A 48,566-nucleotide genomic window follows, 5' to 3' on the forward strand; every position below is an offset into this window, starting at 1 on the left:
TTAATCGTTGTCGGCAACGTCAGCAGCAAGGCGCTCGTCAAAACCAATATGGCTAAGTCTGTATTGGATGCAGGGTGGTCAATGCTGAAAACACAACTTGATGCAAAATCGAAAGCGATGCAAGGCGTGTTTCTCGAAGTCAACGAAGCGTACAGTACCCAAGCCTGTTCGTGTTGCGGAAGCATTTCCGTCAACAGTCCGAAAGGTAGAGCAGGACTTGGAATAAGAGAATGGACATGCCCCGACTGTGGGGAGCTGCACGACAGAGATGTCAATGCAGCCCGGAACATTCTCACGGCAGGACATTGCCGTCTCGCAGGAGGAATCCCCCGGCTTTAGCCGTGGGGAGGATGTCAACAAGCACCTCCTTATCATTTGCCGAGTGGATTCAGGCAAATATCGACGGTGTGCAAGTCGAATACGGCAGGATGGAGAAGATTTTTGCGCGGATTTTGCGAGCATTGTGATTGAAAACACAGGCAGGGTGACGTACTTTTCGGCATAATAAACCCTTGTTATCCACGGGCTAAACAGGGCAAGCATGAGTAACGTCAGTGACCGCGAACGCATCACCCAAAACCGCGTCGTCCGTTTGTTTCAGGACAAACTCGGTTACGAGTACCTCGGCAATTGGGAAAAACGCGCTAACAACCGCAATATCGAACCCGACTACCTGAGCGCGTGGTTACGCAAGCAAAACGTCAGTGATGCCCTGATTGACAAAACCCTGCAAGAATTGGCGCGAGATAATGCCTTGGGGGATGGCGACAATCTTTATACCCCCAATCAGACCTTGTACGGCTTGCTGCGTTATGGGGTTAAAATCAAACCTGATCACAGCGAACACACCCGTACCATCCACCTGATTGACTGGGAAAATCCCACCCATAACGATTTTGCCATAGCCGAAGAAGTCACGATTAGTGGTAAGTATGACAAGCGCCCCGATATTGTGCTGTACGTCAACGGTATCGCACTGGGCGTATTGGAGCTGAAACGCGCTACCGTGGGTGTGGCGGAAGGCATTGCGCAAAATCTGGATAACCAAAGCAGCACCTTCATCCGCCCGTTTTTCACCACCATGCAGTTGGTGATGGCGGGCAATGACAGCGAAGGCTTGCGTTACGGCACCATTGAAACCAAATCCAAATATTATCTGGAATGGCGAGAAGAAAACCCCGCGTACAACCCTAAAACCGACAGCAAAGACCAACAATACTTGCCCCAATACAACTGCGGTACGGTAGAAAGCCCACTGGATTGCGCTCTGTTACGCATTGCCAGCAAACACCGTGTGCTGGAGCTCATCCACGACTTTGTAGTGTTTGACGCTGGCGTGAAAAAGCTGTGTCGCCATAACCAATATTTCGGCCTCAAAGCGGCGCAAGCCCGTATTTACCAACGCGAAGGTGGCATTATCTGGCACACGCAAGGCTCAGGCAAAAGCCTGACCATGGTGTGGCTGGCGAAGTGGCTACGCGAAAATATTGATGACAGCCGCGTGTTGATCATTACCGACCGCACCGAGCTGGATGAACAGATCGAAGGTGTATTCAAAGGTGTCGACGAACACATTTACCGCTGCAACAGCGGGCGCGACATGCTGGGTGTGTTGAACCAGCCGATTGAATGGTTGATGTGCTCCCTGATCCACAAATTCGGCGCGGGCGAAGAAGGCAGCGAACAACAGACCAGCAGCTTCATCAAGGAATTGCTGAGCAGTATCCCCAAGGACTTTTCCGCCAAAGGCAATCTGTTTGTATTCGTGGATGAATGCCACCGTACCCAGTCCGGCAAGCTGCACAAGGCGATGCAAAAGCTGTTGCCGAATGCCTTGTTCATCGGTTTCACCGGTACACCTTTGCTGGATAACGACAAGCAAACCAGCATGGCTACGTTTGGCTCATTCATCCACACCTACACCTTTGACCTAGCCGTCAATGACAGGGTGGTGCTGGATTTGTGTTACGAAGCGCGGGACATTAGCCAATACGTGGGTAATAAAACCAAAATAGATGAGTTTTTCGAGCTAAAAACCAAGGGCTTATCCAAGATTGCCAAGGCTCGGGTCAAGCAGAAATGGCTGAATATGCAACGCGTGTTATCCAGCAAATCACGTTTGCAGGAAATAGTGAACGACATCGTGTTGGATATGGAAACCAAGCCGCGTTTAGAGAGTCGGCGTGGTAATGCCATGCTGGTGTGTGCGGACGTGTACCAAGCCTGCAAGGTGTATGAGTTGCTTGCGGCAACGGATGCCAGTCTGGCGGGTAAATCCGCGATTATCACCAGTTACCAACCCACGGCTGCCAGTATTAAAGGCGAGGGCGGCGACGAGGGCGACACCGAAAACCTGCACAAATACAAGATTTACCGCAAGATGTTGGCAACGTATTTCAACCAACCCGAAGATGAAGCCGTCAAACGCGTGGAGGAGTTCGAGAAAAAGGTCAAAAAGCAGTTCAAGGAACAACCTGCACAAATGCGCCTGCTGATTGTGGTGGATAAACTGCTGACAGGTTTCGACGCGCCATCGGCCACCTACTTGTACATCGACAAGAAAATGCAAAACCACGGGCTGTTTCAAGCTATTTGCCGCGTCAATCGTCTGGATGGTGAGGAAAAAACCTACGGCTACATCATCGATTACAAAGACCTGTTCAACAGCATCAAAGACGCGATGGGCGATTACACGGGTGGCGCATTTGCCGACTATGACAGTACCGATATACAAGACTTGCTGAAAAACCGCCTGAAACAAGCCAAGCTGAAACTGGAAGAAACCCGCGAAGCGATTAAAGCCCTGTGTGAGCCAGTAGTATTACCGCGTGGCACTAACGATTACCGTGCTTATTTCGTTTCCAGCAATACGCTTAACCGTGACGAAGCCGAACAGAACGAAGCCAAACGCCTCGCATTTTACAAACTGAGCGGTGCTTATCTACGGGCGTATGCCGAGATTGCTGGGGAGTTGCAGGAGGTGGGCTATTCCGCCAGTGAAGCAGAAAAAATCCGGGTGGAAGTGCGCCACTATCACGACGCAAGGGAGGCGGTGAAACTGGCCAGTGGTGATTACAAGGATGCCAAAGACCTCGAACCCGCGATGCGTCACATCTTCGACCAGTTTATCCGCGCCGATGATAGCGATATGTTGGCAGACTTCGGCGACAAAGGCTTGATCGAAGTGTTGGTGGACAGTGGCATTGTCGCGCTGGAAAGCCGTTTGCCGGAAAGCGTGCGCAAAAGCGAAACAGCCGTGGCGGAAACCATCGAAAACAACATCCGCAAAAATATTAGCGATACTCGCAGCGTCAACCCGGCTTACTACGATAATTTGTCTGACTTGCTGGATGCCCTGATCCAACAACGTCAGACCGAAGTGCAGGAATACCAGCAATATCTGGAAAAGCTCAAGGCATTGGCAGAACAAATGCGCCAAGGCCAAATACCGCAAGATTATCCCACTACCCTCAAAACCCAAGCCATGCGCAACCTCTACGCGAATCTGGAGCGTGACGAAAGCCTGACGCTTGCCGTGCATGAAACCGTGATGAGCTACAAAAAAGCAGGCTGGACAGGCAATAATGCCGCCGCCCACATGAAAGAAAAGCGGGTTCGTCAGGCAGTCACGCGGGTAGTAGGCGAGGACTCTGCTACAGTAGAGGACTTGTTAAAGCTAATCAAAGCGCAGTATGAATACCACTAGCTCCTTGTCGAATCCTCTGTTTACTGTCAGTGACATTCCCGTGTATGTTACACGCAAAGCCATCAAAAACCTGCATTTAGGGGTATATCCACCGGATGGGCAGGTGCGGGTTTCAGCACCTGAGCATTTTAGTACCGACAATATCCGCCTCGCCGTGGTAACACGTCTGAAATGGATTAAAACCCAACAGCAACGTTTCCAGCAGCAACCCCGTCAAAGTCTACGTGAAATGGTGTCCGGTGAATCCCATTACCTATGGGGAACGCGCTATCGGTTGGAGGTGGTATATCAATCCGGCAAACATCAGATTGCGCCCAGAGGGGAGTTCCTGCACCTGAGCGTCACCCCCGGTACAAGCACCGCAAACCGCGAACGTTTGCTACACGATTATTACCGCCAACAATTGAAACAACGTATTCCCGTCTTATTGGAAAAATGGCAGCCGCGTATTGGAAAGCAAGTCACGGACTGGGGTATCAAACGCATGAAAACCAAGTGGGGAAGCTGCAATATCACTGAGCAGCGTATTTGGTTGAATCTGGAACTCGCCAAGAAGTCGCCGGAATGCTTGGAATATGTGTTGATACATGAATTGGCGCATTTGTTGGAGCGGCAACATAACGCCAATTTTACTGCACTCATGGATGAGTTCCTGCCGCAGTGGCGTAGCTTGCGGGGTCAGTTGAATGCAGAATATCTGTCTGCTGAAGTGTGGTAGCTTTTCGTCCCCCACACCGCAAAAATCGGATCAGATAACGCCGTTTCCCGGCTATGCGGATCGTCCGCCGGGCGTGGCAAACCCCGAACAGATTCCGTATGCAAGTCGCTGAATTGCGACGTTTTTAAGAAATAATCCAACACCAGCCCCTGACGCTCGAAGGGGTGCATTTCCATCCACAAGCTGATGGCTTTGTTGGGGAACCAGCGGGTCGAAAACGCCATGATAACCTTGCCACCTGTTTTGACCACCCGCGCCAACGCCTGCATGACCGCCAGCGGTTGGGTGAGGTATTCGATGGAAACACTGCAAATCACCGCATCAAAACTGGCGTCAGCAAAGGGGAGTTGTGGGCTTAGGTTCAAATCGTGTACTACCCGCTGTTGCAGGCGTGGGTTGGCGGCTAATTCGGCCTGATTCATGCCCAGCCCAGTGACGTGCAGCTCATTCAACTCATCCGGTAAATGGGAAACATGGCTGCTCATCAGATCGAGGATTTTCATGCCCGGTTGTAACAGCCGCCCGTAGAGTGCCGTCAGTTGCGCCCGTGCGGTTTTATCCAGATGGTTGACCAGACGGGGGGTGTAGTAGAACTGGGTGTCATCCCGTTCATCCGCCCGCTTGAAGGGGTAAGTGCCGTAAAAGTCAGGGCTGACACCGGGGTAGGGTGCTTGCATTCCGGCGCCATTGGCACAGAGCAGCGCAGCAATATCCGGCCATTGCGCCCCCTCATAGGGGGCGCTCAAGCTCAGGGCATAGGCTGCCAGCGGGTGGTTGGTATCCACCGTCAGGGTGTCAGCCGTTGCACCAATCAAGCGGAACGGGCGGAAATCGTTACGGGCACAATCCAGCGCTTCCCACGCATAGCCTTGCGGGTAAAAGCGCCCGACCTTGGGGTCGATGTTCAGGTGGCGTTGCTTGCCGTTAAACTGGTGACGCGGAAAACTGACGGGCGGCTGGTTTGTCTGCAACAGGGCGCTGGCTTCACCGGGGGCGTAGGTGATGCTGTTGTGTTGGGCGCAATGCCCTGCCGTAATTTTTTTGGAAAACAACAGGTCACGGTGGGTTGCTACCGTGCTTTGCCAATTAAGTGTGAATTTATCCATCGCAGAATCTTAGCCTCTTGCCTAGTGCAACACGTGGGAGTTTGTCGAGCGATACCGCTCACGCGAGTTCTGTTGAGAGCGGTAGGGATCTAAGATAATCTCAATTTCTCAATTTTCCATTAAACGATAACGAAATAGCAATAATCATGATTAACTGGCTAAGCAGCAAATGGCATCGTCCCGAACGTGGTTGGGATCCCGTCGATCCAGTATGGGCAAAGGAATACGCAGAAGCCGAATGGCAAATGGTGGATATTGCCTTACTGGATCAGTTGGAGGAAAAGCTCGGTGGTTTGTCGGGCAAGCGCGTCTTAGATATGGGCGCTGGCGCAGGGCAATACAGCGTAGCGTTGGCACAACGGGGCGCGGAGGTGACTTGGCATGATATTTCGCTGACCTATCAGGACATTGCCAAAGAAAAGTCTGAGGCTGCCGGTGTAAAGTTGCACTGGTCATTAGGCTATCTGGAAGAGACACAGGGGCTGGACTTAGCCAGTTTTGACTTTATTTTTAACCGAATCTGTTGGTATTACTGCCAAAATGACAAAGTATTTGCTAGAAAACTTTGGTCATTACTTAAACCCGGTGGCTTGCTTTACATCCATGCGCCTAACAGCCAGTTTCATCGAGATGGCATGTCAACTTCCGCACAGTTACGTACTTGGTTGAACGCTCAGACGGGGTTTAAAATCGGGCATCCCATGTTACCGCCTCGGCGTATTCCCAGTCTGTTTGAAACCCTGCCGGTCAGCAAGCTCGAAGCTGATTACTGTGATGCCCGTAATGATGTGGTGTGGCTGTGGAAATGAGCTTCCTTGGGTTAGTCAGTTTGTTTTAAATGCTGCGTCACAAACATCATGATGCTCATGGCCAGTACCAATAAACCAACGCCCACTAATAGTGCATAGTTCTCCCTCTCTAAGAGCAGGTAAAGCAAGCCATACAAGCTGGTCAGCAACAAGAATAGCCCTACCGTGCTGCGGGCATGACGTAAAATGGTGCCGATGTAAATCGTAATGCTGAGAACGACGGTGGATGCAGCGGCAATATAAGCGTAAAAGAAGCCAATGTGTTCCGCCAACGCGAGCAAAATGAGATAAAACAGCGATAGTGCTACCCCAACGACGCCGTAGTGCAGCACGTGTAGCCGCCGTTTGAGGCTAATTTCAAACGCAAGGAATGCCACGAAAGTCAGGGTGACGCACAACACCCCGTATTTGATGGCGCGAGCAATGCGGGAGTACAACGGAGCTGGTTCGTCTAAGCTGACACCAGCGGTGATTTCGTGCAGATCATAAGCTTTATCGACGGAGTCTTCCATCACCCAGTATTGTGGGTAACTACGTACCAGATGCGGCACTTCCCATTCAGCATGGAAACCTTCTTCACTCACAGCATTGGTGTCGGGCTGGAGTTCACCGTGAAAACTGGGGTGTGTCCATGCTGATGTCATGAGGATTTTGGTGTTTTCACCGAGTGGCGCGAAATATAGCCCATCACTGCCACGTAAGCTCAAGGTAAGTTTGAATTCGTTACTGGGGTTGCTGTCTGCATTCACGCTGAGGGGAATGTGAAAGCCCGCCGGAAGCAGTTTATTTAAATTTGTACCGGGTTCTAGGCTGATACGTCCGTCATTCCAGAAGAAGTTGGAGGCGGTATCAATGGCGCGTGGGTCATCTAACCCGATGGCAATGAAGGCTTTATCCCATAAGATACGGCGTTCTCCCTCATTGGACTTCAATACATTGGCGTGATTGAATTTACCCGTGAGGCTGATATTGGCACTGTAAACCAAGGCGTCATACATACCGCGTTGATTGTGTTCTTCTGTTATGTCAGTGCGAATTTCTAGGGCTTCTGGTAATAGGATGGCTGTACGATCGTTGTAAATGTCTTTGCTGACCACACGGCTTTCGCCGTTTTCATCCGTCACTGTATCGACATTAGTGAAATGTTCGACATACGGCACAACCAATACGGGACCTGTTAGTGTTTGCTTTTTTCCCCATGATTCAGCGATTTCGTGGCGAATCTCTTGATAATACAGGCCACGTTCTTTAACAATTTTTGCGGCGACGAATAAAGGAATGAGCATCAGCAAACCCAAGAGCATAATGCTTAGGGTACGAAAGCCGAGTGATTGCGGTAAGGGGCGCAAACGGTAGTTGGTAAGAAGAGTGGGGAGCTGCTCCGACATGTTTGTTATCCTGATGTTGACGGCGCAGATAATAGCATGAAACGGCCTGTAAACTGACACCCTGTCAAATCAGCACTAGATGGCCACCTGTATTCCACAGGTGCATGATCATGAAAAGGCAGCTGCTAATCCGTTTGTCTGTTAATTACACTTTTGTGCTTATCTGTGGTCTAAAGTTGGAAGTACAGGTATTCAACATTAGTCAGTTTACAGTCATTTGGCATTTGACTTGCAAGCTGTCACTATCAGATGAAGGTAGTCATCTGGATATACAATCGCAGGGCAGTTACCTGCCCCCGTATTTATCATGAAGGGGTACAATATGAGTAGCATTTTCAATCACTATCAATCTCGATACGAAGCCTTACAAGAAGAAGAGTACTCGTTGCAGGAGTATCTGGACATTTGCAAGCGCGACCACATGGCTTATGCCACTGCCGCTGAACGACTGTTGTACGCCATCGGCGAAGCAGAACTGGTCGATACCTCGCGCGACCCACGCATGAGCCGCATTTTTTCCAACAAAGTCCTGCGTCGTTACCCCGCTTTTTCCGAATTCTATGGCATGGAAGAGTGCATTGAGCAAATCGTGTCTTTCTTCCGTCATGCCGCGCAAGGTTTGGAAGAAAGTAAGCAGGTACTCTACCTGTTAGGGCCTGTAGGCGGTGGCAAATCTTCTCTCGCGGAACGCCTCAAAGCCTTGATTGAAAAAGCACCCATTTACAGCATCAAAGGCTCGCCCATCAACGAATCCCCGCTGGGTTTGTTCAATGTGGAAGAAGATGGTGCGATTCTGGAAGAAGATTTCGGCATTCCTTCACGTTACCTGAAAACCATTATGTCGCCTTGGGCGGTGAAGCGTTTGCACGAATTCGGGGGCGATATTACCAAGTTCAGAGTGGTGAAACGTTATCCTTCGCGCCTTAACCAGATTGCGGTTTCCAAGACCGAGCCGGGCGATGAAAACAATCAGGATATTTCAGCACTGGTGGGTAAAGTCGACATCCGCAAGCTGGAAGATTACCCGCAGAACGACACGGATGCTTACAGCTATTCCGGCGGTTTGTGCTTGTCGAATCAGGGCTTGATGGAATTTGTGGAAATGTTCAAAGCGCCCATCAAGGTGCTGCACCCATTGCTGACCGCCACGCAGGAAGGCAACTTCAATGGCACGGAAAGCATTGGCGCTATCCCGTTCAGCGGGGTGATTCTGGCGCATTCCAACGAATCTGAATGGCAGACGTTTAAAAACAACCGCAACAACGAAGCTTTCATTGACCGTGTTTCCATCGTCAAAGTGCCGTATTGCCTGCGCGTGACCGAAGAAATCAAGATTTACGAAAAGTTGCTGGTGAACAGTTCACTGGCACTGTCACCGTGTGCTCCAGACACGTTAAAGATGTTGGCACAGTTCATTATCCTGTCGCGCATTAAAGAGCCTGAAAACTCCAGCCTGTTTTCAAAAATGCGCATTTACGATGGTGAAAACCTCAAGGATATTGATCCAAGGGCAAAAACCATCCAGGAATATCAGGATGCTGGGGGCGTCGATGAGGGTATGAATGGCCTTTCTACCCGTTTTGCGTTCAAGATTTTGTCGAAAGTATTTAACTACGATTCTACCGAAATCGCGGCTGATCCGGTGCATTTGATGTACGTGTTGGAGCGCCAGATCGAGAAGGAACAGTATCAGCGGGAACTGCAAGACCGTTATATCCGCTTTATCAAAGAATACCTCACGCCGCGCTATGTGGATTTCATCGGCAAAGAAATTCAGACCGCGTACCTCGAATCGTATTCCGAGTATGGTCAAAACCTGTTCGACCGCTACGTGACTTACGCGGACTTCTGGATTCAGGATCAGGAATTCCGTGACCCTGAAACCGGCGAATTCCTCGATCGTTCATCGCTCAATGCTGATCTGGAAAAAATCGAGAAACCAGCGGGTATCAGTAATCCCAAAGATTTCCGTAACGAGATTGTCAACTTCGTGCTGCGGGCGCGTGCCAATAATGGTGGGCGTAATCCAGCGTGGACGAGTTACGAAAAGCTGCGCCGTGTCATCGAGATGAAAATGTTCTCCAGCACCGAAGATTTGCTGCCAGTCATTTCCTACGGGGCAAAATCCACGGCAGATGAACAGCGCAAACACAACAACTTCGTGGAGCGCATGATGAAACGTGGTTACACCGAAAAGCAGGTACGTTTGCTGGCTGAATGGTACTTGCGGGTACGCAAGTCGCAGTAATCGGTAACAACCATAAGGAGTGCCGTATGGCCTACATCGTTGACCGTCGGCTGAACAGCAAAAACAAGAGTCTGGTGAATCGGGAGCGCTTTCTCAAGCGTTACCAGAAACAGATTCGTCGGGCAGTATCGGATGCTGTCAGCCGCCGCAACATCACGGATATGGAGCAGGGGGAGAGTATTACTATCCCCAAACGCGACATTTCCGAACCTGGGTTCCGTCACGGTCAAGGTGGCAAGCGCAGCATTGTGCATACCGGTAACAAGGAATTTGTCGAAGGCGACCGCATCCAGCGTCCACCCGGTGGGGCTGGCGGTGGCAGTGGTTCTGGGCAAGCCTCCGCCGATGGCGAGGGTATGGAAGATTTTGTGTTCCAGATCTCGCAAGAGGAATTCCTCGAATACCTGTTTGAAGATTTGGCCTTGCCCAATATGGTCAAGCGCCAGTTATTGAGTACCGATTCCTTTGACTATCACCGTGCGGGTGTCAGCGAAGTCGGTAATCCGGCGCAAATCAATATTGTGCGTTCGATGCGCAGCGCCCAAGGTCGTCGTATTGCCTTGCGTGGTAAGGAACGCCGTCGTCGCCGCGAAGTGTTGGCAGCACTCGAAGCGCTGGAGCAGGCAGGTGACAGCCCGGAAACGGAAGCCCAACGCTCGCTGCTAAAAGCTGAGTTGACCCACCTGAATGTGAAGATTCACGCGATTCCGTGGCTGGACGATTTCGACCTCAAGTACAACCTCAAGGTGAAAGTCCCGAAGCCGTCGCCAAAAGCGGTGATGTTTTGCGTGATGGACGTATCGGGCTCCATGACACAGGATATAAAAGACACCGCCAAACGGTTCTTTTTCCTGCTGTATTTGTTCTTGAAAAAGAACTACGAGAAGATTGAGGTGGTGTTTATCCGTCATCATACCCAAGCGCAGGAAGTGGATGAGAACACCTTCTTCTACGCCCGTGAAACCGGCGGAACCGTGGTGTCCAGCGCTTTGAACTTGATGGGCGACATCATTGAAGAGCATTACTCCCCCAGCCAGTGGAATATCTACGTGGCGCAAGCCTCGGATGGTGACAATTGGCATGAAGATAACCAGCGCTGCCATGATGCCCTGATCAGCAATATTCTGCCCTTTGTGCAGTATTACACCTATATCGAAATTGGCGACCGTGATCCGCAAGGCTTGTGGTATCTGTACGAGCATCTGCAACGTGATTTTATGGATCGTTTTGCTATCCAGCGGGTGCGCAATAATGCGGAAATCTACCCAGTATTCCGTGAATTGTTTAAACGCCACACGTGTGAGGAGCTTGACTGATGACTGAGCATAATCCTGAAAAAGATTACCCTGAAAAACAGTATATTTCGACCAGTTCGGAATGGACGTTTGCCACCATCGAAGCTTATGAGCGCGAGATTGCCCGCATCGCCCACGACAAGTTCAAACTGGACACTTACCCTAATCAGATTGAAATGATCCGCTCTGATCAGATGATGGATGCTTATGCGTCCATCGGGATGCCAGTGTTTTACAATCACTGGTCGTATGGTAAACACTTCGTCGACACTGAACAGAAGTACAGTCGGGGGCGCATGGGGTTGGCGTATGAAATCGTCATCAATTCAAACCCTTGCATTGCCTATTTGATGGAAGAAAATACCATGACGATGCAGGCGCTGGTGATTGCGCACGCGTGTTATGGGCATAACTCGTTCTTCAAAGGTAACTACTTGTTCCGTACCTGGACGGATGCTGAGGCCATTATTGATTACCTGATGTTTGCGAAAAAGTACATCAGCCAGTGTGAGGAGCGTTACGGGGTAGAGCAGGTCGAGTTGTTGCTGGATTCTTGCCATGCCTTGATGAATTACGGGGTCGACCGTTATAAGCGTCCCGCCCCGATTTCAGCAGCGGAAGAACAAAACCGCCAGAAGGAACGTGAGCTGTATATTCAGCAACACATCAACGATTTGTGGCGCACTTTGCCGCACCGTGGACGTGAGCGCGAAGAAGAAAAGGCTGTTCATAACTTTCCTGAAGATCCACAGGAAAACCTGCTGTATTTCATCGAAAAAAACTCGCCGTCACTGGAGATTTGGCAGCGTGAAATTATCCGCATTGTGCGTAAGGTAGCACAATATTTTTACCCGCAACGCCAGACGCAGGTAATGAACGAAGGGTGGGCGACGTTTTGGCATTACACCATCCTCAACGAGATGTATGATGAGGGGTTGGTGAATGAAGGCTTCATGATGGAGTTCCTCACTTCCCATACCAATGTGGTGATGCAACCCGGTTTTGATAGCCCGTATTACAGCGGCATTAACCCTTATGCACTGGGTTTTGCGATGATGACCGACATCCGCCGTATTTGCGAAAACCCAACGGAGGAAGATAAGCACTGGTTCCCGGATATGGCGGGGAGTGATTGGTTGACCACGCTGGATCATGTGATGCGCAATTATCGCGATGAGAGCTTCATCCTGCAATTTATGTCACCGAAAATTATCCGCGATTTCCACTTTTTCGCGCTGGAAGACGATGACCGCAAAAACACCATCGACGTGACCGCGATCCACAATGACGAAGGTTATCGGCGGGTACGGGAAACCTTATCCATGCAATACAACCTGAGTCAGCAGGAACCGGACATTCAAATCTTCAGGGTGAATTTGCGCGGCGACCGTTCCTTGACCTTGCAGCATGTACTGAATGAACGTCGTCCCTTGAATGACGAGGTGAACGAAATGTTGCGTCACGTTTATCGGCTGTGGGGGTACGACGTACACCTGCATTCGGTAGAGCCCACTGGACGCACCGTGCGCAGTTATCATTTGGTGGGTGAGCACCAGAACTGATTCCACCCATACGGCTGCCAGCGGTTATTCGTTGCTGGTAGCTTCTCGCGCCATGTTCACCAGTTCGATGAGGGAGGTGGCGTGCATTTTGTCCATCATGTGGCTGCGGTGAAACTCGACGGTTTTGATGCTGACACCGAGTTTGCTGGCAATTTCCTTGTTGGAATGGTTGTCGATCACCAGATCCATCACTTCGCGTTCGCGTTCGGTCAGATTGGCAATACGCGCCTGAATCATGGTCAGGCGGATGCGGGATTGCTGGTTGTCATTGTCCAGTGCCAAGGCTTCGTGTACGTAGTCGAGCAGCACCTGATCTTCAAAAGGCTTTTCCAGAAAATACATTGCACCTGCCTGCATCGCCCGTACTGCCATAGGAATGTCGCCGTGCCCGGTGATGAAAATAATCGGTAGCGAGTATTTTTGCTTGGTGAGAAACTGCTGTAATTGCAGGCCGCTCATACCCGGCATCCGCACGTCTAGAATCAGGCAGCCAACCATGTGCATGGTGTAAAACTTCAGGAAATCCTCAGCCGAGCCGAAGGTGGCGACCCTCAAACGCATCGACTCCAATAACCAGCGCAATGAATCGCGCACAGCAGGGTCGTCATCAACAATGAAAACGGTTGGTTGATAATTCATGAATGGTTGTTTCCTTTGATTGGCAACGTGAAGCTGAACGTTGCGCCTTTGGTATTGTTATTACTGGCCTCAAGTTTACCACCGTGTGCTTCAATAATGGAACTGCTGATCGGCAGCCCCATGCCCATGCCATTCTTTTTACTGGTGTAAAATGGGCGGAAGATTTTGCTGGCAAAATCATCGGGCAAACCCGTGCCCTCGTCAATGACTGATACGCGCACCTCTTGATTGCTTAGCGGTTCACTGCGGATATACAGGGAGTCGATAGTGTTTATTGACGTTTCAGCCATTGCATCCAGCGCATTGAGTATCATGTTAACCAATACTTGCTCAATCTGTATTTTATTGACGTTTACCAAACCCAGATGCGGGGATAGCGCTGTGTTCAGTTTGACCTGTTTGAATTGTTCTGTGGTATCCAACAGGTGTAGTGTTTCTTTAATGATGCTGTTGATGTCATGTTCACGCCATTCCACATCCTGATCTTTGCGGGTGAAGTCTTTAGCGTAACGCAGGATTTCGCCTGCCCGTCGCACTTGGGTACTCACTAATTTCATGACATCCGCAATGTCTTCCATGCTGCATTCTTTGCTGTTCATGCGTAATTCGCAGCCACGAATATAATTGCCAATGGCTGATAGCGGCTGATTCAGTTCGTGGGCAATACCGGATGCCATTTCTCCCAGCGTATTGAGGCGCATAATGTGTGCAAGTTCCTGTTGGCGTTCAGCCAGCAGGTTTTGGGCAATCATGCGCTCGGTATGGTCGACAATAATCGACATAATACGCAGTTCGTGATTATCGAGATGGATGAGCACGGGGCGAATTTCCAGCCAACGTACATTGCCTTTGAAGGTTTTGACTTTCACTTCACGGGCATGAAACTCCCCTGTTTTGGCAATCTGGTTGATACATGTATCAACCTCGTGCTGGTATTCGGGGAACATGAAGTCTTTGAGTGAGTGTCCGATCAATTGCCCGGGATGTTTGGCTTCCATAATGATGGAGCCTGCCGGGTTGACCTCCTCAATCATGCCATCAAGCGTGCAAATATTAATCCAGTTGGGTTGGCTCTGGAAAATGGTGTCGAGTTTGGCGCGTTCGATTTCCAGACGTGCTTCGGCCCATTTGCGTTCCTCAATTTCGTGGAGCAACTGGTCATTGCTGGCTTTGAGTTGCAGGTTGGCAGCTTCCAGCTCGCTACTTTTGACGCTGACTTCCTGATTGACGGTGCGTAATTCTTCGTTGGTGGATTGCAATTCCTCGTTGGAGGTCTGCAATTCTTCGCTTGAGGTGTAGAGTTCCTCGTTGGTGGACTGCGCTTCTTCGTAGGTGGATTGCAGTTCCTCGTTGGAGGTTTCCAGCTCTTCAATGGTGGTTTGCAGGCTTTCGCGGACTTCGCGCAATTCTTCTTCGAGTTCCTTGAGGCGCAAGGTATCGCTGACATGCAGGGCATCCTGCTCGGCACTGTTGGGGTAGTCGCTGGGCGGCAGTACCTCAAAGATGACAATGCTGACTTCGCTTTCTGTCAATTTTCCGGCGGGGAAATGGCGGGTACGCATGACGATGCGCACGGCTTCACCCCCCAGTTTGAAATTGATGCGGCGGCTGCTGATGGTTTCATCGGTACGCCGGGCTTTGTATATCAGCCCGCGCAAGTCCTGACGCAATTCGGGGCGAATCAGGTCAAGCACGCTTAATGCCGCCCGCCCTTCGGCAAACCCCAGAAAAGGGTCAACTTGACCACGTACATAGACAATTTCCTGGCGGTCATCCAGCATGATGCAGGCAGGCTGGTAAATATTGACCAGCAATTTGTCGATGGAGTCCTGTAGCTTGGCTCGTGGTTTATCACGCGCATTGCCGTTATATGGCTGGTTACGTTGTTCCCGTAAGGAACGGCTTTGTAACAAGTAGGGCAGGTGACCTTTGACATCACTGCGCCGCCGGTAAATGCGTGCTTTGCGGTCAACGGTAATAAACAAGCGATCACTACCACCGATAGTTTCGGACTTGCCGAGAAACATAATGCCATCCGGTTCCAGCCCGTAGTGGAAGGATTCCAGCACATTGCGCTGCAAGGTTTGGTTGAAGTAAATCAGTACATTACGGCATGTTACTAAATTAAGGTGTGAGAATGGTGGGTCACGCACCAGATCGTGGCGGGCAAACAGCACCATGTTGCGGATGGTTTGGGTAAGCTGGTATTCACCGTCTTTCTGGATGAAGTATTTGTCGAGGATTCGCTGTTCAATACCGGCAACCGAGGCTTTGGAGTAACGCGCCTGACGCGCAATGGTCAGCACGCCGTCATACAGGTCAGTACCAAAAATTTGCACCTTGTAACGGGCAATGCGGTTGCCAAGGTATTCCGACAACATAATGGCGATGGAATAGGCTTCTTCGCCAGTCGCACACCCGGCAACCCAGACGCGGATTTCATGACCACCTTGTGGCACGATATCTTCCAGCACCCGGCGTAGTGCCTGATACGCATCGGTATCGCGAAAAAAGCTGGTGACCGAAATCAGGATGTCGTTATGCAGCTCATAGAGTTCTTCAGGTTTTTGCTTCAGGAAAGCAGCGTATTCACTCAGTTGTTTGCATTTGTGGACGGTCATGCGCCGTTCGATGCGGCGCAACAGCGTATTACGTTTGTAATCGCGAAAATCCGTGCCGGTCTGGTCAAGCAGCATCCGCAGGATTTCCTGAATCTCGTCTTCGCTGGGTTCGGGCTTGCTAGCAAACAGAAAGGAAATATCAGGTTGTGCCAGCATATCGTGGATTTGCTGGGCAATATCTTCGGGGGGAAGTGCGAGATCGACATGCCCCGTGCCAATAGCAGAATGCGGCATACTGTCGAAACGGGCGGTGGATTCCAGCTGCGCAAGGGTAATGCCACCTTCGGCCTTGATGGCGCGGATGCCGTGCGTGCCGTCAGTGCCCGTACCGGAGAGGATGATGCCCACTGTATGCCTGCCGTGGTTTTCGGCGAGTGAGGCAAACAGGCGGTCAACCGAGGGTTTGGGGCCAATGCCAGTGGCTTTTTCCAAGTGAAAATGCCCGTTGGCGTAGAAAGCGTCCATTGCTGGCGGGATAATATAAAACGTACCCGCGTTCAGCGCTTGCTTGTCTTGTAATTCGGCAATGGGAAGCTGGGTTTCACGCGCCAGGATCGGCACCATCATGCTGCTGTGTTTGGGATCAAGGTGCTGGGCAAGGATGTAAACGACCCGTTCATCAATCGGCAGGTTGGGAACCAGTGCACGGAGTGCTTCCAGTCCACCCGCCGATGCGCCAATCCCTACGATAATCATGCGGTTATCGTCGATCTTTTGTTCGGTTTGCTCTGATTCTCTATCAGTCGTCATGGCTTCTTCCCTGTTTACGCAAGAGGATAATAGCAGATGTGGATGCACCAAAAAATCCAAAAAAAGTGGGGAGCCAGAGTAATCTGGCTCCCCACTAAAGATTATGGGTTTTCACTAGGCCTGAACGCTATTCCTTGATACAGGTCAATAAATTAATTCGCTGCTGGAAGCATGGCGGTGGCGGAAGCCGCCGCACCAGCAGTGCTGCTGGTGTTGGCAGTGCTGCCTTCGCTACCATGCGGGGTGCTACTACCGCTACTGCGTTCCACGGTTTTACCCTGTTCAGTCGAATGGCGGGCATCGACCGCTTTTTCTGTCTGGCTTGTCGGTGTCTTGTCTTTACTGCTGAACATTTCCGGTTTGCACATGCTGTCAATATTACTCTGCATTTCTTTCATTTTAGTGATTTTGTCTTCGGCCGTCAGGAAGCGCTCGCCCTTATCATCCTTCCATTTGATCAGTGCATTAGCGGTCATCTGCTTTAAGGCTGCTTCTTGTTGGGCACAGAAATCCCGGTGTTTTTGGTCACTTTTCTCGCCAGCTTTGCGGGCTTGCTCCATATCATCTTTGCCGGTTGCTTTGCTGGCCTGTTCGGGGAGGGTATTACCCAGTTTGCCGGTGGAAAGGCGGATGTCGTCCTCAATATTCTTACCCTTGGCATCGGGTGGGGGTGGCGTTTGGGTATAGTGGGTTTCGCCCCGTGCGTCTGTCCATTTGTACATTTCGGCAGAAACATTGGGGGCAATAAACAATATTACCAGTACCACGGCTGGCGTAAGAATGGCTTTGTGCATGATTTACCTTGTTTTGTTATCATTTGAGTATGTATTAGTGTTTTCTAATATTCTCTGCTAGGATACATTAACTTTTAGTTTTGTTGAGGGTAAGTATGCCATGAAAATGTTACCAAAGTGGGTACTGATCGTCGGATTGTCAGCCTTGTCTGCTTGCGGAAAAGCAGAGCAGCAAACGGCTACCGCAACAGATGCACCTGTGAAATCGACCTTGCAAACCGTTAAGGTCGGTGAGGTCGGTACACCTGAATTGCATTATCTGGATGGTCATGTAGAAGCCGTGAATGAAAGTACCTTGTCTGCCCAGACCAGTGGTGTGATTGAGAAATTATTTTACGATGTGGATGATTTCGTCGAGCCGGGCAAGATGATTGCCCGCATCAAGTCAAATAATCAACAAGCTGGCGTGGCGCAGGCGCAAGCATCTCTGGATGAGGCGCAAGCCCGTTTCACCGAAGCACAAACTGACTTCAAACGTATCAGTGATATTTATGCTAAGCGTCTGATTCCAAAAGCCGATTATGATACGTCTCAGGCCAACCTGCGGGCTGCTGAAGCGCGTTTGGCGGCGGCGAAAGCGCAAATTACCCAAGCCGGTGAAGAACTGGGCTACACCAGTTTGGTTGCACCTTTCGGGGGTATTGTGACCAAGCGTCATGTGCAACTGGGCGAGACCGTCAACCCCGGTACGCCGATCATGACGGGTATTTCACTCGACCAAATGCGGGTCGTGGTGGAAGTGCCACAACGTTTGATTGGCAAGGTACGTGAGGAAAAGAAAGCCTTCGTGTTTCAGGATGGTTCCAACAAATCACTGGCAGTCAAGTCGTTAACATTCTTCCCGTATGCCGACCCCAAAACCAATGCATTCAAGGTGCGGATTGATCTCACGGAAGGCGCGAAAGACCTGTTCCCTGGTATGTTTGTGAAAGTAGCGTTTGTGATCGGTAAGCAGCAAGGTGTGGTCAGTGTGCCGGAAAGTGCAGTGGTAATCCGTAGCGAGGTTATTGGTGTGTATGTAATCAATGCACAAGGCCGACCTGCTTTACGTCAGATCCGTCTGGGAAAAAAGCTGGATGAAAATACCATCAGTGTATTGGCGGGTGTCGATGCAGGGGAAACTATTGCGCTTGACCCGGTACAGGCAGCCATTTCCCTCAAGCAGCAAGAGGGGGTAAAGCACGATGAATGAGCCAAAGTTGGGCATTTCTGGCGGGATTGCGAAAAAATTCCTGACCACGGAAATCACGCCGCTGTTGGCATTGGTCGGTTTGTTGCTGGGGTTGTTTGCCGTGATGGTGACGCCCCGTGAAGAAGACCCGCAGATCAATGTGACCTTTGCCAATGTGTTTATCCCGTTTCCGGGGGCGAGTGCAGAACAGGTGGAAAGTCTGGTGAGCACGCCTGCCGAACAGGTGCTGTCGGAAATCGAAGGGCTAGAGCATATTTATTCCACTTCAATGCCGGGTATGTCGGTTGTGACCGTGCAGTATAAGGTGGGTGAAGACAACACCGCTGCACTGGTGCGCTTGTACAATAAGGTCGCTTCCAATCAGGACTGGTTGCCGCAAAAGCTCGGGGTCGGTACGCCGCTGATCAAGCCAAAAGGCATTGATGATGTGCCGATTGTGGCGCTGACCTTGTGGACAGAGGATGACAAGCGCGGCGCGTATGAGCTGAATCAGGTTGCCCATGCGATCGAGTCGGAACTCAAGCGCGTGCCGGGGTCGCGTGACATTTACACCATCGGTGGGCCACAACAGGTGGTGCATGTATTACTGGATGCCGAAAAACTTGCCGGGCATGGCATTTCTTTGGCGGACTTGCGCAATGCGTTACAGGCCAGCAATTCAGCACGTGACGCGGTGTCGCTGGTGAATAATAACGAGGAAATTCAGGTGCAAGCCGGTACTTTCCTGATGGATGCCTCAGAAGTCGGCGAATTAATGGTCGGGGTCTTCGATGGCAAGCCGGTATTCCTCAGCGACGTGGCGGATGTGAAACGTACCTCTGATTCGCCGGAAGCCTACGTCAGTTTTGGCACGGGTGCAGCGGCAGAGCATAAAGGTTTGCCAACGGGTATTCATACCCCAGCAGTGACGATTGCAGTTGCTAAACAGCCGGGAACCAATGCGGTGGATATTGCTAATAATGTCATCGACCGCTTTGAGAAATTACGTGGAACGTTTGTGCCGGAAGGGGTGAATGTCACCGTGACCCGCAATTATGGCGAAACCGCACAGGCCAAGTCCGAAAAGCTGATCCACAAACTGATTATTGAAACCATCGCGGTCGCTATCCTGATCTGGTTGGCGCTGGGGTGGCGTGAAGCTTTGATTGTTGGTGCAGCCGTGGTGATTACGCTGGCAGTGACCTTGTTTGCTTCGTGGGCGTATGGTTTTACCCTGAACCGGGTATCGTTGTTTGCGCTGATTTTCTCTATCGGGATTCTGGTGGATGATGCGATTGTGGTAGTGGAAAATATTCACCGCCACATGCAGCAAGGTGGGAAGAAACTATTAGAGGTCATTCCGCTGGCAGTGGATGAAGTCGGTGGCCCAACGATTCTCGCGACGTTTACCGTTATCGCGGCCTTGTTGCCGATGGCGTTTGTTTCCGGGTTAATGGGGCCGTATATGTCACCTATCCCGATCAATGCCAGTTTGGGGATGTTGATTTCATTGGCAGTGGCTTATGTGGTCACGCCGTGGATGACAGGCAAGATGCTCGGTAATGTCGATTTCAGCCACCATAAAGAAGACAACAGCAAGCTGTTTGGCTTTTTCAGCGGCATCATGTCGCCGTTTCTGGACGATAAAAAGGGCGGTAAACGTCGCATGGGTTTGTTTGCGGTCATCACCTTATTGATAGTGTTGTCGGCATCCTTGGCGATGTTCAAGCTGGTAGTGCTGAAGATGCTGCCATTCGACAATAAGTCAGAGTTTCAGGTGATTCTGGATATGCCGGAAGGCACCTCGCTGGAACAAACTTCGCGGGTTCTCAATGAGATGGCGGATTATCTGGGCAAGGTTGATGAAGTGACCGATTACCAGATTTACGCGGGAACAGCCGCACCGATCAACTTCAATGGTTTGGTGCGCCAGTACTATCTGCGGGAAGGTGCTAACGTTGGCGATATTCAGGTCAACCTGACCGATGCGCACGGGCGTGAACGGCAAAGCCATGAGATTTCGCTGGCGGTGCGCCCACCGTTGCAGGACATTGCCAAGAAGTACAACGCCAATGTGAAAGTGGTGGAAGTGCCCCCCGGCCCGCCCGTGATGTCGCCGATTGTGGCGGAGGTGTATGGGCTGGATTATGCTGGACAGATTGGTGTTGCCAAGCAAATTCGGGGTGTTTTCGAGCAAACGCCTGACATTGTGGATATCGACGACAGCGTGGAAGCGCCGCAGAAGCGTTTGGTGGTGCAGGTTGATCGCAGCAAAGCGGCGTTGTTAGGTGTGTCGCAAGATGCGATTGCTTCCAGCATTGATACGGTGTTGCGCGGTGAAGATGTGGTGTTCTTGCACGGCAAGGGGATCAAGTACGCCGTACCTATCCGTGTGGAGTTCCCCGTTGCCCTCAAAGATAAGATGGATTCCGTCTTAGCTTTACGGGTACGCAGTAACGCCGGTGAACTGGTGCCGATGTCAGAACTGGTCAGCGTGGAAGAGACTACCCGCGAACATTCCATTTATCACAAGGATTTGCTGCCGGTGGTTTATGTCACGGGTGACATGGCTGGGGTGACGGATAGCCCGTTGTATGGCATGTTTGATATTTTCTCCGGCATCAAGGACTTGTCGGTATACGGTAATCCGATTAACCAATTTTTCGTTGCCCAGCCTGATGACCCGTATCTGTACGGGATGAAGTGGGACGGCGAATGGCAGGTGACCTACGAAACCTTCCGTGACATGGGGATTGCCTATGGGGTAGGGATGATCCTGATCTTCCTGTTGATCGTGGCACAGTTCAAGTCATATATGGTTCCTCTGGTTATTATGTCGCCAATTCCATTGACCATTATCGGTGTAATGCCGGGTCATGCTTTGCTGGGAATGCAGTTTACCGCGACTTCGATGATCGGGATGATTGCACTGGCGGGGATTATCGTGCGCAACTCGATCTTGCTGGTGGACTTCATCAATGAGCAAATACGCAGTGGTATGGCGCTGAAACAGGCGGTGATTAATTCCAGTGCGGTGCGTGCCAAGCCGATTGCCTTGACAGCGTTGGCAGCTATGGTGGGTGCATTCTTTATCATTGATGACCCCATCTTCGGGGGATTGGCGGTATCGCTGATCTTCGGGATTATGGTCTCAACGGTACTGACCTTGGTGCTGATTCCATTGATGTACTATATGTATGCACAGAATCGTCTCTCAATGATTACAGGTCGGGCTGATTAAGCCCTTCCTTACCTTGTTCAATCTGACGTAATCCCCGGCATCGTGTGTAAACGTTACGGGGATTTACGCTCAGACTCCAGCTGTCAATTCTGGTGTTTTACTCAGATACACGGTCATGCCAAGGTTATTCTCAGCGGCATGGTGCATGAAATGCTGCATCGCTTTGAATCGACTCAAGCAAGCATCCAGGGCATGGTCATTGCCATCCCAGATTTGTGGATAAATCTCATCATCAAGCATTTGATTGGTATCAAAGTTCTTTGTGAGATCAGCGGCCGTTTTCTTGGTGATACTTTGAGTAATGCGTTTAACTTCACAGGATTCAAATACCCGTGCAGGCCCGTAACCGATGTCAACATCCCCTACGTAACTACCGCCATCAATCAAGAACGCATCGGGTAAATCGCCGTTCCACACCTGCCCACACATCAAGTAATGGATGCCGTGCCAGTATTCTCCCAATGTTTCTCGTAAGTGAAGGGGTTCTGGTTCAAGCGCATGACGTGGTGCTAGGTAGTTTGGGTTGGTGCGCATCGCGTTGAATTGATCCGCAAACACCACATTCCAAATCAGTGTTGGATTTTTCTTTAATCGACTGATATTTAAGTCGGAAGTGGCTGAAAGATGTAAGTGGACACCCATGATAATAGACCCCTTGTGAAAATTGGCAATGCCAAAGACAATCGTTAAATGTTGTTGTTCTGATTACTTCATGACTGAATTATCACTGTGTGCTTAGGTTTTTGCTGTGATAGTCATCACCAATGCCATGAAATTCGCTTTGTTTTGAGGCTAACCCCGACTTTGTTATGATGTACGGCATCGATCACAACAATGAGTTTAGTATGCAAAGTATTCTTTCACGCATTGCCACCGAATTGGCGGTTCAAGAACAGCAAGTGGCTACTGCTGTTGCCTTGCTGGACGAGGGTTCCACGGTTCCTTTCATCGCTCGTTACCGTAAGGAAAAAACGGGCGGTCTGGACGATACTCAACTGCGTTACCTCGAAACCCGCTTGGGTAGCTTGCGTGAACTGGAAAAGCGGCGTGAGACGGTGCTCCATTCTATTCGTGAACAAGGCAAGCTTACCGCAGATCTTGAACAGCGGGTGTTGCAGGCACAAACCCGCACAGAGCTGGAAGATATTTACCTGCCTTACAAGCCCAAGCGCCGTACCAAAGCGATGATTGCCCGCGAAGCTGGCATCCAGCCCTTGGCAGACGCTTTGCTGGCGAATCCGCAGCTTGACCCTGAAACTGAAGCCGCCAAGTACCTGAATCCGGCGCTGGAGTTTGCCGATACCAAAACGGTATTGGATGGTGCTCACCAAATCCTCATGGAAGATTTCGCCGAGAACCCCGAGCTTAGCGGCAGTTTGCGCGAATACCTGTGGGAGCAGGGTGGGATGGAATCCAGCGTGGTGGAGGGCAAGGAAACAGAAGGTCAGAAGTTCGCCGATTACTTTGCTTACAACGAAGCCCTGAGCAAGATACCTTCTCACCGTGCTTTGGCGCTATTCCGTGGACGCAATGAAGGCATTCTTGACCTGAAACTGGATGTCACCGTGGCAGAAGGTGCGACGCACCCTTGTGAAGAAAAAATTGCTAAAGCTTTCAATATTTACGATCAGGGTAGGGCAGCCGACCGTTGGTTGCTGGATACGGTGCGCTGGACATGGAAAGTTAAACTGCACAGCCGTCTCAGCACTGACCTCAACTTGCGTCTGCGCGAACAGGCTGAAGCCGAAGCTATTCGTGTCTTCGCCGCCAACCTCAAGGATTTACTGCTGGCAGCACCGGCGGGCGCACGCGCAACGATGGGGCTTGACCCTGGCTTGCGTACTGGTGTGAAAGTCGCGGTGGTCGATGCGACGGGCAAGCTGCTGGATTTTGCGACCATTTATCCGCATGTGCCCAAAAAGCAGTGGGATCAGTCGATTGCCACGCTGGCCGACATCTGCGCCAAATACCACGTTGACCTGATCAGCATCGGCAATGGCACGGCTTCCCGCGAAACCGACCAACTGGCGGGGGATCTGATCAGCCGTCATCCTGAACTGAACTTGTCGAAAGTGGTGGTTTCTGAGGCCGGTGCATCGGTGTATTCCGCTTCCGAACTGGCTGCGAAAGAATTTCCGTTGCTGGATGTATCCATCCGGGGCGCGGTATCGATTGCCCGTCGTCTGCAAGACCCATTGGCCGAACTGGTGAAAATAGACCCGAAATCCATTGGTGTAGGCCAATACCAGCACGATCTGAATCAGCCTGAATTGGCACGCTCACTGGATGCAGTGGTCGAAGACTGCGTAAACGCGGTAGGCGTGGATGTGAACATGGCTTCTGCCGCGTTACTGGCACGGGTGTCAGGTTTAAACAGCGGTATCGCCGAAAATATCGTGGAATACCGCAACGACAACGGCGCTTTCCGCAACCGTAATCAGTTGAAAAAAGTATCGCGTCTGGGGGCGAAAACCTTTGAACAGGCTGCTGGTTTCTTACGTATCCGTGACGGTGAATACCCGCTGGATGCTTCCGCAGTCCACCCAGAAGCCTACACGCTGGTTGAGCAAATTGCTGCTGTAAACCGCCATCCCTTACAAGAATTGGTCGGTAATAGCGAGCTGGTGAGCAGCCTCAAACCGACAGATTACGTGACCGAGCAGTTTGGTTTGCCGACCATCCGCGACATTCTGACGGAGCTGGAAAAACCGGGTCGTGACCCGCGTCCTGAGTTTGTGACGGCGACCTTCCGTGATGGCGTCAATGAACTCAAAGACTTGGAAGCAGGCATGATCCTCGAAGGTGTAGTCACTAACGTGGCGAATTTTGGGGCTTTCGTTGATATTGGCGTGCATCAGGATGGTTTGGTGCATATTTCGCAATTGACCAATAAATTCATCAAAGACCCGCGAGAAGTCGTGCGCACCGGTGATGTGGTCAAAGTCCGTGTGGAAGAGGTTGATGTGCAACGTAAACGCATTGCTTTGACCATGCGTTTGGAGCCAACGGAAACCAAAGTGGCTATGCCTCGCCCTGAACAAAGTGCGGTTCAAAAGCACGCCCAAAAGTTTGGTCATCGTGAAGAGCGTCGCCCGCAGCCGCATTCTTCTAAGCCAGAATCGAGTCGTAGGGCAGATACTCCAAAGTCACCGCCTAAAAAATCTGGGAAAGATGCCATGCTTGCGACAAACTCTGCCATGGGCGATGCTTTGGCCGCAGCGATGGCAAAAATGCGTAAGTAATTATAATCGGCTATAATCCCGCGTTTACCCGTTAAGCCGCTGGTAATATGCCAGTAGGCTTTGTATGCTTCGCTCCTTCGATAACCAGTGAAATGAATGCCTTAGCTATGAGTAATATGCAGGAACAATACCAACATAAGTCTCTGGAACCGGAAGTCCAGCAATTCTGGGAACAGCACCACACGTTTGAAGTGACGGAAGATCCTGACAAGGAAAAGTATTACTGCCTCTCCATGTTTCCGTACCCTAGCGGCGTGTTACACATGGGGCATGTTCGCAATTACACCATTGGGGATGTGATAGCGCGTTTTCAGCGGATGCAGGGCAAAAATGTGTTGCAACCGATGGGGTGGGATGCTTTTGGTCTACCCGCTGAGAATGCGGCGATCAAAAACAATACAGCACCTGCTGCGTGGACATACAAAAACATTGATTACATGCGTAGTCAGCTGAAATCCATGGGCTTAGGTATTGATTGGTCGCGTGAAATCGCCACCTGTACCCCTGAGTATTACCGCTGGGAACAATGGTTTTTCACCCAGTTATACGAAAAAGGCTTGGTTTATCGCAAGAAATCCACGGTGAACTGGGATCCAGTTGATCAGACTGTATTGGCGAATGAGCAAGTGATCGATGGGCGCGGCTGGCGTTCCGGTGCCTTGATTGAGCAACGTGAAATCGACCAGTGGTTCCTGAAAATCACCGCCTATGCGGATGAATTGCTGGAAGAAATCGGTAAGATGCCCGGTTGGCCGCAGCAAGTGTGCACCATGCAGGAAAACTGGATCGGGCGCTCTGAAGGTGTCGAACTGGAATTCGGTCTGGTAAGTAGCGACAACAAGCTTAGTGTATTCACCACCCGTCCTGACACGTTGATGGGCGTGACCTATGTAGCGGTGGCAGCTCAGCATCCGCTGGCTTTAAAAGCTGCTGCCTCTAACCCTGAACTTGCGGCATTCATCGAAGAATGCAAGCTGGTTAAGGTTGCTGAAGCTGACATGGCGACCATGGAAAAGAAAGGCATGGCGACAGGTATCATGGCGCAGCACCCGATCACGGGCGCTAGTGTGCCGGTGATGGTCGCCAACTTCGTGCTGATGTCTTATGGCTCTGGTGCGGTGATGGCGGTTCCGGCGCACGATCAGCGTGATTGGGAATTTGCCCACGTTTACGGTTTGCCCATCAAGCAAGTAATTGCCCCGGCTGATGGTGCTGAGGTTGACCTGAGCGTGGCTGCCTTCACTGACAAAGGTGTGCTGGTTGATTCGGGTGACTTCACGGGTCTCAGTTCAGGTGATGCGTTTAATGCCATCGCTGACTACTTGTCTGAAAAGGGTAAAGGTCGGCGGCGTGTGAATTTCCGTTTGCGTGACTGGGGTGTTTCCCGTCAGCGTTACTGGGGTTGTCCGATTCCGATCATTTATTGCGATGATTGCGGGGCTGTGCCCGTTCCTGAGAAAGATTTACCCGTCGTTTTACCAGAAGACGTGACGTTTGATGAAACAGGCGGTTCGCCGATTAAGCGAATGCCAGAATTCTACGAAACGACTTGTCCAACGTGCGGTAAACCAGCGACACGTGAAACCGATACGTTTGATACATTCTTTGAGTCTTCTTGGTATTACGCTCGCTATACCTGCCCGGATAGCAACGAGGCAATGCTGGATTCACGTGCCAATTATTGGCTGCCGGTGGATCAGTATATTGGTGGGATCGAACACGCCATTTTGCACTTGTTGTATTCGCGCTTCTTTCACAAATTGATGCGTGACAATGGTTTAGTGGATTCTGATGAGCCATTCACTCAATTGCTGACGCAGGGCATGGTGCTGGCGGATACCTTCTATCGCGAGAAAGATACCGGTGGGCAGGACTGGTTCCAGCCGACTGCTGTCAATGTGATGCGTGATGAGAAAGGTCGCTTACTGAGTGCTACCTTGATGGCTGATGGCCTACCGGTACAATCGGGTGGCATTACCAAAATGTCCAAGTCCAAGAATAATGGCGTTGACCCGCAGGAAATGATCGAGAAATACGGCGCGGATACCTTACGCCTGTTCTCAATGTTTGCCGCACCACCAGATCAGAGCATGGAATGGTCGGATTCCGGGGTGGAAGGGGCACAACGTTTCTTGCGTCGCTTGTGGAAACAGGTATTTGAGCACGTTTCTTCAGGTGTGGCTGCACCACTGGATACCACTACGCTGGACGATACTCAGCAAGCGTTACGCCGTAAAGTCTACCAAAGTGTACAAAAAGTTGGGGATGATATGGCACGTCGTCATACCTTCAATACAGCGGTGGCGGCCAATATGGAGTTGTTGAACGACATTGCTCGCTTTGCCGATGAGAGTGCTACGGGGCGTGCAGTTCGCCAAGAAGCATTGGAAAAGGTCGTGCTAATGTTGGCACCGATTACCCCGCATATATCCCATGTGTTGTGGCAAGCCTTAGGGCATGACGAAGCTGTCATTGACACTCGCTGGCCAGCTATCGACGAAAGTGCTTTGGTGCAAAACACGCTGGAACTTATCGTGCAGGTCAATGGTAAAGTGCGTGGCAAAGTGCAAGTTAACGCTAGCACTGGCGATGAGGAAATTAAGGCGACTGCATTGGCAAACGAAAATGTACAGAAATTACTCAATGGTCTGACTGTGCAGAAAGTCATTGTCGTTAAGGGTCGTCTGGTTAATATCGTGGCAATCTGATGAAAATACCGCTGATTCTCCTGAGTTTTGTGCTGTTGTTGGTAGGATGTGGTGGTGAGCCCTTCCATTTGAGAGGCAGTAAGCAACTGAATACATTGATGAGTCAAGGTATTTACCTGCAAGGCATTGACCCTCGTAGTGATTTCGCCCTCGCTTTGCGTGAGGGACTGGAAGATGCGGGGGTCAGCGTCAAACAGGATGAGAAGGCAGCAGCAACGATTCTGAATATTATCAGCGTTAAAGAAAACCGTTCAGTGTCTGGTTATTCCTCTGAACGGCAGGTGCGTGAATTTGCCCATTCGGTTAGCGTTGATTTTGAGGTGAAAACCCAAGCTGAATCCGAAAGTCTCAAGCGTTCTGTCAATGCAGAACGTTCTCAAGTGTATGATGGCGAGTACGTATTGGGCACAGCCGAAGAAGAAATTGTTATTAAGGAAGAGCTACGGCGTGAAGCCGTGCGCCTCCTCCTGTTACGTTTGCAAGCTATCAAATAGCCTTGGCTTTTTGCTGCACGATTTTTGCGAGGGCGGATGAATCGAGTTCGCCCTTTCCCTCATCTACTAGCACTTGCATGTAAGCGGCGGCGTGTTGCGTTCCCGGCAGGTTCAGGCCAAACGCTGCGATGGTATCCGTCACGATATGCATATCCTTGTTGTGTAAATGTGCTTTGAAACCGGGCTGGAAGTTTTCATCCAAAATGCGTTGTCCATGCAGTTCCAGCACTTTGGAATAGGCGAATCCACCCAATAACGCTGCCCGGATTTTCGCAGGGTCAACGTTGGCAGCTTTTGCCATCTCAAAGGCTTCTGTTACTGCGATGACGGTTTGAGCGGCAATCAGTTGGTTACACGCTTTTGCCAGTTGCCCCGCACCATGATTGCCGATGTGCGTAATGGTTTTTCCCATGACTTCAAGTGCTGGACGAGCGTAGGCTAAATCATCAGCATTACCACCGACCATGATGGTGAGTGTAGCGGCGATTGCCCCAACATCACCGCCTGACACCGGGGCATCCAGCATTCGGATACCTTTTTCTGCCAGTTTTGTGGCGATTTCTCGGGTGGTGACAGGTGAAATGGTGCTCATATCCACTACCAGTAAGCCTGATTTGCCACCCTCAATGACGCCATTTCTGCCGAGTAACACCGCTTCTACATCGGGTGTGTCCGATACCATCGAGATCACGATATCGACGTTAGCGGCGAGGGCTGCGGGTGTTTCGTAGAATTTAGCGCCTAAATCGGTTAATTCTTGGGCAGATTCGGGGCGGCGGGCATAGATGGCTAAAGGGAAGCCAGCCCTCATCAGGTGTTTGCACATGGGGCGTCCCATAATGCCGGGGCCGATCCAGCCGATTTTGGGTTGGGTAGTCATTGACACGGTATATCCTTTAGGTGGTTAAGGTCTGGAAGATGTTAGCACAAGCGTGAAAAGTGGTAGAATCCCGCTTTGCTTCGCAACCCCGGTTTATTAAACATGCAGTCAGACAATGTAACCTCCTTGCAGTGGTTTTTCGCTTGCCCACAATTTATCGAGCCGTTACTGGCGGATGAGCTAACCCATTGTGGTGCTGAATCCGTCAAAATCGGTCATGCCGGGGTGCAAGCACTGGGGGATTTACGCTTTGGCTATCGTGCAATGCTGTGGAGCCGTTTGGCTTCCCGCGCTACCTTACAACTGGCGCAAGGCTTTGGTAAAGATCAGGCCGAATTGCAGGCACTGATTGATTCCATCGACTGGCAACAGCATTTGCGCCCGGAGGGTACGCTGAAGGTGCGTTTCTTTGGACTGAACGACGATATTCGCAATACTCAGTTTGGGGCACAGTGGGTCAAAGACCAGATCGGCGACCAATTCCGCAGCCAGCATGGGGTACGCCCCAGTGTCAGCAATACGCCGGATTTGGTGGTTGTGGTTAACCTGCACAAAGGCAATGCCAGCATTGGTATCGAGCTTAATCAGCACAGTTTGCACCAGCGTGGCTACCGTGATTTGGGTACTCATGCGCCGATCCGTGAAAATTTGGCGGCGGCGGTACTGGTACGTGCCGGGTGGCCTGAATTGATTGCCAGCGATGCAGAAACGGTGGCGTTGATTGACCCGCAATGTGCGGCTGCGACTTTTCTGATCGAAGGCGCATTGATGGCCTTCGATATTGCCCCCGGCTTATTGCGCGAACACACGGTGGCGGAACGTTGGCTGGGTCATGATGCCGATTTGTGGCAAGAGCTATTGGAAGAAGCGCAGCAACGCCGTGCTACCGGACTTGCACACACCGAACGCTTCGAGTTTTGGGGTAATGACAGCCATGCAGCAGCAGTGATGGCCGCGCGTGCCGATTGGCGTTCTACCGATTTACCCGCCGCCCGCTGGACGCAATGTGATCTCAAGGCAATGCCTGCGCCAACGTTGGCACAGGTGGGGTTGGTCATCAACAGTCCAACGATTGAAGCCAGTGCCAATGTGGTGACCTTGCGTCCACTGTTTGATGCATTGGGGACGTGGATGGCAAGCCTGCCCTCAACATACCGGGGTGCACTGTTTGCTGAAGCAGATGTGCCGATTGCCTTGACCAATCTGTTTTACAGTAAGGAATACCGTTTCCTCAACAGCGAAACCGAATGCAAACTTTATACCTTCGACAAGCTGGTGCAGAAAGAACGCCCGACGGAGTGGATTTCAGACGATCTTGCTAACCGCATTACCAAAAACCTGCGCAAGCTGAAAAACTTCATCAAGCAAGGGCATACCGATGCTTACCGTGTCTATGACATGGATATTCCCGAATATGCCATTGCCGTTGACCGTTATGCGGACTGGTTGCATGTGCAGGAGTACGCGCCACCGAAGAGTATTGATGAAAAAGCAGCGGAACAACGTTTGCAGCAAGCCTTGTTGACGCTTCCAGCGGCTCTTGGTGTTGACCCTAAAAAAGTCGTGTTAAAACAACGTCGTCAGCAAAAAGGCAAGAATCAGTATGAGAAACAGGGGCGGGCAGAACAAGCCTTGATCGTCAGCGAGCATGGGGTGCGTTTCAAGGTTAACTTGAGCGATTATCTGGATACTGGCCTGTTTCTTGATCATCGCCCGATACGTTACTGGTTGCAGCAACACGCCAAGGGTCAGAGAGTGTTGAACCTGTTTTGCTATACCGGTACTGCTAGCGTCCATGCGGCGGTGGGTGGAGCTAATCGGGTCGATAGTGTCGATATGTCCGCCACTTATCTGGAATGGGCAAAAGAGAATTTCAGCTTAAATGATTTGCAACATGACCCTTACCGGCGTTACCGCTTTATTCAGGCTAACGTGTTGGAGTGGTTGTATGACTGCGATGAATATTACGACCTGATTTTTCTTGACCCGCCAACCTTCAGCAATTCCAAGCGGATGCAGGATACCTTTGATGTACAACGTGACCATTTGGCCTTGATTGATGATGCCATGCGGGTATTGTCGGCAGAGGGTACGCTGATCTTTTCCAATAATTTCCGTAAGTTCAAGCTGGATGCTGAAGTTGGGGAGAAGTATGCGGTGCAGGATTATCGCAAGCAGTCATTGCCATTGGATTTTGAACGTGATCCTAAAATTCATGGCTGTTGGCTGATCCGTCATCGCTGATAATGCATTTTAAATTAGCCTATTTTGAATAAATTTTAACCTTATTTCGATAAAAACAAGACATATCCAAAATGCTATTTATAATGGCTTGGGGAATCTTCTTAATTAAATCAATGGATTAAATTTATTTATGAATGTCAGGAATAGTCATCCAGCCCTGTTAATCACAAGCGGAATGATAGTATCTTCTTTATTAGTGGCATGTGGCGGTGGTAGTACTGGAACAGAAAGCGTTTCTACTGATACCAGTAATACCGTAACGGCGAGTACAGTAGCTTCTGCAAGTGTTGCAACAGTAGCCCCAGCAGCAGCAGCGGTTGTTGTTACAGCATCCTCACGCTATCTCAAGCTGGATGGCGGTGGTAATGCACTGCCAGCGGATGCACAAAGTTGGAGTTGCGTAAAAGACAAGGAAACGGGTCTGATTTGGGAAGCTAAAACGGATAATGGCGGCTTGCAGGATAGGGATTGGCGTTATCGCCATTTCCATAACTTTAGCGGTTATGCCTCCTCTCTGGATTATAACAATAATGTGTTGTGCGAAAATCTAGGTACAGCTTCCTGTGATGCTTATAGCTATGTTAATGCCCTGAAAGGCTCAGGTCTTTGTGGTAAAGCTGATTGGCGTTTGCCCACAATGGGTGAGTTGCTGGATTTGGTGCAGTACCATGCTGATGGTCAACCTCCCAATATTGACCGTACTTACTTCGCGGATACAATCGGAAAAGGGGCGTATTGCTCTGAAAATACGATTACTAACCCCGCAGACTGTCAATATGCTGAGGGTACTTCTGTAAATTATAATGCCGATGGTCGCATAGAATGCAATTACCAAGGTGTTGATTACGGCGCGACAATACGTGCCGAAAACCCCCGTGGAGATAGCATGGTCGCGCTGAGATTCTCGGGTGAAGTACAAGATGGCAAGTCCTACCCTAATGCTAACTGGATTTGCTACACACGTTTGGTCACTCAGTAACGCAGGCGGTGTTGTAGGGTGCAATAACGGCATCGGAAAAATCCAAGTATTTTTGTACAGTCGGTCTGCCGAAGGCTTTTACGCTGGCCAAGTGTTCAGGAATAGCTATGTTTTGCGATTTTAGGCGTTGTAGTAGCTCCCCGGCTTTTTTGTTGAGCAGTGTTTGAGTGATAGGCGTTCCGGGGGCATTTTCTACAATAAAGCACACAAATTGATGGATGCTATTCATGCCTCGTCCTTGCTTACTTAGGTCAAGGTTTTGAATAGCATCCACGAGGTCATCAGCCATATCTATCTGATTGGCGAAGGTAGATAAGTTAATGCCATCCTTATCCAGCTGAATGCGTTTGTACGATTTAATGGTGTCGTAGTCATCATGCCCTAATATTTGGCGGAAGAACTCGTCTTCGTCCACATCTTTCCATATTCCTGTGCGGAAGAAGCGGTCACATACCATACGTGAGTAAATGGCACGGGTATCTTTGAATGTGAAGTTATCCCCAAACATACGCTTGATGGCACTGTTGAGATTAGCTGCGGTTCTATTGATTTCAGCACGTCCCTCGCGTTCGGTTGGTTGCGCCTTTGCCCGTTTATGTAAGGATACCATTTCAGGGCTTGCGCGTAGTTGTGCTAGCCCAGCCAAAATGATGTCGGCATCAGCTAAAATAGGAATCAGCATCTTTTCTGTTTGCGCCATCCCCGGTCTTTTTTTGGCTTGTCCTGTAAACAGCAGTAGGGCGTTATTATCAGTGGTTTCGAATGCACCCGTATAAAGTACTTCAACGGCACGTCGCCCAGTTGCGAGTGCTAAGCCAATAGCAAGATGACTGTAGGGGGGCTTTTTATTTTTCCTCCACGTCATCTCTGTTAATAATGCGGTGATTAGGGCGGTGACACTGTCGGGATTGATCTTGATGGTATGTGTTTTGCGGTAGTTGAGGGACTCTGCCTGTTCGCGTTCAAGTATTGCTTTTTCCATGTGATCAACAAAGAGGTGGCGTGTGGCTTCATGATCCGTTTTTATTTTAGTGAAGGCTGCATAAGCCATTTGATCAGTATTTTCTTGGGCAAGTTCTATCAATTTAAGACGGATAAGGCCAGCGGTATTGGCATCTTCAGTGTTTAGTCTGTCTAGTAGCGTTGTATAGGCAGGATACTGTTTTTTGTAACGAGCGATGACGATGGGCAGTGAATGATGACGCATGTTTTTGTCACGCATTTTATTTTTTAATTCAGTGATATAGCTGCGGTATGTTGAAATCGCAAGACGTGGATCAGAGCGTTTCCTGAACTCGGCAAAGGCATTTAATGCCGTGTGATCGTGGTTTTCTTTGCTGGTTTCAATGAGTTCTTGGGTGATGAAGTCAATTTGTTCTTCTGTATCAGCAGCAATGAGTTGATTGAGAAGTGTTGCATAAGCTGGCAGTTCTGTTAATAACCTTTTGCCTTCATTTCGTGCAATGCCTGCTCTTTTTTGATTACCAAACTTGCGCTTATCATAGAATAAGGCATTACGTACCCGGCTAGCCGCAGCTTGTAGGCGGCGTGTTTTTTCCTTTTGGGGAATATCAGAACGTTCAATCTCTAAAACTGCTTTAATGAAATCGTCGTAAATAATGTGTCGATCAACTTTTTGCATTGGGTTTTCCGTGTACTCGCCTGAGTATTGATATACCCAATGTATCATATGAAATAGCGTTAAGTTTTAATACTTGTAGTTGTCTGAAGGGAATGTCAGGTCGCAGTGCTGCGACCTGACATGAGGGATATTAACACCCACTCCACCAACATTGCCCTTGGCTTTCTTGAAACTTCATCGCTCCATCATACTTTGGTGCGCTGCTACGGGGCTGATTCAGGCTTTCCTTAATACCGAAACTGCCATACTGGCTGAAGGTATGTGGCACGCTAAACAACATGAAGGTTTGCCCACCCGCCGATTTCCATGCGTCTAGTAGACGTTGGTAGTGTTCGCCCATGCGCGGGTCACGGTTGGCAGCTTGAAGTAAATCCAACATATTTTGCCTGCGGTCGGTGGCAATTTCTCCACCAATGGTCAGGTGTTGTCCGCCTTCATACGCATACAGGGCTTTACCATACTTTTTTGCGACGGCCGATTGTTTAGTGAATTGGTTCTTGAGACCTTCCATGCCAAAGGGGTCGTTAGCATTATCAATGGCTGCAAAAATATCATCAACAGAGGTGGCATTCACCAACGGTTTGGGGATTTTGTTGCTGTCGTTGCAGGCAGGTAAGTTGGTATCATCATTCCGCCAGCAAGCGTAAAAATAGCCACCAGTGGCAATAGCATCGACATGGTTTTTAGTATCGCTATAGGCCAGCATTCTTTCGGTACGGTTGGCATCGTTTTGGTATGTTGCTAGCAAGCGGACAAGGCGCTGTGTACCACCAAATTCATCTTCCCAAATCTGAAAGACTTTGCTGGCTTGTTTGGCATAGAAGTTAGCGCCGCGCCACGGATCGGTAGGGCTACCCAGTTCTTCACCTTTTTTGAGGACGTAATGATATGCCCAGAAGATCCCATTCCAAGTTTCATTGCTGTATTCGACATGGGCTTTTAGACCGGTGTTGAGGTGTGCTTCAACGTAACGAGCAAATTCCCTGATGTAGGTTTCGGAGGCATTGTGCGGAATGTTAAACCACGGGTGCGCGTTTAACTGGTTGGCTAGTTCGACTTGTACTTCGATGGGTACACCCCGTCCGTAACGCTCCAGACGCGCGATATTGCCGGATGCACCCCATACGGCATCGCTCATCTTGCTGCGTTGATCCCAGAGGAATTCTTGAGTCATGCAGGTTTGGTCGAAGATCAAATTGTTATTAGTATCTCGGATAAAGCTATTCGGCTTACCGACCTCGGTTTGTGCACAGGTGAGGTAACTGGGGCTAGCCTCCATCAAATTCATCATGCGCACGACGCGGAAGTCTTTGAGGAAACGCAAGTAATCTGGGTTAAATACAATAGCATTGCGGTCAGCGCGTAAGGTATCTTCAAAGCTACGGTACTGTCCCGCTGGACAATTCGCCGCGCTGTCTACCCGCGTGGACGGTTTGCCTTCACAGATGCCACCCGGCATGATCATTCGAATATTTTTGACAGTGCCGCTGGTAATGCGCAAACCGATGCGGTTATTGGTGGCGACGCTATCCAGTTTGGCGGGTAGGTTAATATCAATTTCATCACGCCCTGCTGTGCTGCTGACTATTTTGGCGTAACCAGAATAGTCTATTTTGCCGGTGCCTTCATACAATACGCTGTAGCGTCCGTTAGGCACTTGGCCTTGTGTGGCGCTATCCAGTAGGAAGGTGCGGACAAGACAGGTGGAGCTGGGTGGTGTGGTTGCCCAGCCGTATGCATCATAAGCGGTGTCTTGACAGGAATACTCACGCAAAGGGCGGGCAACACGAAAAATATCAGCAAAGGGAATGGGCGATGAGATGCTGTTTTGTTCAGCTTGCGGCGCTTCACTGTTAATGCCCAATGAAGGCTGAAAGAGCGCAGCGGGGGTTTGGCCATAAAGTGCTAGTTGCTGTGCCAGCACTGCTTCAAATTGATCAATAGAAACGGTCCATGCCAGATTAAGGCTGTTGGCCGTGCTGGAAAGTTGGATGCCATTAGCCGCATTGCGGTCGCTATCCATGCTCAGGAAAAAGCGTTCCAGATTCTTACTGACATTATAGGTACAGGCCGTTGGGTCTGCGTTACTGCTACAGGTTGCAGTGGCGATATCTTGCGGGGTGATACTGGCTTTACTGGGGACAGTAAGTGGGGTATTGCTGCCTAAGTAAAGTAACAGGTTGCCGCCGCTGGGGATGGTAAAACTACCCTCTGCGCCACTGACGCTGCCGTTATCCGCATATTGTAAGTTACTGATGGCGGTGACAGCATTATTCCGAGTGGGGTCAAGCAGGGTTAGGCGACCACTGGTAACATTCGTATTCGTGTTATTGGTGTTGTTAGAGCTTGTGTTATTACTATCGCCGCTATTGCTGCCACAACCAGCAAGCAACAGCAATAGCGCAGTCACTGTTAGGCTCGGTAAGCGGAATAGGTAATGCGAGAGAGCCCCTTTGATTCCAGTGTTCATGATGTAGCCTTCTATTGGTTTTTGTCCGTTTATCGTTGGACAACGATTATGAATTAAAATTCCACTTAGTCATTAGTTATTTTTATATTTTTCTTGAAATTGTATGGCCGCCCTAACATGTTGGGTAGAGCGGTGATGGATTTATGCCAATAGCTTGCGCTGATTAAAGTCCGAGAAATTTCATATTAGCATTGACTGTTCGGGTAGGGCAGTTGCCCCGGAACATTTCCCATTCATCGCAGACTTTGCCGCTGGGCAGTAGGCAGTTGGCTTTTTCGCCTTCTGGGGTTTGGTATATTTCCAGTTTGCCATGGTTTTGAACGCAATTGAGGGAAGCAGGGCTAGCCGCTCGTGCTATTTGGGGGGGGGCGACCGCAGGGGGTGGGGTGCTGGCACAAGCGCTGAGCAATATTGCCATGCTCAGGGTAAAACCTATTTTCAAACGCATATTGACTCCTGATCTAACGGAACTTAACTGGCACAACGGATGCAGAGGGTGGCATACGGTAATGCATCCAAGCGTGCGGGGCTAATGGCTTCGCCACAAGTCGCGCAAGTACCGTATTCGCCACTTTCAATGCGCTTGAGGGCGCTGCGCACCTGTTTTAGTTCGAGTCGGGTTTCTTCCTTTAAGTTGCGTAGCACGTCTTCATTTTCGCGTTCGGTTACTTGTTCAGCAGAATCGGCGTCGTGTTCATGGCTTAGGTCATGACTGATATTTTCAATGCGTGTTGTTAGCACTTTTTCCAGTTCTTTTAGGTGCTTATGCTTTTCTTCGTACATGTTTTCTGTTCTCATTGGAAATCTAAAGGATGATGATAACGCATTGTCGGGTTTTCGGCATGGTGTAGTAGACGTAATGGAGTAAGAAATGCGCAGACTGGTAATGGTAACAATAGTGGGTATGTTGGCCGGGTGTTCCGGCGGTCATGGGTTGGATTCGCCACTGAAAACTTGTAAGGCTGTCACCGCTGCACTGGCAGGGAATAAAGCAGTGGTGTGGAAGGAGGAGCAGCAGACCGAACAGAAAGGTGTGCAATTGCAAGTGACCCTCGAGTTTATTTTAGAAGGCCAGCCAGATACCGATGTTTCTCAGGCGGTGTGTGTTTACGGTCTCAGTAGCACGGACATGGATTACCGGAATACCATGGGTGAATACACGAATACTCCCACCTCGATGATGATCAACGGAATGCCTATCCCCGCCAGCGATCTGGTGCAAGCGGTTAATCGTGCGACTGCTGATACGGCTCAAGGTATTGGTCAGGATGCGCTGCAAAAACTCAATGGTAGTAATCCATATTAATTAACTGTTGTTAACGCGATACAGGCAGTTTCAGGCTGGCCTTGAGACCGGGCTGGTTATCCGCTAACTGCACGCTTGCGCCATGCAATTCGGCGACGGCTTTAACCAGACTTAAACCCAGCCCGTTGCCGGGTGTGCTGCGGGCGTTGTCCAGCCGGGTAAAACGTTTGAAGACCTGTTCGCGTTGTTCGGCGGGAATGCCGGGGCCGTTGTCGCTGACAGTAATGATAATGTTGCCGTTTTGGCGGCTAGCGTCCAGTTGGATAATACCGCCTGCCGGGGTGTATTTCACCGCATTGTCGAGCAGGTTGGTGATGGCTTGCGCCAGCAATTGGCGGTTGCCGTGGATGTGCAAATCAGTGTCGGCATGGTGCTTGAGGGTGAGATTGTCTTCTTCTGCCACTGCGGTGTATAGATCGGCAAGTTCTTCGGTCAGGGCGCTTAAATTCACCTGTTCCCAGTCCTGACGTTGGCTGCTGGATTCTACCTGTGCAATGCTGAGCAGAGCGTTGAAGGTTTTGATCAGTTCATCCACATCCTGAATCGTGTCCTGAATCAGTTGCGGGTAATCAGTGCTTGCGTTGGGGTGGTATTGGCTGGACTCCAGCCGGTTACGCAAGCGATTCAAGGGGTTGCGCAAGTCGTGGGCAAGGTTGTCGGTGACTTCGCGCATACTTTGCATCAGTTGCTCGATTCGCGTCAGCATGGTGTTGAGCACATGGCTGAGGCTGTCGAATTCATCGTTGCGCCCGGTGACGGGCATCCGCTGTGACAGGTCGCCGCTGATAATATTGTTGGCGGTGCGCCCGACTGCATTGATGCGGTGTTGCACGTGACGGTTCATGACGATACCACCTGCCAGTGCCAGCGCGAAAATAATGCCAATGGCTGCCAGCACCGTCTGCAACAAACGATCCATCAGGATGTGCTGTTCTTTCAGATCCGTAATAACCAGCAATTGATAATCGCCGCTAAGGCGGGTCAGCATCAACCGTGCAGGTTCTTCATGTTTGTTTTTACCTTTCAGTATGGCACTTAAGGGGAGGGTGGCGACCCCTTGCAGGGGATTGTTATTAACAGGTTCAAACGTAATATCCTGGGAAAAATCGTGTTGGCTGCGGTGAATCAGCCGCGCAAACAGGTAACGTGACCCGTTTTCACTGTTACGCATACTGATAATCGTGGTGAGACGATCCACAGGCAACTCGCTGTACATGCTGAGTAAGGCATCGGTTTCGAGTTGCAAACGGGCATCAGTTTGCTGTTCCATTTGCCCTTTCGCCATCCAGTAAATGAAACCCAATGCCCCTGCCGCGACGGTGCTGAACAGCAGCGCGTAAATGAGCGAGAGTCGGAAAACCGAGGTATTAAGCAGCTTGCGGATCATGCAGCAAGTATCCCGCACCACGGATAGTGTGTAACAGTGGCGTGTCAAAATCCTTGTCGATCTTGCCGCGTAGACGACTGATGTGTACGTCGATCACATTGGTTTGCGGGTCGAAGTGGTAATCCCAGACCTTTTCCAGCAGCATGGTGCGGGTGACGACCTGCCCGGCGTGGCGCATCAGGTATTCCAGCAGGTTGAATTCACGCGGTTGCAAGGGAATGACGGTTCCGCCACGGGTGACGCGGCGTTTCAGCAGGTCGAGTTCCAGATCGCGGACTTTCAGCGTGGTGAATTCCTGTACGGGTTGGGTACGGCGTAACAGCGCTTGCAGCCGTGCCAGCAATTCGCTGAACGCATAGGGTTTGACGAGGTAATCATCCCCCCCGGCACGTAAGCCTTCCACCCGATGATCAACATCCCCCAGGGCGCTGAGGATCAGCACCGGGGTTTGCAGCCCTTGCGCCCGTAGCGTCTGGATCAGCGAAAGCCCGTCGCGTTTGGGTAGCATCCGGTCGACGATGAGCACGTCATAATTGCCTTGCAGGGCAAGGTGCAAGCCGTCCTCGCCATCAGCGGCGTGGTCAACAATATAGCCACTTTCCATCAGACCTTTCTGGATGAAACTGGCAGTTTGGCGGTCATCTTCAACAATCAGGATATTCATAGGCTTAAGGATAAAACACTGTGGGGTTTTGTGTGGTGAACATCCTGTAATGTTACCACTGGCTAACGACATTTGGTATGTCATCTAATGTAGAGTAAAATTAGTTTTGTTATGAACTCTATTTAATAGCAACTACCATGATTTCAGCGATTCTGCGCCAAGCTTCTGGCTTTATCCTTGCCCGCCCGCAACCGGGCTACCGCCGTTTCCTGCACCAGAAAATCGACTTTGGTGAACAGCTTATTGGCATCAAGGGCGCACGCGGCTGCGGCAAAACCACCTTGCTGCTGCAATATGCGCAAAGCAGCGGGCTGGCAGCGGGGCAGATACTGTATATCGCCTGCGACCACCCGGCGATGGTGGATGTCAGCTTGTACGAATTGGCGCAAACCTTTTACCAAGAAGGCGGGCAGTTGCTGCTGCTGGATGAAATCCACAAGGTACGCGGTTTTGCGGCCCACCTGAAAGCGATCCGCGATACCTTCGATTTACGGGTAATTTTTTCCGGTTCATCGGCGCTGCGGATTGAGCATGAATTGGGGGATTTGTCGCGGCGGGCGGTGCTGTATGACTTGCCGGTGTTGTCGTTGCGTGAGTTCATGGAAATTGAAACCGGGCAGACCTTTGCCGCCCATGCCTTGCCGGATATTCTCGCTAATCACCTGGCGATTGCGGCGGAAGTGATGCCCGCGTTGCGCCCGATTGAGCAATTCAAAAACTACCTGCAATACGGTGCATACCCGTTCTACCGCGAGTCACGGGATAACTATACCGGCAAGCTGTTGGAAGTGGTTAATCTGACGATTGATTCCGACCTGTGCGGCATTTACAACATTGACCCGCTCAAACTCGACAAGCTGAAAAAGGTGTTGTACATGCTGTGCAGCACCGACCCGGTGGAGTTGAATGTTTCCAAACTGAGTGCGGCGGTTGGGGCTTCGTGGGCAACGCTGTCCAAATACCTTGAGCGCATGAGTGCGGGCAGTTTGGTGCATATTGTGCGCGGTGGCAGCGGGATGCGCACCGTGAATAAACCCGATAAGCTGTTACTGGATAATACCAACCTGTTTTATGCTTTGTGCGCCGCCCCGAATGTGGGTTCCCTGCGTGAAAGTTTTTTTGTTTCACAACTGGCGTACCAGCATCAGGTGCATTACCACGACAAGGGTGATTTCTTGGTGGATGACCAATGGGTGTTTGAAATTGGCGGGGCGAACAAGACCCTCAAACAGCTAGCGGGTAATCCGCACGGTTATGCAGCGGTGGATGATGTGGTGATGGGCGATGGTAAGCGCATTCCGTTGTGGTTGTTTGGGATGTTGTATTAACGCTCAGGTGAGTGGGTCTGGCTTCAGCCCGACAATTCGCTGATTAACCGCATCGTAACGGTAATCCCTAATCTGTTCATTCAACAGCAGCCCAATCGTCGTCTCGATCAGTGGGAACGGCACAATAAACCATTCACGTGGCATGTGGCGTTTGCCTTTGCTATCAAACACATCCAGATTCAAACAGCTTTCCGCGAAAAATGTGTGTAGCAGCCATTCCATTTTTTGCGGGTTGAGGTTATAGGTTTGGTATTCTGCCACCACCTCAACATCTGCCATCAAATAGGTCGGTTCTTGCGCGGCATTCTTGATGCGTTGTTGTGTTGCTTGACTGGAAAAACCGATTTTGTAAAGGTGTGGTAAGCCACGAATGGCGGGGTCTTGGCTTAAAGAACGCAGCACATACACGTAGCCTGTCACGGTATCTTCCTCCGTGACACCGCCAAAGCGTTTCGCGAAGTCCTGTTGAATTTGGGTATTGCTGTCAGAAACGATCTTGCCATCCTGATACAAGGCTTTGGCTAGGGAACGGTACAGCATATTGGATTCTGTGCCATTCTCAAAAATGCAGTAGGTGCGCCCATCTTTGCGAAACCGTTTGCCCGCGACGGTTTTTTCTTCTGAGGTGAAGTTAATCGCTGCCAGTTTCAGCAAAACGCCACCCAACACGTAATACGCGCCCGCAACCAGTTGCTCACCTTTGTCATTGAAGCGCAGCAATTGGCGCGTGCCTGCTTTGAGTTCTTGTTGCACTTGCGCGAAATCGGCCTCATGTGCCGCGAAATGTTTGCAGGGTTTGCGTTTAGCAATCAGTTCGGCGCTGGCACGTTCGGCAGCCGTGACGTGTTTGAGCTTGAAAATATTGTCGTCATCCTTTTCACCTAAATCGCCGCCCAATAACAACAGGAAGCGATCCAACGGTAATAACGCAGCCATTTTTTCCGTATCTTCGCGCAAGCCTTGCAAACGGCTATACAGTTTGCGTTCCTGAATATCGCGGCTGGCGCTTGGCTCGTGTCCGTGGGTTTCCACGAACGTGTTGATTTCCTCGAATGCCGCCACCAAACGTTCATCCGCTGTCACTACATGACTGGTTTGTGGTTTTACTTCCAGTAAACCTAATGGGTCATCGGCAAGAATCGCTTGCAGTTCCTTATCAAAATCTATCATGCAGGTGTTTCCGTGGCAGGCGTTGCGGCGGCCTGCTGTTGGCGACGTTTATTACGCAGGTAAACCAAGGCTTCCGCCATGCGCTTTTCCAGTGGATCGGGGGCGTTGATGGCCGGTTCGCGTCCGTGGGTTTTTAGGAAGACGCCGATTTTGTCGCGGTACAAAATCACCGCTTCCTCATCCGTCATCGCAATGCGCCCCGCGTCGATGGTTTCCTGAATCACTTTCAGCAGCTTGCTGGTGACGGATTTGGAGAGCACTTCAAAGGCTTTCTGGAAGGGGTTGATGCGGTCAATCAGGTCGATGTGCAACTCTTCGATATTGACGAATTTACCCGCCATGCGCACAAATTGCTTGTCACCTACCGTCTTGATTTCGCCGTTTTTGATGGCGGAATCGGCAACAACGTGTTGGCGCACTTCTTCCACTTGCGCATCCGTCAGGTCAGGGTATTTGAGGCGGATCACTTTGGGGATCAGCACTTTGTTGATGACTTCTGGTTCGACAAATTCACCCGGCAAGACTTTCAGGAGGGTGCTGTCTTGCAAAATGGCGGCTTTGAGGTCGTTGAGGTCGGACTCCACAATGTCTTTCACGCGCCGGGAGCTGGGTTCTTTGAAGCCTCGAATTTTGATCGTGCCCGGTGGGGTGTCTTCCTCATCATCAAAGCGTTTGGTTTTGAAGGTGAAATTGGGGGCGAGTACCTGTTCCATCAACAGCGAGGCGGTGATGGCTTTGAGCATATTATTCACCGAAAGCTTGACCTGTGCATCGGCGGCATCGGGTTGGGCAATCAGGTTGGTGAATTGCGCGTGGGGTTTGCCTTGGCTATCGCGGGTGGCTCGCCCGATGATCTGGATGATTTCGGTGAGTGAACCGCGATAACCCACGGTTAAGGCGTGTTCGCAGAAAGGCCAGTCGAAGCCTTCTTTAGCCATGCCGAGCGCAATGATCAGATCCATGTCAGCGGCGCTGTTAATGTCGCGCAGGTAGGCGACGATCTTGTCGCGGTCTTTGGGGGTGTCATTGACCAAATCGGCGACTTTGATGATCTTGCCGTCAGTACGTTCTACAAAAATGACGCCTGTGGTGGCATCCTGATGGGTGACACGCCCGATAATGTCGAGTATCCGGTCGACTTCGTTACGTTTGTCTTTGGTGGACTCGCCCGCGTTAACGTTGGGAATGTGCAGGATGGTTTTCTTGTCGGTATCGAGAATTTCCCCGATAGCGGTGAGGTAACGCCCCTGATAAAAGTGGTAGCCAATCCCCAATGTTTTCAAGTGTGTATAGCCGTTGAGCTGCTCGTAGTAGTTGTAGGTCACTTTGGTGAAACGCGCTTCATCGTCCGGCTGTAACACGGGTACGCTGTCGCCGCGAAAATACGAACCCGTCATGGCAATGATGTGCGCAGTGGTGGTGTTCATGATGGCTCGCAGCACTTCACCCAAACGGTTATCGACATCCGCCGAGACGTGGTGAAATTCGTCGATGGCCAGCAAGGTATTATTGAGGCGGCTGGTTTCCAAGCCTTCAAAGGCAAAGCGCAGGGTGGCGTGGGTACAAATCAGGAGAGTGGCGGCGTTGTCATCCAGGAATTGCTGAAAGGCTTTAACCTTGCTGGTTTCACCGCCGGGGGTACACAGGTTGTAATCATCGTTGAGTTCCCAATCAGCAAAAAAGCCGTGTTCGCTGAGTTTGGTGCTGGAAAACGAGCTGCCAATGGAGCGTTCGGGCACGGCGACGATGACTTTTTTCACGCCTTGGTTGTAGAGTTTATCCAGCCCCAAAAACATCAGGGCGCGGGATTTGCCGGAAGCAGGGGGCGCTTTGAGCAGCAAGTATTGCGCATCACGGGCGGCGAAGGCGCGGGCTTGCATGTCACGCATTCCCTGCGGGTTGGTGTTGATGCTGGCGCTGGTTTGGGCGTAGGTGACGTTGACGAGGTTGGTGGGGGTCACCAAAGAGGGCGTATGCAATACGCCCCTACGTGGCGATTCTGTAGGGGTGTATTGCATACGCCCTCTTTCATCATAATCCACTTCAAACGGTTTGACCTGACCTTTGACGGGAAAGGGTTCGATGGCGCGGGCATCGGCGAGAATCCATGCCCAGTCGCCGGAGTCTTCGCAATCTTGCGCGGTGTCGCGGTCACAGCCAGCGGCTTTGCCGTGTTGTTTGGCGTTGAAGGGGATGCAATCCACCAGTTTAACGTGGGCTATCGCCATGCCAGAGGGGTAGGGCGTGCCATCTACCATGCGCTGCCCTGCCATATTTTTGCTTGCACCAATCAGCAAATCGCCACGGTGGGCGTAGTGCCAACTGCGAATTTCCACGGTCTTGCTGCCGTTGGCAATTTGGCTTGCCCACGGTTGGCGTACCATTAAACATTTCATTCTAAGCCCCTTCAACCACAAATTTGTAACGGTAATTCTTGATGTCTTCCCGTTCAGTGTCCAACGCCCATAGGTAGTCATCACCCAAACCCGTTTTCAACCCATCGCTTTGCGCAGCAGTGCTAAGCCGCGTTCGGTTTTGCCGCGCCCGCGTGCTGCACGTAGCCGAAAGCGTGTTTCTGCGTCAAAGTCAGCCAATAACAGGGTCGTCATTTCATTCAATAACTGGTTGATGCTCATCCCACGCATTTCCGCCAGTGTTTTCAGGCGTTGATGGTTGTCATCGGGTAAACGTAAAGTAATTGCGCTCATGATTGCACCTCTTCAAAAAATTGTTCGGGTGAACAAATGCAGATTTCGGGGAATTTCAACTCCATCTGCTTGAAATCCCTAAGGTTGTAAGTCACTAGATAACGGGCATTTCCGGCAACGGCTAGTTCAATTAAGTGATTGTCGCCTTCATCTTTTAAGTTGGGTCGCCATGCGTAATAAATCCGCACCCATTGGCAATTGGAGAGGAAGATGTCTAACAATTCTGCCCGTTCGTCATGGTTTAGACGCGCGTTGGAGAATAGGTGATCACGCCCTAGTACGTCTTCGTATTCTGCTAATAGTGCAGCCCCCATTAGTGGGGAGAAATCGCCTTGTAAACAACGACTAACCAGCTTATTGGCGTTGCCTTGACCGATACATGCGCCAAGGAAAATATTGGTGTCTAGGATAATATTCATGGGTTAAATGGTAGCACTGATGCCATCATTTTTCCATGATCATCCCCGTTTTTTCTCCGCTGCGATCATCGCCTCATACAACGTGAACAAATACTCCAGCCGTTCTTCGTCGCTGCTGAACGGTTTGGCGCGGTAGCATTGCTCGATGGCGATGTCCATGTCGTGGTGGGCTTGGCGCAAGCCTGCGGGCATTTTGTCGGGGTCATACAACTGCGCCATTGTCTTTTCGGGATGCTTTTCACGCTCATCCAACACCGCGAACACATGCTCTTCCAGCTTCTCTTTCTGCTTCTCCGAAATATCCGGGAACGGAAACGTGTTATAACAAAGCGACGACGAATACCGAATTCGTGTTTCTAAACGTCCAGCCACAGCCCGCACCCAAGTCATATGCATCCGCGACGAAATCACCGAAAATATCCAAACTGAGTCATAAGGTATTGAACTGGCAAGGTCAGAAACTATTGTGGTTTCATCTAAAAAACCAGATGGAATATAAACTCTACGTTCAGATGTGGTTCTTGGAATAATAATGGAAGGTTTGTCTATGTGTCGAATCTGTCCAAATAGGCAAGGAGTGTTAGCCAATTTTAAAGTTGAGTCATTTTTGCTATCTAGACGAAAATGCTTAATTTTTTGAACGCGATCACTAATTGGTTTGATTTTCAGTGCGGCGCTACAATCATCTTTAAGCCACAAGCACCAACGGTGTGTACTTTTCATGAATTCACTTGCGCCAATAAACTTGCGAAGAAATCTATTGCTTTCAGGATAACTTCTTACAATATTATCCTTCTCGATTTCAGAAAGAATAAAATGACCGCCATCAATAGGCATATCACCTCTTAACATCGGAGGAAGTTTTGAAATGGAATCGGAACTGCGTTTTGAAACTACAATATCTGAGCTATCAACCAAATAAGGATTTATGTTCCCTGCTGTTTTTTTGGAAAATCCAGAATATATAACTTTGTCTTTATTGGATTTATTGCGTAAGCCCACGATTACACAGGTAACACCAGCATTGCCTTTTGCATTGTTTTCCCATTTAAACGATTGGTAAGCAAAGCTAATTTCTAAGTCTAAAGACAAAATTGGATTCCACAGTAAAGCAACTTGTTCACCTTGGCTAATGGAGTTTGTTGAAACGAATGAAAATGATGCTTTTCCATTTTTAATGTAATTTGAAGCTAGCCAGAACCAACAAGCAATATAATCCAAGCGTTTATAATCTGTTCGCCCATGAAAGACTCTTTTCATATCTTGTTTATGGCTATCATCCTGCATCGAAAAGCCGAGGTAGGGGGGGGGGCCGAGGATGTAGGTTTCGTGGGCGGGGTCTTTGGGGCAGACGGTTGCCCAGTCGAGGCGGGTGGCGTTGCCGCAGACGATGTTGCCGCCGCTTTGTAAGGGCAAGGTGGGCTTGGCGTCGCCAAAGACTTCGCGGAAGGCCATGTTCATTTGGTGTTCTGCCAACCACAGCGAAAGCTTGGCCGTTTCGTGGGCAAAATCGTCCAGCTCGATGCCGTAGAATTGCGTCAAACGGATGCCGGATTGGGCAGTCTTCCACTTGGCATTCAAGGTTTGTAATTCGCGGAAAATCGCAATTTCCAACCGGCACAATTCTTTATACGCAATGATCAGGAAATTCCCCGACCCACACGCCGGGTCGAAAATCAGCAAGTGATACAGCCGATCCAGCAATTTAACCAGCTTACTCTCATTCCCCGCCGCCTTTTCCAATTCTTCCTGCAACTCATTCAAAAACAGCGGTTCCATCACCTTCATGATATTCACCACCGAGGTATAATGCATCCCCATGTGGCTACGCTGCTCATCATGCACCACCGCCTGAATCATCGAGCCGAAAATATCCGGGTTAATCGCCTTCCAATTCAACGCCCCACATTCCAGAATCAGCTTGCGCGATTTCACGCTAAACTGCGGCACCGGAAAATCTTCCGCAAACAACCCGCCATTCACATACGGAAATGCCTGCAAAAACGCCGGAAAATCCCCACGTTCCCGCAAGGCCAACACCCGGAACAACTTCTGTAAATAGCCCGCTAAATCGCTGCCATCCTCCGCCGTATGCGAACCCACCGCATTGGTAAACTGGTTGTCGCCAAAAATCCCGGTATCTTCCGCAAAAAAGCAAAACAACAAGCGCGACAAGAAAATATTCAGCGCGTGGCGCTCAAACGCCCGATTGTCTTGCTGGATAAGGTCATACAGCCGCCCCATGCGCTCCGCCGCTTTCACATCCGCCGGGTTTTCACTCTGGAACTGCTGTTTCTCCATGCCTGCCCACGGCAAAAAGAAATCGAAATACTTGGGTAAATCCGCCAGCGCAATATCCAGCGTATCCTGCGTTTTGGTATCCACCGCCACCAGATGCTGCAAATCGGTCAGAATCAAAAAACGCGGGCTATGACGCGCAATCGTGGCATCTTGCTTGACCGCATCAATCAGCGCGTGCAAATCCAGATGGCGTTCATAACGGTAATACAGCTTCTGCTTCCACAACACCACATTCGAGCGTTTCTTTTCGAGATTGTAATCACCGTTATTTCAAACCTACCCAAATATACCTATAGCTAGCTAAAAGTAGTCATGGTGTTGAATTCCTGCTTCACGGGGGCTGGTTTCGCTTTCGGCTTACACCGAGAGCCAGCGCCTTCCCCTCCACAGGCAGACACCGTGTAACTCACGGCGTATTCTTGCAAATTCTTGGCGGCGTTTACGTCACGGTCATGGACTGCACCGCAAACAGGGCAAGTCCATTGACGTATCGACAGCGGCAGATTGTCCACTTTATGCCCACAGCCAGAAGCAGAACAGGTTTTGCTGGAGGCAAAAAACCGATCAGCCACGACG

35 protein-coding genes are annotated in these 48,566 nt (G+C 50.4%); 16 read left to right on the top strand and 19 right to left on the bottom strand.

Annotation, left to right across the window (positions count from 1 at the left end; all coding sequences use genetic code 11):
- From Q394_RS20515 to Q394_RS0114205, 3 genes are all read left to right on the top strand, one after another.
- Positions 1–339 (top strand): RNA-guided endonuclease InsQ/TnpB family protein (locus Q394_RS20515; RefSeq protein WP_028489090.1); only part of this gene is annotated, 339 nt, incomplete at its 5' end.
- A gap of 202 nt (positions 340–541) precedes the next feature.
- A complete protein-coding gene (locus tag Q394_RS0114200) occupies positions 542–3,706 on the top strand; it encodes a type I restriction endonuclease subunit R (protein ID WP_028489849.1) in 3,165 nt (1,054 codons plus the stop codon).
- Positions 3,693–4,424, top strand: a complete 732-nt coding sequence (locus Q394_RS0114205) for a M48 family metallopeptidase (RefSeq protein ID WP_028489850.1) — start codon at positions 3,693–3,695, stop codon at positions 4,422–4,424. Before Q394_RS0114200 ends, Q394_RS0114205 begins: the two co-directional genes overlap by 14 nt.
- On the opposite strand, the gene Q394_RS20520 is transcribed toward Q394_RS0114205, so the two are convergent.
- The gene (locus Q394_RS20520) at positions 4,385–5,530 is read right to left on the bottom strand and encodes a class I SAM-dependent methyltransferase (RefSeq protein ID WP_051543463.1); all 1,146 of its coding nucleotides are present in this window, start codon (positions 5,528–5,530) and stop codon (positions 4,385–4,387) included. The two genes, Q394_RS0114205 and Q394_RS20520, sit on opposite strands and share 40 nt — an antisense overlap.
- 146 nt (positions 5,531–5,676) lie before the next feature.
- Between Q394_RS20520 and Q394_RS0114215 the strand changes: the two genes are divergently transcribed.
- Positions 5,677–6,339 carry a class I SAM-dependent methyltransferase gene (locus tag Q394_RS0114215; protein WP_028489851.1) on the top strand — a complete coding sequence of 221 codons (663 nt, stop codon included), beginning with the start codon at positions 5,677–5,679 and terminating at the stop codon, positions 6,337–6,339.
- 11 nt (positions 6,340–6,350) lie between these two features.
- Here Q394_RS0114215 and creD read toward each other — a convergent pair whose 3' ends face one another.
- A complete protein-coding gene (gene creD / locus Q394_RS0114220) occupies positions 6,351–7,727 on the bottom strand; it encodes a cell envelope integrity protein CreD (protein ID WP_028489852.1) in 1,377 nt (458 codons plus the stop codon).
- Between the two features lie 322 nt (positions 7,728–8,049).
- Here creD and Q394_RS0114225 point away from each other — a divergent pair, with 322 nt between their 5' ends.
- From Q394_RS0114225 to Q394_RS0114235, 3 genes are read left to right on the top strand one after another with little or no spacing between them, the layout of a single operon-like run.
- Positions 8,050–9,975, top strand: coding sequence for a PrkA family serine protein kinase (locus tag Q394_RS0114225; RefSeq protein ID WP_038141647.1), 1,926 nt, complete (start codon positions 8,050–8,052; stop codon positions 9,973–9,975).
- A 26-nt stretch (positions 9,976–10,001) separates the two neighbouring features.
- Positions 10,002–11,291, top strand: coding sequence for a YeaH/YhbH family protein (locus Q394_RS0114230; RefSeq protein ID WP_028489854.1), 1,290 nt, complete (start codon positions 10,002–10,004; stop codon positions 11,289–11,291).
- Positions 11,291–12,832: a SpoVR family protein gene (locus Q394_RS0114235; RefSeq protein ID WP_038141649.1), complete on the top strand. Its 1,542-nt coding sequence runs from the start codon at positions 11,291–11,293 to the stop codon at positions 12,830–12,832. Before Q394_RS0114230 ends, Q394_RS0114235 begins: the two co-directional genes overlap by 1 nt.
- 24 nt (positions 12,833–12,856) lie before the next feature.
- Here Q394_RS0114235 and Q394_RS0114240 read toward each other — a convergent pair whose 3' ends face one another.
- From Q394_RS0114240 to Q394_RS20530, 3 genes are all read right to left on the bottom strand, one after another.
- Positions 12,857–13,471, bottom strand: coding sequence for a response regulator transcription factor (locus tag Q394_RS0114240; protein ID WP_028489856.1), 615 nt, complete (start codon positions 13,469–13,471; stop codon positions 12,857–12,859).
- Positions 13,468–16,842: a chemotaxis protein CheB gene (locus tag Q394_RS21625; protein WP_051543464.1), complete on the bottom strand. Its 3,375-nt coding sequence runs from the start codon at positions 16,840–16,842 to the stop codon at positions 13,468–13,470. Before Q394_RS21625 ends, Q394_RS0114240 begins: the two co-directional genes overlap by 4 nt.
- A 152-nt stretch (positions 16,843–16,994) precedes the next feature.
- A complete protein-coding gene (locus tag Q394_RS20530) occupies positions 16,995–17,636 on the bottom strand; it encodes a DUF4124 domain-containing protein (protein ID WP_038141650.1) in 642 nt (213 codons plus the stop codon).
- 100 nt (positions 17,637–17,736) lie between these two features.
- Between Q394_RS20530 and Q394_RS0114260 the strand changes: the two genes are divergently transcribed.
- Together Q394_RS0114260 and Q394_RS0114265 are read left to right on the top strand one after the other, a co-directional pair.
- Positions 17,737–18,828 carry an efflux RND transporter periplasmic adaptor subunit gene (locus Q394_RS0114260; protein ID WP_028489857.1) on the top strand — a complete coding sequence of 364 codons (1,092 nt, stop codon included), beginning with the start codon at positions 17,737–17,739 and terminating at the stop codon, positions 18,826–18,828.
- Positions 18,821–22,048 carry an efflux RND transporter permease subunit gene (locus Q394_RS0114265; protein WP_028489858.1) on the top strand — a complete coding sequence of 1,076 codons (3,228 nt, stop codon included), beginning with the start codon at positions 18,821–18,823 and terminating at the stop codon, positions 22,046–22,048. The genes Q394_RS0114260 and Q394_RS0114265 overlap by 8 nt, the downstream gene beginning before the upstream one ends.
- A gap of 69 nt (positions 22,049–22,117) precedes the next feature.
- On the opposite strand, the gene Q394_RS21630 is transcribed toward Q394_RS0114265, so the two are convergent.
- On the bottom strand, positions 22,118–22,690 hold the full coding sequence (locus tag Q394_RS21630) for a DUF1877 family protein (RefSeq protein WP_051543465.1): 573 nt from the start codon (positions 22,688–22,690) through the stop codon (positions 22,118–22,120).
- Between the two features lie 203 nt (positions 22,691–22,893).
- On the opposite strand from Q394_RS21630, the gene Q394_RS0114275 reads away from it, so the two are divergent.
- The 3 genes from Q394_RS0114275 to Q394_RS0114285 all read left to right on the top strand — a co-directional run bounded on the left by Q394_RS0114275 (position 22,894) and on the right by Q394_RS0114285 (position 28,492).
- Positions 22,894–25,290: a Tex family protein gene (locus Q394_RS0114275; protein ID WP_038141659.1), complete on the top strand. Its 2,397-nt coding sequence runs from the start codon at positions 22,894–22,896 to the stop codon at positions 25,288–25,290.
- 116 nt (positions 25,291–25,406) lie between these two features.
- A complete protein-coding gene (gene leuS, locus Q394_RS0114280) occupies positions 25,407–27,998 on the top strand; it encodes a leucine--tRNA ligase (protein ID WP_028489860.1) in 2,592 nt (863 codons plus the stop codon).
- A complete protein-coding gene (locus Q394_RS0114285) occupies positions 27,998–28,492 on the top strand; it encodes an LPS-assembly lipoprotein LptE (RefSeq protein WP_028489861.1) in 495 nt (164 codons plus the stop codon). Before leuS ends, Q394_RS0114285 begins: the two co-directional genes overlap by 1 nt.
- Here Q394_RS0114285 and Q394_RS0114290 read toward each other — a convergent pair.
- Positions 28,485–29,372: an NAD(P)-dependent oxidoreductase gene (locus Q394_RS0114290; RefSeq protein ID WP_028489862.1), complete on the bottom strand. Its 888-nt coding sequence runs from the start codon at positions 29,370–29,372 to the stop codon at positions 28,485–28,487. The two genes, Q394_RS0114285 and Q394_RS0114290, sit on opposite strands and share 8 nt — an antisense overlap.
- Positions 29,373–29,474: 102 nt before the next feature.
- Here Q394_RS0114290 and rlmKL point away from each other — a divergent pair, with 102 nt between their 5' ends.
- Together rlmKL and Q394_RS21635 are read left to right on the top strand one after the other, a co-directional pair.
- Positions 29,475–31,616: a bifunctional 23S rRNA (guanine(2069)-N(7))-methyltransferase RlmK/23S rRNA (guanine(2445)-N(2))-methyltransferase RlmL gene (gene rlmKL, locus Q394_RS0114295; RefSeq protein ID WP_038141651.1), complete on the top strand. Its 2,142-nt coding sequence runs from the start codon at positions 29,475–29,477 to the stop codon at positions 31,614–31,616.
- A 175-nt stretch (positions 31,617–31,791) separates the two neighbouring features.
- The gene (locus Q394_RS21635) at positions 31,792–32,595 is read left to right on the top strand and encodes an Lcl C-terminal domain-containing protein (protein ID WP_028489864.1); all 804 of its coding nucleotides are present in this window, start codon (positions 31,792–31,794) and stop codon (positions 32,593–32,595) included.
- On the opposite strand, the gene Q394_RS0114305 is transcribed toward Q394_RS21635, so the two are convergent.
- The 4 genes from Q394_RS0114305 to Q394_RS0114320 all read right to left on the bottom strand — a co-directional run bounded on the left by Q394_RS0114305 (position 32,585) and on the right by Q394_RS0114320 (position 37,505).
- Positions 32,585–34,237, bottom strand: a complete 1,653-nt coding sequence (locus tag Q394_RS0114305) for a protelomerase family protein (RefSeq protein ID WP_028489865.1) — start codon at positions 34,235–34,237, stop codon at positions 32,585–32,587. The genes Q394_RS21635 and Q394_RS0114305 overlap by 11 nt on opposite strands.
- Before the next feature lie 130 nt (positions 34,238–34,367).
- Complete coding sequence (locus tag Q394_RS0114310) at positions 34,368–36,707, bottom strand: hypothetical protein (protein ID WP_028489866.1); 2,340 nt, start codon at positions 36,705–36,707, stop codon at positions 34,368–34,370.
- Positions 36,708–36,870: 163 nt separating this feature from the next.
- Positions 36,871–37,155 (bottom strand): putative hemolysin, encoded by a 285-nt coding sequence (locus Q394_RS20545; RefSeq protein ID WP_051543466.1) that lies wholly within the window; start codon positions 37,153–37,155, stop codon positions 36,871–36,873.
- A 23-nt stretch (positions 37,156–37,178) separates the two neighbouring features.
- Positions 37,179–37,505, bottom strand: a complete 327-nt coding sequence (locus Q394_RS0114320; RefSeq protein ID WP_038141653.1) for a TraR/DksA family transcriptional regulator — start codon at positions 37,503–37,505, stop codon at positions 37,179–37,181.
- 73 nt (positions 37,506–37,578) lie between these two features.
- On the opposite strand from Q394_RS0114320, the gene Q394_RS0114325 reads away from it, so the two are divergent.
- Positions 37,579–38,013, top strand: coding sequence for a hypothetical protein (locus Q394_RS0114325; RefSeq protein ID WP_028489868.1), 435 nt, complete (start codon positions 37,579–37,581; stop codon positions 38,011–38,013).
- 10 nt (positions 38,014–38,023) lie between these two features.
- On the opposite strand, the gene Q394_RS0114330 is transcribed toward Q394_RS0114325, so the two are convergent.
- Together Q394_RS0114330 and Q394_RS0114335 are read right to left on the bottom strand one after the other, a co-directional pair.
- Positions 38,024–39,400 carry a sensor histidine kinase gene (locus Q394_RS0114330; protein WP_038141654.1) on the bottom strand — a complete coding sequence of 459 codons (1,377 nt, stop codon included), beginning with the start codon at positions 39,398–39,400 and terminating at the stop codon, positions 38,024–38,026.
- Positions 39,381–40,064, bottom strand: coding sequence for a winged helix-turn-helix domain-containing protein (locus tag Q394_RS0114335; RefSeq protein ID WP_028489870.1), 684 nt, complete (start codon positions 40,062–40,064; stop codon positions 39,381–39,383). Before Q394_RS0114335 ends, Q394_RS0114330 begins: the two co-directional genes overlap by 20 nt.
- Positions 40,065–40,201: 137 nt before the next feature.
- On the opposite strand from Q394_RS0114335, the gene Q394_RS0114340 reads away from it, so the two are divergent.
- Positions 40,202–41,392, top strand: a complete 1,191-nt coding sequence (locus tag Q394_RS0114340) for an ATP-binding protein (RefSeq protein WP_028489871.1) — start codon at positions 40,202–40,204, stop codon at positions 41,390–41,392.
- Positions 41,393–41,395: 3 nt separating this feature from the next.
- Here Q394_RS0114340 and Q394_RS0114345 read toward each other — a convergent pair whose 3' ends face one another.
- The 6 genes from Q394_RS0114345 to Q394_RS22030 all read right to left on the bottom strand — a co-directional run.
- Positions 41,396–42,562, bottom strand: a complete 1,167-nt coding sequence (locus Q394_RS0114345) for a GIY-YIG nuclease family protein (RefSeq protein WP_156946882.1) — start codon at positions 42,560–42,562, stop codon at positions 41,396–41,398.
- On the bottom strand, positions 42,559–44,958 hold the full coding sequence (locus Q394_RS0114350) for an ASCH domain-containing protein (protein WP_169735903.1): 2,400 nt from the start codon (positions 44,956–44,958) through the stop codon (positions 42,559–42,561). Before Q394_RS0114350 ends, Q394_RS0114345 begins: the two co-directional genes overlap by 4 nt.
- A 96-nt stretch (positions 44,959–45,054) precedes the next feature.
- Positions 45,055–45,270 (bottom strand): toxin-antitoxin system HicB family antitoxin, encoded by a 216-nt coding sequence (locus tag Q394_RS0114360; RefSeq protein WP_028489874.1) that lies wholly within the window; start codon positions 45,268–45,270, stop codon positions 45,055–45,057.
- The gene (locus Q394_RS0114365; protein WP_028489875.1) at positions 45,267–45,689 is read right to left on the bottom strand and encodes a putative toxin-antitoxin system toxin component, PIN family; all 423 of its coding nucleotides are present in this window, start codon (positions 45,687–45,689) and stop codon (positions 45,267–45,269) included. Before Q394_RS0114365 ends, Q394_RS0114360 begins: the two co-directional genes overlap by 4 nt.
- 39 nt (positions 45,690–45,728) lie before the next feature.
- On the bottom strand, positions 45,729–48,218 hold the full coding sequence (locus tag Q394_RS20550; protein ID WP_156946883.1) for a class I SAM-dependent DNA methyltransferase: 2,490 nt from the start codon (positions 48,216–48,218) through the stop codon (positions 45,729–45,731).
- 68 nt (positions 48,219–48,286) lie between these two features.
- A partial coding sequence (locus Q394_RS22030; protein WP_028489876.1) for a zinc ribbon domain-containing protein occupies positions 48,287–48,566 on the bottom strand: 280 nt, incomplete at its 5' end.

The organism is Thiothrix lacustris DSM 21227, assembly GCF_000621325.1.
Classification (GTDB): Bacteria; Pseudomonadota; Gammaproteobacteria; order Thiotrichales; family Thiotrichaceae; genus Thiothrix; species Thiothrix lacustris.

Bases quoted from the DNA above. Each gene is read 5' to 3' on its own strand.
- Q394_RS0114225 (WP_038141647.1), top strand. From the start codon at position 8,050: ATGAGTAGCATTTTCAATCACTATCAATCTCGATACGAAGCCTTACAA.
- Q394_RS0114230 (WP_028489854.1), top strand. From the start codon at position 10,002: ATGGCCTACATCGTTGACCGTCGGCTGAACAGCAAAAACAAGAGTCTG.
- Q394_RS0114335 (WP_028489870.1), bottom strand. From the start codon at position 40,064: ATGAATATCCTGATTGTTGAAGATGACCGCCAAACTGCCAGTTTCATC.
- Q394_RS0114340 (WP_028489871.1), top strand. From the start codon at position 40,202: ATGATTTCAGCGATTCTGCGCCAAGCTTCTGGCTTTATCCTTGCCCGC.
- Q394_RS0114260 (WP_028489857.1), top strand. From the start codon at position 17,737: ATGAAAATGTTACCAAAGTGGGTACTGATCGTCGGATTGTCAGCCTTG.
- Q394_RS0114350 (WP_169735903.1), bottom strand. From the start codon at position 44,958: ATGAAATGTTTAATGGTACGCCAACCGTGGGCAAGCCAAATTGCCAAC.
- leuS (WP_028489860.1), top strand. From the start codon at position 25,407: ATGCAGGAACAATACCAACATAAGTCTCTGGAACCGGAAGTCCAGCAA.
- Q394_RS0114360 (WP_028489874.1), bottom strand. From the start codon at position 45,270: ATGAGCGCAATTACTTTACGTTTACCCGATGACAACCATCAACGCCTG.
- Q394_RS0114265 (WP_028489858.1), top strand. From the start codon at position 18,821: ATGAATGAGCCAAAGTTGGGCATTTCTGGCGGGATTGCGAAAAAATTC.
- Q394_RS0114205 (WP_028489850.1), top strand. From the start codon at position 3,693: ATGAATACCACTAGCTCCTTGTCGAATCCTCTGTTTACTGTCAGTGAC.
- Q394_RS0114285 (WP_028489861.1), top strand. From the start codon at position 27,998: ATGAAAATACCGCTGATTCTCCTGAGTTTTGTGCTGTTGTTGGTAGGA.
- Q394_RS0114305 (WP_028489865.1), bottom strand. From the start codon at position 34,237: ATGCAAAAAGTTGATCGACACATTATTTACGACGATTTCATTAAAGCA.
- Q394_RS20530 (WP_038141650.1), bottom strand. From the start codon at position 17,636: ATGCACAAAGCCATTCTTACGCCAGCCGTGGTACTGGTAATATTGTTT.
- Q394_RS0114365 (WP_028489875.1), bottom strand. From the start codon at position 45,689: ATGAATATTATCCTAGACACCAATATTTTCCTTGGCGCATGTATCGGT.
- creD (WP_028489852.1), bottom strand. From the start codon at position 7,727: ATGTCGGAGCAGCTCCCCACTCTTCTTACCAACTACCGTTTGCGCCCC.
- Q394_RS0114330 (WP_038141654.1), bottom strand. From the start codon at position 39,400: ATGATCCGCAAGCTGCTTAATACCTCGGTTTTCCGACTCTCGCTCATT.
- Q394_RS0114235 (WP_038141649.1), top strand. From the start codon at position 11,291: ATGACTGAGCATAATCCTGAAAAAGATTACCCTGAAAAACAGTATATT.
- Q394_RS0114310 (WP_028489866.1), bottom strand. From the start codon at position 36,707: ATGAACACTGGAATCAAAGGGGCTCTCTCGCATTACCTATTCCGCTTA.
- Q394_RS0114320 (WP_038141653.1), bottom strand. From the start codon at position 37,505: ATGAGAACAGAAAACATGTACGAAGAAAAGCATAAGCACCTAAAAGAA.
- Q394_RS0114290 (WP_028489862.1), bottom strand. From the start codon at position 29,372: ATGACTACCCAACCCAAAATCGGCTGGATCGGCCCCGGCATTATGGGA.
- Q394_RS0114325 (WP_028489868.1), top strand. From the start codon at position 37,579: ATGCGCAGACTGGTAATGGTAACAATAGTGGGTATGTTGGCCGGGTGT.
- Q394_RS21625 (WP_051543464.1), bottom strand. From the start codon at position 16,842: ATGACGACTGATAGAGAATCAGAGCAAACCGAACAAAAGATCGACGAT.
- Q394_RS20520 (WP_051543463.1), bottom strand. From the start codon at position 5,530: ATGGATAAATTCACACTTAATTGGCAAAGCACGGTAGCAACCCACCGT.
- Q394_RS20545 (WP_051543466.1), bottom strand. From the start codon at position 37,155: ATGCGTTTGAAAATAGGTTTTACCCTGAGCATGGCAATATTGCTCAGC.
- Q394_RS0114275 (WP_038141659.1), top strand. From the start codon at position 22,894: ATGCAAAGTATTCTTTCACGCATTGCCACCGAATTGGCGGTTCAAGAA.
- Q394_RS0114200 (WP_028489849.1), top strand. From the start codon at position 542: ATGAGTAACGTCAGTGACCGCGAACGCATCACCCAAAACCGCGTCGTC.
- Q394_RS0114240 (WP_028489856.1), bottom strand. From the start codon at position 13,471: ATGAATTATCAACCAACCGTTTTCATTGTTGATGACGACCCTGCTGTG.
- Q394_RS21630 (WP_051543465.1), bottom strand. From the start codon at position 22,690: ATGGGTGTCCACTTACATCTTTCAGCCACTTCCGACTTAAATATCAGT.
- rlmKL (WP_038141651.1), top strand. From the start codon at position 29,475: ATGCAGTCAGACAATGTAACCTCCTTGCAGTGGTTTTTCGCTTGCCCA.
- Q394_RS0114345 (WP_156946882.1), bottom strand. From the start codon at position 42,562: ATGATAGATTTTGATAAGGAACTGCAAGCGATTCTTGCCGATGACCCA.
- Q394_RS21635 (WP_028489864.1), top strand. From the start codon at position 31,792: ATGATAGTATCTTCTTTATTAGTGGCATGTGGCGGTGGTAGTACTGGA.
- Q394_RS0114215 (WP_028489851.1), top strand. From the start codon at position 5,677: ATGATTAACTGGCTAAGCAGCAAATGGCATCGTCCCGAACGTGGTTGG.